Raw genomic sequence first — 53,873 nt, forward strand, 5'->3', positions numbered from 1 at the left:
CCGCGGCTGAGACCCCGCCTTATCAATGACGCTCAAGATATTGATCAACCGAAGGACGCCAACGATTTCCGAGCTGGAGCAACTGATCGCCCGCGCCGAGACGGCCCTGTCAGCCATCGCGGCACGCCGCGTCGCCGAAACCGCCGCGCGCGCGGCTGATCAGGCGCGGCTGGCCCGCATCGAGGCGGCAGCGGCCGACGCGGTGGCGGCGCTGGATGTTCTGCTGGCGGCGAAGGGCTGAGGCACATGGCACAAGTGGCCATCACCGTGGGCGGTCACCAGTATCGCATCGCGGCACGCGACGGCGATGAACCGCGTGTCGAACGGCTGGGCGCGGAACTGGCGGCGCGCGCGGCGCGGCTGACCAAGGCGCTGGGGGTCATGTCGGAAGCGCAGACGCTGGTGATGGTGGCGCTGATGCTCGCCGATGAACTCGCCGATGCGCGCAATGGCGCCACGCCGGCGCCTGATCTGGCGCGGTTGGCGCGTATTGTGGAGCAGTTGGAGGCACTCAGCCAGGCCTGACGTGCCTTGCCGGAGCGCAGCGCCCAAATTCGACGGCAGGCACCCGCACGGCCGTGGATTACTGGCATGCGCCAGTATGACGGCCTGCGCCAGCATGACTGGTTGCTTGGGGTTAATGGGGCTCCTTACCTGCAATCACCCGTCATGCTGGCGCAGGCCAGCATCCATCGTGCCACAAGGACACAAGCATCACCCTTGAGAACCGGCCACCAAGCGCCTATGTTGGTCGGTGGCGGGCACTGCCCGGTACGCGCAAGCAAGCATCCCTGAGGCGATAATCATCCTATCGGGGGCTGGCACTGGATGGACCCTGGTCTGTCACACCTGGCTCCCACCTGACGTTACTGGCGTCAGAGGATCTTCAAGTCCAACGGCCCATGGTGGTCCCGCCAACCCCCTCCAATGGAATCATCCGGCGTGAACAAGACCGACCTGCGCCGCCACTACCGCTCCGCCCGCCGCGCCCATGTCGCCAGCCTGAGCAAGGCGGCGCGCGAGGCCGAGGAGCGCGCGCTGGCCAGCCACATGGCCCCGCTGCTCCCCGGCATCACCATGGCCGGCAGCTATGCCGCCGTCGGCGACGAGATCGACCCGATGTGGATCGAGCGGCTGCTGGGCCCGCACGCCTTCCCGCGCGTCATAGGGCCAGACATCAGCTTCCACATTGCCGCCTGGGCCGACATGAAGCCCGGGTTCCAGGGCATCCCCGAACCGGCCGCCACTGCACCGCGCGTCGAACCCGATCTGGTGCTGGTGCCGCTGGTGGCGGTCACGCTGGCCGGGGTGCGGCTCGGCCAGGGCCGCGGCTATTATGATCGGGCGCTCAGCCTCTTGCGCACCAATGCCGCCCGCGCCGGCAAGCCGCTGCTCGCGGTCGGCCTCGCCTGGGAATGCCAGATTGCGCCGGCCCTGCCGGCCGACGCCTGGGACATGCCGCTGGACATGGTCGCGACACCGGCGCGGCTGGTGGATTGCCGCAAAGGCCGGTAAACGGCGCTCATGCAACTCGCCCCGCACCGCATCCCGCCCGAACCAAGCTGGCGCAAACCGGTCGGCATGTTCGGCATGATCCTCTACATCGCCGTCTATGCGCTGATCATCTCGGTGCTGTCCGACCAGATCACGGGCTTGCCGCAACTGGTGCAGGCGGCTTTCTATCTGGTCGCCGGCATTGCCTGGGTGGCGCCGTTGAAGCCGCTGTTCCTGTGGATGAACACCGGCCGCTGGCGGGTGAAATGAACCTGCGGCCCGCCAGCGAGTGCCTCACAATGCAAGATGTGCGCGCCGGTGTGGATGCGCTCGATCTGGAACTGGTTGCGCTGCTCGCCCGCCGTTTCACCTATATGGACGCGGCCGCCCGCATCAAGGCCAGGCGCGAGTCCGTGCGCGACGAAGCCCGCAAGGCCCAGGTGATCGCCAACGCCAGCGCAGCGGCCACCGCAGCCGGCCTGCCGGCGGGCCTGGCCGAAACCCTGTGGGAAACGCTTGTCGAAGCCTCGATCGCCCATGAACTGGGTAAATGGGACGCGTCGCACAAGGACTGAAGGGGCGTTCCACAGCGGCGGCGGGCAAGACCACTGAAACCAGTGGCGCGAGTGACGGGGCTCGAACCCGCGACCTTCGGCGTGACAGGCCGACGCTCTAACCAACTGAGCTACACCCGCTTGCGCTGTGGAAGCGCGGCAATATGGGGGGGCCGCCCCGGTGTCAAGCAGCTTGTGTCGCCATATTGCCCGCAGCGTCAGTTGGGTTATGGGAACCCATGGACACGAACGCCGCACCCCACACCCCCAACCCTGAAACCGCCGTCGCCAGCCTGCTGGCGCTGCTGCAACTGGAGGAGGTCGAAACCGATCTGTTCCGCGGCCAATCCACCAACGAAGGCTGGATGCGCGTCTATGGCGGCCAGGTGGTTGCACAGGCGCTGATGGCGGCCAGCCGCACGGTGCCTGATGGGCGGCTGTGCCACAGCCTGCACAGCTATTTCATCCGGCCCGGCGATCCGGCCCTGCCCATCGTCTACAAGGTGGAGCGTGACCGCGACGGCGCCGGCTTCACCACGCGGCGCATCATCGCCATCCAGAAAGGCCGGCCGATCTTCAACATGGCGGCCAGTTTCCAGGTGATGGAACAGGGCCTGGAACATGATGTCGCGCCGCCATCGGACGTGCCGCACCCCGACACGCTGGAAAGCGGTGCGGAATGGGCGCGCCGCAACGCGCCCAATGCACCCGAACCGTGGAAGACCCTGTGGTTGAACCGGGATCGGCCACTGGATGTGCGCAGCGAAGACCAGGGCGATCTCGAAGGCTTCTTCAACCCCGAACGCCGCCCGCCGCAACAGCGCCACTGGGTGCGCCTGGCCGCGCCGATGCCCGCCGAGGCCGCCGCCGATCCGGTGCTGCAACGCTGCCTGTTCGCCTATGCCAGCGACATGACGCTGCTCGATACCTGCCTCAACCCGCACGGCATCAGTTGGGCCAACCCGACGCTGCAATCGGCCAGCCTGGATCACGCCATCTGGTTCAACGCGACGCCCGACATGAATGATTGGCACTTGTTCGATCAGGATTCGCCGATGGCCGCCAGCGGCCGCGGCATCAACCGCGCCATCGTTCACGATATCCATGGCCGCCCGGTGGCCTGCGTGATGCAGGAGGGGCTGATCCGGGTGCGGGGTTAGGGAGCTTTGTCGCCTCAATCCCCGCGCAATCGGCCCTACCGGATATTCCCGCCCGCCTTGATCAGATCGCCGCTGAACAAATGGCTGCCCACATGCCCCAGCTTGACGAACGGCTGCGCATGCACCTGCCCGCCATGCCGCCGCCACAGCGCACAGAAATGATAATCCTCTGAAAGCAGCGCCCCCGTCTCGTCGATGCTGGTGGCAAAAAATTCATGCGTCAGTGGCCGCAGATAGTCGCCCGTCGCGCCATCGCGGATCGTGGAGGTGCGATATTGCGGCACGTGCGGCGCGAGCGCCTCGAACACGCGGCGGTTGATCAGCATGAAACCGGTGCCGCCGTGACGCACCTCGATCAGGCCGCGCGCATCCGGGCGGGCGTCACCTTCATCCAGCAGATTGAACACGAAGCTGCCGCCGAAATCCTGCAAGCCTGCCTCGCCCGCTGCCGCTGCCCGCTCGATGCGCGGCCAATCGATTTCCTTCTTCGGCGCGATGCCGCACACGATATCCACGCCGGCGGCCAGCAGCGTCGGTACCGCCTCGCCATCGAACACCATATCGGCATCGATGAACATCAAATGGCTGTAATCACTGGCCAGGAACAGCCGCACCAGCTCGTTTCGCGCCCGGGTGATCAGGCTTTCGTTGGAAAGCTGGTGCCAATAGAGTGGAATGCCGCGCCCGTGCATGCTGGCCACCGTCTGCAACAGGCCGTGCACATAGGGCGCCGAGCACAGGCCGCCATACATCGGCGTGGCGATCATCACGCTCGCGCCGGGCATCAATCCACATCCTGCTCCGCCACCAGCGGCGGAAGGGCATCGCCGAAGTTGCGGTCGCGGAACACGGCGGCGAACTGCGCTTCATCGATGCCGCCTTCCCAGCGCGCCACCACCACGCAGGCCACGGCATTGCCGATGAAGTTGGTGAGCGCCCGGCATTCCGACATGAAGCGATCGATGCCCAGGATCAGCGCCATGCCCGCCACCGGCACCGACGGCACCACGGACAGCGTGGCGGCCAGCGTGATGAAGCCCGCGCCGGTGACGCCGGCCGCGCCCTTGGACGAGATCATGGCAACGGCCAGCAGCGCCAATTGTTCGGACAGCGCCAGGTCGATCCCGCAGGCCTGCGCGATGAACAGTGCCGCCAGCGTCATGTAGATGTTGGTGCCATCCAGGTTGAAACTATACCCGGTGGGCACCACCAGGCCGACCACGGCCTTGGGGCAGCCGGCACGCTCCATCCGTGCCATCAGGCCGGGCAGCGCGCTTTCGGAACTGGAGGTGCCGAGCACCAGCAGCAATTCGGTCTTGAGATACGCCAGCAGCGTGAAGATCGAGAAGCCCGCGGCGCGCGCAATCGCGCCCAGCACGAGACACACGAACAGGATCGCCGTGCCATAGAAACAGGCGATCAGCAGCGCCAGATTGGCAATCGCCCCCAGCCCGAACTTGCCGATGGTGAAGGCAAAGGCGCCGAACGCACCGATCGGCGCCAGCGCCATGAACAGCGCGGTCAGGCGGAACAGGCCGGTCTGGAACGCCGCCAGGACGCTCATCAACGGCTGCGCGGGCGCGCCGACGATGGCCAGCGCCGTGCCCAGGCTGATCGCCAGGAACAGCACCTGCAGCATATTGCCTTCCGAAAAGGGCGACAGGATCGAGGAAGGGATTATGTCCAGCAGGAACGGGACCAGACCGCCCTCCCCGGCCTTGGCCACGTAGGTCGCCACCGCGCCCGAATCGAGCGCGGCCACGTCGACATCCAGGCCATCGCCCGGCCGCACGACATTGGCGACGATCAGCCCGATGATCAGCGCCAGCGTGGATACCGCGAGGAAATAGGCAAAGGCCTTGCCAGCCACGCGCCCGACCCGCCCCATGTCGCGCATGTGGGCAATGCCGGTGACGATGGTGACAAACACCAGCGGCGCGACGACCAGCTTGACCAGCTTGATGAAGCCATCGCCCAATGGCTTGAGCGCGACACCCGCATCAGGTGCTTGCCAGCCGATCAGGCCGCCCACCACGATGGCGGCCAGAACCTGCGCATAAAGCTGGCGCCAGATCGGCTTCGGAATTTGTGTGACGGCGTCCCCCATCCGCCTTCCTTACCGGGCAGGCTGCGCCGTGGCCAGACCGCTCAACGCGGCGCAAATCGATCGGCGGCAAGATTGGCCGTGATGGTGCGTTCAAGATCGGCAACCTCGTCCATCAGGCGCTTGTGGCTGCGCGCGGCTTCGGCATGGGCGGCGCGCAGCCTGGCATGGCGGGCGGCAACAGCGGGCGAGATATCGCCCTCGGCACCGCGCTGGTGATCGCGCAATTCGCTGCCGTGGCGATCAAAGCTTGTATCGTGCCGGCGCAAGGCCGCCACCACCGCTTCCAGCCGGCGCGCCGCCGCCATGTGCTGCGCATTCCAGCGGGCGTGATCGTCGATCCAGCCGCGGTGCTCGGCGATGCGGGCGGTTTCGGCTGGCGTCGCCGGCTGGGAGGCCGGCACGGCCGCTGCAAGCAAAAGCGAGAGGGCGTAGATCGACATGCAGCGACTCCGGGACGCAGGAAAACATTGCATCCTTGTAATGTTGATTTCGCCACTGGCAAGCAAATGGCAAGCCTCTATCCTTGGCGACATCAACGCAGCCAGGGACACGCCGCATGGTCACGCTCACCCGCCCCGACAGTTTCGCGCCTGAAGATCTGGCCTTGTCGCGCCGCGCCATGCTGCTCGCGGCCGGCTATGCCGCCTTCGATATCGGCGCCAACGCGCAGCCGATTTCCACGCCCGCCGATGGCCTGGTGACGGGCTGGGAAACCCTGCCCGGCGGCCTGCCGGCGTTCGTGGCGCGGCCTGCTGGCAAGGGCCGGCACAAGACCGTGATCGTGGTGAACGAAGTGTTCGGCGTGCACGAATGGATCAAGGATGTGGCGCGGCGCTTTGCCAGGGCCGGCTATGTCGCCATCGCGCCGGAATTCTTCTTCCGCGGCGATCCCGACAAGACGCTGGGCACGTTGAAGGAATTCCCGGCGATCCTCGCCATCGTCAACAAGGCCGGCAATGAACAGGTGATGGGCGACGTGAAGACGACGCTGGATTGGGCGGCGGCGCAAAGCTTCGTCGATGCCAAGAAATTCGCCATCACCGGCTTCTGCTGGGGCGGCGCCGTCACCTGGATGGCGGCCGCACGCTTCCCGCAACTGAAGGCCGGCGGCGCCTGGTACGGCCGCATCAAGGGCGCGCCGGGCGCGGAAAACCGCAAATGGCCGCTGGAAATCGCTGGCGAGTTGAAGGCGCCGGTGCTGGGCCTCTATGGTGCGCTCGACAAGGGCATCCCTGTGGCGGACGTGGCGGAAATGCAGGCCGCGCTGAAGGGCACGAAGAGCGACATCATCCTCTATCCCAACGCCGATCACGGTTTTCTGGCGGACTATCGCCCGAGCTACAATGCCGAGGCCGGCACGGATGCATGGGCGAAGTTGCTGGCGCATTTCAAGGCGAACGGAGTCTGACAAGTAGATAGCCAAGCCCCGTGTCGAGCACGGGGTGACGAGTAAAGTGACCGTCACCCCGTGCTCGACACGGGGCTTGGCTTTCCTGCTTTCTTCCTCAAAATCCCACGAACCGCGCCGCCTCATCGACGCTCTTGCGCTCCGAAACCACCGCGTTCGCCGGAAAATCCTCGTCCGGCCAACCGATGGCAATCGCCTTCATGATCACCTGATCGTCGGCGATGCCGGCATGTTCGCGCACCACGGGGGATTGCATGATGCCCTGGCTGTTGATCACCGCGCCCAGGCCGCGTGACCAGGCGGCGTTGACGAGGGCGGTCGAAACCGCGCCGCAATCGAACGGCGTGTCATCACTGCCATTGAGCACGCGATCATAGGTGATGATCACGCAGACCGGCGCATCGAACTGGCGGAAGCCGCGCAGCACCCAATCCATCCGCGCCGGCGCATCATCGCGGGCAATGCCCATGGCACTGAACAATTGCTTGGCGACGCCGATCTGGCGCTCGCGGTGGACGCCTTCGAATGCCGTGCCGGTGCGGAATTCGCGGCTGTGGGGGATGCCGGCCATGTTGCGCTCCGTATTGCCGGCGCGAATGCGATCCAGCGGTTCGCCGGTCACCACGGTGAAATTCCACGGCTGGGTGTTCATCGAGGATGGCGCGCGCATCGCCAGCGTCAAGATCTCCTCGATCAGCGCGCGCGGCACCGGATCGGGTTTGAACCCACGCGTGCTGCGCCGGCCCAGCACCACTTCATCGAATGTCATCATGTCCCCGCCCTCTCCGCAATCGCCACGCCCGCCGCATGGCCGCTGGCCCAGGCCCATTGAAAATTATAGCCGCCCAGCCAACCGGTGACGTCCACCGCTTCACCGATGGCGTAAAGCCCCTCAATGTGACTGGCCATCATCGTGCGCGACGACAACCCGGCGGTGTCGATGCCGCCCGCCGTCACTTCGGCCTTGGCAAAGCCTTCGGTGCCATCGGGGCGGAACGCCCAGGCCTTCAACCGCTGCATGGCGGCGGTGAGTGCGGCGTCCTTCTGGTTTGCCATCTCCCCCGGCAGCGCCACGGCGTCTGCAAGGGCTTCGGCAAGACGTTCCGGCAGGCTACTTGCAAGAATGGATTTCAGCCCCGCCTTGGGCCGCTGGCGCTTCATCGTGCCCAGCCAGTCGGCCGGCGCATCGGGCAGGAAATCCACCGAAATCGCTTCGCCATGCCGCCAGTAACTCGACGCCTGCAACATCGCCGGGCCGGACAGGCCGCGATGGGTGAACAACGCCGCCTCGCGGAAGGCAGTCTTGCCGGCTTTCGCCACCACGGTCGCCGCCACGCCGGCAAGCTCGCGGAACAGGCTTTCACCCCCCGGCAGCGTGAACGGCACCAGCGCCGGGCGCGGCGGAATGATGCGCAGGCCGAATTGCTTGCCGAGGCTGTAGGCAAAGCCGGTCGCGCCCAGCTTGGGGATGGCCGGGCCACCGGTGGCGATCACCAGATGGGGCGCGGTGAAGCGGCCTTCACTGGTGATGACGGTGAACTGCCCATCGGCGTGGGCCACATCGCTGATCGCCTGGCCAAAGGCGAAATCCACCCGGCCGGCGGCGCATTCATCCATCAGCAGCGCCACGATCTGCCGCGCCGATCCATCGCAGAACAATTGCCCCAGCGTCTTTTCATGGAAAGCGATGCCATGTTTGCGCACCAGATCGACAAAGTCCGCCGGCGTATAGCGCGACAGCGCCGATCGCGCGAAATGCCGGTTTTCGCTCAAGTATCGATCCGGCGCGGCGCCGATATTGGTGAAGTTGCAGCGCCCGCCGCCCGATATCAGGATCTTCTTGCCCGGCTCGACATTGTGATCGATCACCACCACCCGCGCGCCGGCCTGCCCGGCGGTGGCCGCACAGAAAAGCCCCGCGCCACCAGCGCCCAGGATGATCGCATCATGCTGCATGGTGCGGGCGTAGCGGCTGGCGGCGCCCAAGGGAAGGCGCTACCTTGGCCGCCATGACCATAGATTGGCCCGCTCTCGCCCATACCGCCCTGCCCGCCATGGTCGCGCTGCGCCGCGCCGTGCATGCCGAACCGGAACTCGGCCTGCACAATCCGCGCACCGCCGAGAAAATCATGGATGCGCTCAAGGGACTGCCCCTGGAGATCCGCTCCGGGCCATCGACCAGCGGTATCATCGCCACCCTGCGCGGTCCCGCCAATGGCCGCACCGTGCTGCTGCGCGGCGATACCGATGCGCTGCCGATGCCGGAAGAAACCGGCCTGGATTTCGCCAGCGCCATCCCCGGCGCCATGCACGCCTGCGGCCATGATGCGCATGTGGCGATGCTGGCCGGCGCGGCGCGCATGCTGTGCGAGCGGCGCGACACGCTGGCCGGCACGGTGATGTTCATGTTCCAGCCCGGCGAGGAAGGCCATCACGGCGCGCGTTACATGCTGGACGATGGCCTGATTGCGCCCCTTCCCGATGCGGCCTTTGCGCTGCACATCATGCCCAATGCGCCTTGGGGCGTGGTGGCGGGGCGCACCGGCGCGTTGCTGGCCAGCAGCGACAAATTGCGCATCATCATCACCGGGCGCGGCGGCCACGCCTCCATGCCGCACGATGCCATCGATCCGGTGCCGATTGCCTGCGAAATCGCGCTGGCGCTGCAAACCTTCGTCACCCGCCGCATCAGCGTGTTCGATCCCGCCGTGATCACCATCGGCCAGATCAGCGCCGGCTCCACCGACAATGTCATTCCCGAAACCGCCCAGATGTTTGGCACGATGCGCACATTGTCCGCCGCCACGCGCCACGCGCTGCACAGCGGCGTGCCGCCACTGGTGCAAGGCATTGCCGCGGCCCACGGCGCCAGCGCCACCGTGGAAATCGTCTCCGGCTTTCCGGTCACCGTCTGCGATGGCCACGCCGTCGCGCTTGGCCAGCGTGTCACCACCGATCTGTTCGGCGCAGAAGCTTGGGCTACGCTGGCCCACCCGATCATGGGCGCCGAAGATTTCGCCTATGTGCTTGAAAAAACCCCCGGTGCCATGTTCTTCCTGGGGGTTGCCGAACAGGGCAGTGACTGGCGCGGCTGTTGCGGCCTGCACAGCAGCCACATGCATCTGGATGAAAGCGCCATGGCCCGCGGCGCGGCGCTGCATGCCGCCCTGGCAGAGCGGTTTCTGGCCGAAGGCTTTGCCTGAAATCCGGGGCTGAACGCGCCTGTTGCAAAGCCCGCACCACGCGCTATACGGACCGCCTCCCGCGCAGCGGGACGCCATGAACCGGTGCGGGGCAGTAGCTCAGATGGGAGAGCGCAGCAATCGCACTGCTGAGGTCAGGGGTTCGATCCCCCTCTGCTCCACCACCGGTCTGGCCGCTTCCATCCGCATTTCGATCATCGCGCTTCGGCGACAGGCCCCGGAACCAACTGGCGCACCGGGCGTTTTCGGTCTGCACTCCTTTTCGGGGCAGGGACCAAAACATGCTGATCTCCACAATTATCACCCTGATCGTCGTTGGCGTCCTGCTCTGGCTGGTCAACAACAAGCTGCCCATGGACGGCACCATCAAGACCATCATCAACGTGGTGGTGATCATTGCCGTCGTGCTGTGGCTGTTGCGCAGCTTCGGTGTCGTGAACCTGTAACGCGCGGGGCGCGACGCACTGCCGCTTGGCGCTCTCCGCCGAGGGCGCTACACCGCGTCGCGTGATTGCCACCTTCCTCTTCGCCATCGTCTCAATGACCCTGATCATTGCCGTGCGCTATCTGGCCGTGTCGGGCGGCTTTGCCTGGCTGACCCGCGCGCGCGGCGTGGTCGCCGGCCCGGCCGATCCGGCGCGGCGCGGCGCCCAGGTGCGCAATGAAGTGCGCTGGTCGCTGATCTCCGCGGCCATCTATGCCGTCCCGGCCGGCCTCGCCATCGAAGCCTGGCGCTCGCTGGGCTGGACTCAGTTGATGACCAGCATCGGCAGCCCGCTGCAAGCTGCGTGGCTGCCGCTGTCCATCCTCGTCTATCTGTTCGCCCACGACAGCTGGTTTTACTGGACCCACCGCTGGATGCACCAGCCCAAGCTGTTCAAGGCTGCGCACGCCGTCCACCACGCCAGCCGGCCACCGACGGCCTGGGCCGCAATGAGCTTTCACCCGTGGGAGGCGATGTCCGGCGCCATCCTGATCCCGGCGCTGTTGTTCATCATCCCCATCCATATCGGCGCGCTGGGCGTGGTGATGCTGATCGCCACCATCATGGGTGTCACCAACCACATGGGCTGGGAAATATTCCCGAAATCCTGGGTGAACGGCTGGTTCGGCCGCCACATGATCTCGGCGAGCCACCATGAAGCCCATCACCGCCACTACACCTGCAACTATGGCCTGTATTTCCGCTTCTGGGACAAGCTCTGCGGCACCGATCGCGGCCTTGCCAATTGGGCAGGGCAGGCATAACGTCCAGCCATTCCCCGGGGAGCCAGCGCGACTGGCTGAGAGTGGGCGTTTGCGCCCTGACCCGCTGAACCTGATCCGGTTGACACCGGCGGAGGGAGGGACGTGCGGGGCGAACTGGCCCCTGCCCGCGCCATCCCGTCCGAATTGCGGATGAAGGAAAAGCGCATGGCCGATATCAACAGCAAGCTGGAAGTGCCTGTCACCACGGGGCCGCTGCCCGGCAGCCGCAAGATCCACGTGGCCGGCACGCTGTTCCCCGATATCCGCGTCGCCATGCGTGAAGTGGTGCTGGAACCATCCGCCAACGAACCGCCGGTGCGCATCTATGACACGTCCGGCCCCTACACCGACACATCCGCCACCATCGACATCGCCGCCGGCCTGCCGCCCTTGCGCACCGCCTGGATCGAAGCGCGCGGCGATTGCGAACGCTATCCCGGCCGCGAGGTGAAGCCGGAGGACAATGGCATTTTCGGCGGCAAGAAACAGCCGGACACGCCCGAATTCCCGCACGTCAACAAGATGCCCTGGCGCGCGAAGAATTTTGGTTCGGGGGCGAGCGCCGCCGTCACCCAGATCGCCTATGCCCGCCGCGGCATCATCACGCCGGAAATGGAATATGTCGCCATCCGCGAAAACATCGGCCGCGCCCAGCGCGAAGGCCTGATCCGCGACGGTGAGGATTTCGGCGCCGAAATCCCCGATTATGTCACGCCGGAATTCGTGCGCAGCGAAATCGCCCGCGGCCGCGCCATCATCCCCAGCAACATCAACCACCCCGAAGCCGAGCCGATGGCCATCGGCCGCAATTTCCTGGTGAAGATCAACGCCAATATCGGCAACTCGGCCGTCGCCTCCTCCATCGCCGAGGAAGTCGAAAAGATGGTGTGGGCCACCCGCTGGGGCGCGGACAATGTCATGGACCTGTCAACGGGCCGCAACATCCACAACACCCGCGAATGGATCCTGCGCAACAGCCCCGTCCCCATCGGCACCGTCCCCATCTATCAGGCGCTGGAAAAGGTTGGCGGCATCGCCGAGGACCTGAATTGGGAAGTGTACCGCGACACGCTGATCGAGCAGGCCGAACAGGGCGTCGATTATTTCACCATCCACGCCGGCGTGCGCCTGGCCTATGTGCCGATGACCGCCAACCGCGTCACCGGCATCGTCAGCCGCGGCGGCTCGATCCTCGCCAAATGGTGCCTCAGCCACCACAAGGAAAATTTCCTCTACACGCACTTCGAGGAAATCTGCGAGATCATGCGCGCCTATGACGTGTCGTTCAGCCTCGGCGACGGCCTGCGCCCCGGCTCCATCGCCGACGCCAATGATCGCGCGCAATTCGCCGAACTCGAAACCCTGGGCGAACTCACCCAGATCGCCTGGAAGCACGACTGCCAGGTGATGATCGAAGGCCCCGGCCACGTGCCGATGCACAAGATCAAGGTCAACATGACCAAGCAGCTCGAAACCTGCGGCGAAGCCCCGTTCTACACACTCGGGCCGCTGACCACCGATATCGCGCCCGGATACGACCATATCACCAGCGGCATCGGCGCCGCGATGATCGGCTGGTTCGGCTGCGCCATGCTCTGCTACGTCACGCCCAAGGAACATCTCGGCCTGCCGGACCGTGACGATGTGAAGGTCGGCGTCATCACCTACAAACTCGCCGCCCACGCCGCTGACTTGGCCAAAGGCCACCCCGCCGCGCAACTGCGTGACGACGCGCTGAGCCGCGCGAGGTTCGATTTCCGCTGGCGCGACCAGTTCAACCTGTCGCTCGATCCCGAAACCGCGCTGAAATATCACGACGAAACCCTGCCGGCGGAAGGCGCGAAAGTGGCGCATTTCTGCTCGATGTGCGGGCCGAAATTCTGCTCGATGAAAATCACGCAGGACGTGCGCGATTACGCGGCGAAGCAGAACACCGACGCGATGCTGGAAGCCGGCATGGCGGAAAAAAGCGCCGAGTTCCGCGCCAAGGGCGGGGAGATTTATCTGCCAGCGGCGGAGTGATCCGCCGCTTGCCGATTATATCGAAAATGGTATATTGACCAATGTGGTTGGTTGAATATGTCAGTGCCACGGCCAAGGCAGAGGTCGATGCTTTGCCGAGGGATTTGCGCGCCAGCTTTGAACGGATCACCGGCATGATCCGTGACAACGGTCTTGAGCGGATGCGGGAACCCTATGTCAAACATCTGGACGGCAAGCTTTGGGAAATGCGGTTGAAAGGCAGTGATGGCATTGCGCGGTCACTTTATGTGACGGCAAGCGGACGGCGGGTGGTCGTGCTGCGCACCTTCATCAAGAAGACCGAAAAGGCACCACGCCGCGAAATCGATATCGCCCTCAACCGGGCAAAGGAGCTGTGATGGCACGCACGTTCATCCCCGTGGAGGAATCCTTCGCCGAATGGCGCAAGGACCCGGAATATGTCGCCGCCTATGACGCGCTCGAAGATGAATTCGCGCTCGCCAATGCGCTGATCGGCGCCCGCAACAGCGCCAACCTCACCCAGGAAGAACTCGCGATCCGCATGGGCACCAGCCAAAGCGCCATCGCCCGCCTGGAAAGCGGCCGCACAATGCCCTCGACACGCACGCTGCGCAAACTTGCGGAGGCGACGGGAACGAAGCTGCGGATTGTGCTGGAGCCGGACAAGGCGGCTTGATTAGCGCAATTGAGTATAGTGTTCCCGGAATTCGTGGAATGGAGCAACGCTCGTTTATCCATTCCTAACACTGGTGACAGATACACCATCGCCGGCTATTATCAAACCATCACGTTATCGTGTTAACACGCGATCATGGGGGCATGTGATGGAAAGCTCAAACAGCAATGCGTGGGCCCTGGTCGGCGCCGGGTTCGTTGTAGGGGCAGCGTTCGGCGGTTTGGTTCTGCCGGAGTTGCGCGGGTATTCCTCTTTCGAGGAATGCTCGGTTCGAGAGATCAACGGTAAGCCTGAAGGCCCTGGCGTTAGTGCCGCATACGAATATTGCTCAAGCCTCTTTCCGGATCGGAAACTGAAAACGGAGCGTGGGACGGTTGTCCCCGACTCAATGCTGCCAGACCAGCTGCGCCGTCAGTCGGCAAGCGGCCAATGATCACCATCGCAATCGTGAGCCAAAAGGGCGGTTCGGGCAAAACAACGTTGGCCGTTCACCTGGCCAACGCTGCGAGCGCCGCCGGTAAGGTCGCATGCATCATCGACACCGATCCGCAGGCAACCGCCGCCGCATGGCAGTTCCGGGGACACCATACTCAATCCCCGCCCTCCAACGCCCACACCGGCGCATCCAACGCCGCCGCCAGCTTGTGCCAAGTCGCAGCCGAACCCGTCCCGCCGCCGTTCTCGATCCGGCTCAGCCACACCTGACTCAGCCCGGTGCGGCGGGCCAGTTCGGCCTGGGACAGTCCACGATAGCGGCGCCAGGCGGCGATGGGGTGCAGGCCGTCATCAGGAATTGCGCCCAGCACTTCGCCCGGCATCGTACCTTCACCAGCATCGATCCGCGCCAGCGTGGCGCGGGCTTCGTTCAATAATGATAACGACATTGCGCAATCTCCAGCGCCTGCGCCGCCCCGCTGCCGCTGACGCGATAGACCAGCCGATGTTCCTGCGTGATGCGGCGGGACCACCAGCCGGAGAGATTGCCGCCGAGCGGCTCGGGTTTGCCGATTCCCTTGAAGGGGCTGCGGCTGCATTCGCTGATCAGGGCGTTGAGCTTGGCGAGGCCGTGCTCTTCGCCCTGCCACCAGAGATAGTCGCCCCACGCGCGCGAGGAGAAGGTGATTTTCACGCCGGATCGATCAGCGCATGCTCCTCGCCGCCGCCGGCCTCAAGCTCGGCGATGGATTCCAGCAGTCGCTTGGCATTGGCGGGCGAGCGCAGCAGATACAGGGTTTCCTGCATGCTATCCCAATCACTCTGGGAGACCAGCACCACCGCCTCGCCGCGCTGGCGGGTCACGATCACCGGGGCGTGATCATCGACCACACGGTCACACACCGCCTTGAAATTGGCCCGCGTCTCGGAAAAGCTCATGGCGATCATGGGCGCTTAATGCACCAAAGATTGTACAATGTCAAAGCCGCGCCGGTGCTGCACCACACCTGTCCTACACCGGCAAAGCCTGTCATCATGGGTCTGTCCGACATTCTCGGCGCAATGACGATTCAGGCAAGGGAGTGCGCGCGGTGGGCGAGACGTTCGAGCGGCACAAGCAGGCGTGGACCAGCGATGAGGTGGCCAAGCTGCACGCGCTGGCGAAGAAGGGCATGCCGCTGCGCGCCATTGCCAAGGCGCTGACCCGCAGCGAGGAATCGGTGAAGGCGCGGGCGAAGGCAGACAAGTTGGGCATTGCCAGCCTGCGCTAGAGTCGAATTCTGTCAAGTTGCCGCTGAAAAGCTCCCTCCCTTCAAGCGAGGGCGAGAGACGAGCCGCAGGCGTTGCCCGGGGTGGGTGAAAAATGTGGCCAAGGGCAGGGTCACCCACCCCCCCGGATCAAGTCCGGGGCAGGCTGCTCGGCTGGCGCCGAGTCGCCCTCCCTTGCAGGGAGGGAGCAGGGGCGCCTCAATCGGCCATGAAGTGCAAATTCACTTGGTCGAAGGGTTGGCCTGGCTCACCTTCTTGGGGGCGTCCTTCTTGGGCTTGCGGGTTTCCTTGTTGGATTTTGCCTGACCCTTGGCCATCGTTTGTCTCCCGAACGGACCCATGCCCGTGGCTGACTATGCGGCCTTCCCGGCCCGGCGTCACCGGCCAATATCGGAACGTCGAACCGTCATGGCCGGATCGATGATCGATCCCGGACATTCCGGGACACATATTCGGGGGCCGTCATGCTGAATCCCCACCCTTCAACGCCCACACCGGCGAGCCCAGCGCTGCCGCAAGCTTGTGCTGGATCGCGCCAGAGCCCGTGCCACCGCTGCTTTCGATGCGGCTCACCCACACCCAACTCAGCCCAGTCCGTCGCGCCCGATCGGCCTGGCTCTGGTGGCCTCCAATATGCATGCGTTCACGACCTGAGCCTTTTCCAGTCGCTGTAAAGCATGGAACGGGCTTTGAACTCACCAGATAGCCGGATGATGATCCTTGCATCGGGCGGGGGGATTTCATTGCGCTCCAAATAATGTGACGCGATCTTGGTCTCATAATTGACCGTCGGCGTCCCAAGATGTGCGCGTCGAAACCGCTTTGCTTCCTGCCAAACCCTGCGATCTCCCACAACAGACTGCGTTTGATTCTTGAACCCCCATGCCGGCGCGACAGTTGGAAGGGCATCGCGCATGACCAGAAAGCAATTGGTGTCGCAGAAATTCGCGCCATCGGACTCGAAACAGACGCCGAGACTGCCACCATCGGGACGCCAAAGCGTCCGCGTTGCGGTCACCACCGAGGCGGCCTCGCGGTTCGCAAGATCCAGGAGCGTCGATATGTGCAGGGGTTCGAACCAACAATCCGCGTCCAACCAGCAGACGGCATCGAATCCCTGGCTATAGGCCGAAGTGGTGCCGATCAGCCGCGGCGTGTCCCCATAGTCGGCATGCGCATGCGGCAGGCGAATGTGCTGCGAGGTGTTGCTCGCATCGATCAGCGCCTTCTCCACCTCCCGGTAGAGATTGATTGAGGAGCCGTCGCTGACGAGGATGTGAGTGACCTTGTGGCTCTGGTTCTCAACACTGCTCATGCAGCGCTTGAGCGTCCCGATGGGCTCGCCGTGGTACGGGGTTATGACAGCCACCTTCATCACTTCACCTCATTGGGCATCCATATATTGCCAAGCAAAGCGACACACAGAAATCCGGGGACACGATACTTGATCCCACACCGGCGAGCCCCGCGCCGCCGCGCTTGTGCCGGGTCGCGCCAGAGCCCGGGTTTCGGCAACAGCCTCGGCATCTTCGGCCTCGGTCAATGAGGATATCGGCATTGCGCAATCTCCAAAGCCTGCGCGGCGCCTGTCCTACATTGGCAAAGCCTGTCATCATGGGAATATCCGGCAACTCAGCAGAGAATCGCAAAACCGCCGCATTTCAAAGCGGATTCCCGCCGGAATCGTCAAACCTGTCAAAACCGAACCGGCAATCCGGAGGAGTTGCCTTCAACAGATCAAGCCGCAACGCCCTCGCGCATCTTTTCCTGCACCACCAGTTCCTCTGCCACCAGTTGCGACACGCGCGGCATGATCGGCACGAACGGCGTTTCGCGCACCAGGCCATGTTCGGCGCGCACGTCCGCCAAGGGCCGGTGGATCTGGTTTTCGAAATCGATGAACTGGATGGATCTGGCCCGCCGGCCCAGCGCCCAGCCATCGGTGATGGCGTCCATCGCCGGCTGGATCAGCCAGGGATCGACCAGCGTCGCGTGGCCGATGATGACCGACAGCGTCATCGCCGAATAGGGATAGTCCATCTGCGCCAACTGGAACGCCTGCAGCGCCAGTTCGTGGAAGGGGTGGGTGGTGTAGCCGGTGAGAACATGGTGCAGATCATGGGTCTGGTAACCGCGCAGCACCTTGTATTTCAGCACTTGCGGAAGGCGCGCCAGCTTGCCGCTGGCTTCGAAATCGGCGGTCAGCCCGGCGTAGCCCACGGCGAGTTGTTCGGCGAGGCCATTGCTCACCATATGGTCGCGCCAGGCCGCGCCCAGCGTGCCCGGTGCGCAGTCCGCCACCATCGCCAGGCTGAACGGCGGCGCCATCCAGCCCGCAGCGGCCAAGGGGCCGTGTTCGGGATGCTCGGTGATCGCCGCCACATATTTGTCGATGGCGTCCTGCGGCGCCGTCTCCCACCATTCGTTGAACAGCAGGTGCACGCCATAGGCATAGAAATCATCGACGGCGGTGAGGAATTTTTCGCCGAATATGCGGTCAACCTTGTGCATGGCCGATCTCCCTTGCGCTGGCGAAAGACTGGCATTGTTGGCGGGTGGCGGCAAGCATTGGCCTGGCGCGCAACTGCCGCTATCTTTCGGTGCATGTATCTGCTTGCGCGTTTTGCCCTCACGCTGGTGGCCGCGGTGGCGGCCTTCATCGGCAGCCGCTGGGTGCCCGGCGCCTTCCTGCCCGCCGGCACGCAGGATATGGCCAGCAGTGCCATTGCGTTGCTGGTGGCGGCGGTCGTCTGGTTGGGCAGCGGCAGCCGATCGCCGCTGATGCGCGGCGCGGTGCTTGGCGCGGGCTGGTGCGGCGCCATCGGCTTTGTCGGCGGATTTTTCGGGCCGATGCTGTTTGCGCCCGATGCCAATCAGGGCCCGATGCTGGGGCTGTTCATCACCGGGCCGGGCGGCGTGGTATTCGGCGCGCTGGCGGGGCTTGCCCTTGCGGCAGGCAAGCCCGGATAAGGCGGCATGCGCGACGACACCGCCTCTCCTGCCGGCCACCGCGAGCGGCTGCGTGCGCGGCTGCTGGCGGGCGGCGGCGATGGCTTTCATGATTACGAACTGCTCGAATATCTGCTGGCGCTGGCGATCCCGCGGCAGGATACCAAGCCGCTGGCCAAGCGGCTGATCGACGAGTTCGGCAGCCTGGCGGCGCTGATTGCCGCCAGCCCGGAGGAGTTGAAGCGCGTCGAGGGCCTGGGGGATGGCACCGCCGCCGCCATCAAGTTCGTCGAGGCGGTGATGCTGCGGGCGCTGCGCACCAAGGCGCTCGATCGGCCGGTGCTGTCGGGCTGGCAGGCGCTGCTTGATTATCTGCATGCCAGCCTGGCGCAGCGCACCACCGAGCAATTCAGGGTGATCTTCCTGAACAATCGCAACATCATGATCCGTGATGAGGTGATGAACGACGGCACGGTGAACGCCGCGCCGGTGTTCCCCCGCGAAATCGTCAAGCGTGCGCTCGATCTGGGCGCGGCCTCGATCATCCTGGTGCACAATCATCCATCGGGCGATCCGCAACCCAGCCGCGACGATATCCAGATGACCCGCGCCATCATCGAAGCCGGCCGTCACCTGGGGCTGACGGTGCACGATCACGTCATCATCGGTGCCGGCGGCCATGTATCGATGCGCGCTGCGGGCCTGATCTGATCGGCCATACGCAATAATATCCTTGCCTTGGCCTGCCCTGCACCGCACAAACGCCAAACACGCAAGCGGGAGGCGCAATGCAGGCACTGCCGGCTTTTGACGAGATGTTCGGATCGGGCGAAGGCTATAGCAGCCAGTCGCCCGATGGCGTTACCGCAGCCTATCGCGCCATCCGACAATGGATGGCCGATTCCCCGCCGGAACTGATGGCCGCGCGCCGGGCCCAGGCCGAATTGTTTTTCCGCCGCATCGGCATCACCTTTGCCGTCTATGGCGATGCGCAGGCCACCGAGCGGCTGATCCCGTTCGATATCGTGCCGCGCATCCTGATCCGCCCGGAATGGGATCGGCTGGAACGCGGCCTGAAACAGCGCGTTGCGGCGCTGAACCTGTTCCTGGCCGACATCTACGGCCGGCAAGAGATCTTGAAGGCCGGCATCATCCCGTCGGAACTGGTGCTGCTCAACCCGGCCTATTGCCTGCACATGGTCGGCCGCACGCCGCCGGGCGGCATCTGGGTGCATATTGCCGGCATCGATCTGGTGCGCACCGGCCCGGACGAATTCTATGTGCTGGAGGACAACGCCCGCACCCCGTCTGGCGTGTCGTACATGCTGGAAAACCGCGAGGTGATGCTGAAGCTGGTGCCCGACCTGTTCGATCAGGTGAAGGTGGCACCGGTGGAAACCTATCCGGAAATGCTGCTGCAAACCCTGGCCAGCGTCTCCCCACGCAAGCAGCGTGGCAGCCATCCCACCTGCGTGCTGCTCACCCCCGGCCAGTTCAACAGTGCCTTTTATGAACATAGTTTCCTGGCTGACAAATTGGGCATCGAACTGGTCGAAGGCAGCGATCTGTTCGTGCACGACGATGTGGTGTTCATGCGCACCACCGAAGGGCCGCAGCGGGTGGATGTGATCTATCGACGGGTGGATGATGCCTTCATCGATCCTTTGGTGTTCAATCCCGATTCGATGCTGGGCGTGCCCGGCCTGATGGCGGCCTATGGCGCCGGGAATGTCACGCTGGCCAACGCCGTGGGCACCGGCATCGCCGATGACAAGGCGATCTACAGCTACATGCCCGACATCGTGCGATTTTACATGGGCGAAGAACCGATCCTGCCCAACGTGCCGACCTGGCGCTGCCGGGAGGCGGAATCGTTGATGTATGTGCTCGATCACCTGCCGGAGCTTGTGGTGAAGGAAGTCGATGGCTCCGGCGGCTATGGCATGCTGGTCGGCCCGCACGCGCCCAAGGCCACCATCGCAGCCTTTGCCGCCAAGCTGCGCGCCAACCCGGAAAAATTCATCGCCCAGCCGACGCTGGCGCTGTCCACCTGCCCCACCGCCACCGATGGCGGCATCGGCGCGCGCCATGTCGATCTGCGGCCCTTCGTGCTGACGGGCGCCGATGGCGTGCGCATCGTGCCGGGCGGGCTGACGCGGGTAGCGATGACCGCCGGGTCACTGGTGGTGAACTCATCGCAGGGCGGCGGCACCAAGGACACGTGGGTGGTCGATGGTTGAGGGCTTGCCATGCTGAGCCGCACCGCAGGCAATCTCTACTGGATGGGCCGCTATCTGGAGCGCGCCGATTTCACCTCGCGGCTGATCGAGGCGACGCAGCGGCTGGCCGCCCTGCCCTCCAGCTATGGCGGCGCCTCCAACGCCTGGGATTCGGCGCTGGCGGCGGCCTGCCAGATCGACAATTTCGCTGCCACCGGCCTGAAGGTCGATGAACATGATGTTACCGAATATCTGACGCTGAATGCCGGCAACAGTTCCTCGATCCGGTCGTGCCTGGAAAGCGCGCGCGGCAACGCGCGGGCGGTGCGCACCGCGCTGACCGAGGAAGCCTGGGAAGCGATCAACACCGCCTGGCTGGAGATCAGCCGCTATGGCACCCACTTGTCGAGCCGCGAGACGCTGGCGCAACTGATCGAATATGTGAAGCATGCGGTTGGCGCCTTCGATGGCGCGGCCAATCGCACCATGCTGCGCGGCGATGCCTTCTGGTTCATCAATCTGGGCGCCGCGATCGAACGGGCGGACAACAGCGCGCGGCTGCTTGATGTGAAATATCACCTGCTGTTGCCGCGCGACGAGCCGGTGGGTGGCAGCCTGGATTATTTCCAGTGGACCACCATCCTGCGCACGGTGTCCGCCATGACCGCCTATCGCTGGGTGTACAACGACAGTGTGAAGCCATGGCTCGTCGCCGATCTGCTGATCCTCAATCGCCAGATCCCGCGCAGCCTGGCGGCCTGTTATGATGAAATCCGCCGCCACCTCGATCTGCTGGCCAGCAACAGCGGCCGGCGCGGGCCGGCGCACCGGCTGGCCCATGCCGGCCATGCGCGGCTTTCGGGCGGCAATATCGACGCAATCTTTGGCGAGGGCCTGCACGAATTCCTCACCCAGTTCATCGCCGACAACAATCGGCTGGGCGAAGCCATTGCCGAACAATATCTGTTCTGAGTGAAGGCCAGCCATGCGCATCCGGGTCGATTATTCCACCATTTATGAATATGCCCGCGAGGCCAGCGATGTACTGCAACTGCTGCGCGTGCAGCCCGCGGCGCATGATGGCCAGCATGTCGTGCATTGGCGCATCGATACCGATGTGAACGGCCATCTGCGGCGCAATGAAGACGCCTATGGCAATATCACCCACATGTTCTACCCCGACGGCCCGGTGAAACGGCTGGCCCTGCATGTCGCGGGCGAGGTCGATACGCTGGAAAGCCATGGCGTGATCACCGGCAGTCACGAACCGTTGCCGGCGCTGATCTTCCTGCGCCAGACCGATCTTACCCAGCCGGACGACGCGCTGAAGGCCTTCGCGCGCCAGCTCGATACCGGCGACGCGCTGGCCACCTGCCACCGCCTGACGTCGGCGCTCTATGACCAGATGGTGTTCGATCCCGATGTCACCCATGCGCACAGCGATGCCGCGCATGCGTTTGCGATCCGGGCCGGTGTCTGCCAGGATTACGCCCATATCTTCCTCAGCGTCACGCGCACGCTCGGCATCCCGGCGCGCTATGTCTCCGGGCATCTGGTGCGCCATGATGGCCTGATCACCCAGCCGGCCGCCCACGCCTGGGTCGAAGTGCTGATCCCCGATCTGGGCTGGGTGGCATTCGATCCCACCAATGGCATGTGCGCCACCCAGGCCTATCTGCGGGTGGCGGTGGGCCTGGATTACCGCGAGGCAGCGCCGGTGCGCGGTGCGCGGCGCGGCGGCGGTGCCGAAACCATGGCCGTGGCGGTGACAACCCAGGCCAGCGTCGATCATCCAGGCCTGAGCGAACTGGGTGATGCCGATACCAGCCGGGACCAGCGTCAGGAACAGCAGCAGACGCAGGCCTGAACAGGCTTGCCGGCAGCGTGCCGGAAGCGCAATCTCCCGGCCGATAACAGCATCTGGGGGCAATCATGACCTATTGCGTCGGAATTTTGGTGCGCGAAGGCTTGGCCCTGCTCGCCGACACCCGCACCAATGCGGGCGTGGACAATATCTCCACCTATCGCAAACTGCGGGTGATGGAACACGGCCCGGATCGGGTGATCATGTGCGCGTCGGCCGGGTCGCTGTCGGTCACGCAGAGCGCGCTGTCACGTGTGGCGCTGGGCGTGACCATGCCCGACACCGGCGACAAGGAATTCCTTGCCGACGTGCCGACCGTGTTCCGCGCCGCGCAACTGGTGGGCCAGGCGCTTTCGGAGGCCAAGAGCGAAATTGACCGGGTGGTGAAGGATGCCGATGTCTATACCGGCGCCACCTTGCTGCTGGCCGGGTCGATCGGTGGCCGCCGGCCGCGGCTGTTCCTGATCTATGGCGCTGGCAATTTCATCGAATGTCAGCAGGACACGCCCTTCCTGCAGATCGGCGAGAACAAATATGGCAAGCCGGTGCTCGATCGCATGCTGACCCACGAGACGCCGATGGCGGAAGCCATGAAGATCGCGCTGATTTCGTTCAGCGCCACCATGCGGTCGAATCTGGCGGTGGGCCTGCCCATCGATATCGCCACCATCCGCACCGGCGTATCCGATCTTGAGCTGATCCACCGCATCGAGGCGGACGACGCCTATTACAGCGAGCTCAACAATCGCTGGAGCAACGCCCTGCGCGCGGCGGCCGCCGCCATTCCCCTGCCCCAGTTCGCCAGCCAGCCGGAGCTGGAGCAGCGGAGTTGAGGCTCAGGCCGCAGCGGCTTGCGTCATGCCGACGGGGTCGCGGCGCAGCCAGAGCAGCACGGCCAGCGCCAGCCCGATGAGGGCCACGCCCGTCATGGAAAAATAGCCCCAGGCCGCATGGCCATCGACCTTGAGCCGTTCATACAGCTCGCCCGACAACAGGGTGGTCAACGCCTGCGCCGGCGCCGATGCCAGTGCCATGTAGATCATCTGTGCGGTGGGCGTGCGTTCGTCGCCGTGCATGCCCTGGATCATGCGCATGGCGCCCAGGAAGGTGGCGGCAAAGGTGCCGGCATGCATCAGTTGCAGGCCATAAAGTGCCCACACCGGCGGCAGCATGGCCAGCGCCGACCAGCGCACCACCGCCGAAATCCCGCCAATCAGGATCAGGGTTTCCGGCGCAAACCGCTCCGTCCAGCGGGCCATGAAGATCAGGAAGCCGACTTCGGCGACCACACCGATCGACCAGAGATTGCCGGCCAGGGTCGGGGAAATCTGCTGATCGTTGGTCCAGATGAGGGTGCCGGCGACATAGAAATAGCTGTGCGTCGCCTGGATCAGGCCGGCGGCGAAAATCAGCAGCGTGAACTTGGGATCCTTCAACAAGCCGACGCCGGCCGACAGGCGCTGCAGGAACGGTGCTTCGGTGTCGCCAGCCACCGGTTCGGCCGGCATCCACGCCGCCGCCCCGATCAGCAAGATGGACACGCCCAGCAACCAGGCCCACACCGCCCACGGCCCGAACCCGCCGATGAGCGCGCCCACCGCCGAGGAGCCGACGACAAACGCCGCCGATGCCAGCCCGCGCGCCAGGCCATAGCGCGGCCACCCATATTTGGTCAGGCGCAACAAGGCGGCCTCCACCACCGGCAACAAGCCCCAGAACGCCACGTCCATCAGCAGGATGATGCTGAAAATGGCGGCAAAGCCGGTGACGAACCACAACGAGCCGAAGCCCAGCGTCAGGATGGAGGCAAACAGGAACAGCGGCGCCCGCCGATCCTTGCGCCCATCGGCCCAGGCGGCCGTCAACGGCCCGGCAATGATCCGCGAAAAGCCGCCAATGGCCAGCACCAGCCCGATCTGCGAGCCGGAAAACCCCTGCGCCTTTTCCAGCCAGAGCGGCAGGAACGGGATCAGGCAGCCAAAGCCGGTGAAAAACAGACAGGACAACATGGTGGCGCGCACGCCGCCGGACGTCAGTTTGGTCAGGATCGATTCGGGTGCGGATTCGGGCATGACCGTCTGATGGCAGGCTGCAATGAACCTGTCATCTGTGCGGCGTGACAATCGGCGGGCGGCCTGTCTAAACTGTGCCCGACATCCAACTGGGGAGACATGCCATGGCCCTTCCGGCGCTTTTCGATCTGACCGGGCAGACTGCCCTCATCACCGGCTCCAGCCGCGGCATCGGCAAGGCCATCGCCCACCGCATGGCCGAGCACGGCGCCAATGTGGTGATCTCCAGCCGCAAGGCCGACGCCTGCGAGGCCGCGCGCGACGAGATCAACGCGGCCGTGGGCCGTGAAGCGGCAATCAGCGTGCCGGCCAACATCGCCAGCAAGGAGAGTTTGCAGGCGCTGGTCGATGCCACCGTGGCGAAATGGGGCCAGATCGATCATCTGGTCTGCAACGCCGCGTCCAATCCCTATTATGGCCCGCAGGCCGGCATCAGCGATGAAGCCTTCACCAAGATCCTGCAGAACAACATCGTTTCGAATCACTGGCTGATTTCGATGGTCGCCCCGGCCATGCGCGCCCGCAAGGATGGCAGCATCACCATCGTGTCCTCGATCGGCGGCCTGCGCGGCAGCACGATTATCGGTGCCTATTGCATATCGAAGGCCGCCGACATGCAGCTCGCCCGCAACCTGGCCTGCGAATATGGGCCAGACAATGTGCGGGTGAACTGCATCGCGCCCGGCCTGATCAAGACCGATTTTGCCAAGGCATTGTGGGATGACGCCGAAACCCTGAAGCGCTCCACCGCCACCGCGCCGCTGAAGCGCATCGGCACGCCCGATGAAATCGCCGGCATGGCCGTGTTCCTGGCCGGCAAGGCCGGCGCTTTCACCACGGGGCAGAATTTCGTGATCGATGGCGGGGTGACGGCGGCCTGAGGCTGGAGCCGGCAGCGATCAAACTTGCGCAGAGCTTCGGCGTGCAACGCTTGCCTTGGATGGAACGCGCTTTCCGGTAATAGTCTTATGATATTCGGCGATAATCTGGCGCGCTTCAACGCCGAAATCCTCATGGCAGGCTGCCCGGCTCCTCTTGGCTGAGCGGCTAGCAAGATAGGATATTGCTGCGGATAAAACGCCTGCTGCTGTTCCCAGCACGCCAAACCAAATTTCACTCGTCATTTCAACATACCTTGCGGATGCTTCACAAGCTTAGCGTTGCTCCTATCACGAATGGCTGCCTGTTTCACCCAATATCGACCGGCCGCTCCCGACGCGAAACCGACCAAGCCCGCAGCCAAAACGATCGGCGCCGCTACAAACGTACCAAGCAGCACCCCGCCAAAGCCGGCTGTCACCACGATCGCGGCCAGCGGCACCGAGTATTTATCGATGGAATCGACGGTCGCTTCGCCCTGATCCGCAGCACGATCAATTCGTATAGCAAGCCGCCCCAGAAGATCGCGAACCGTGTCGGCCAACTCACTGCTGTTGCGGCCGGCAGGACCGGCTGCAACCGCTGTCATTAGCTTTCGTGCAAGTGCGGGATCATCGGCAATGCTTATCATCAGTGTGTCTAGATAGATTGCCGTTGGAGACTGTGGCGAATCTTCGGCCAGCAACGCCAACAGCCCGTCCACCGGATCCCGCTTATCAGCCATGGCCGCGCCGATCGTAATAAAGCTGCCCCATCAACCCGAACAGGCGCACCACATCGGGCGGCGTCTGATCACCGGAATATTCGCGGTACAGCGTGTCGACGTTCACCGCGATGCGTTCGGCGTCTTTCCAACTGGCGTAACGGCCCAGGCCGATGTCGCGGGCGGCATCGGCGGCGGTCAGGCCGGCGTCATAGCGGGCGCGGGCTTCACGGTGGATATACCCCAGATAATCCGCCACCTCGCGCACGCCGGACTTGTCGGTGAGCGGTCCGTGGCCCGGCACGATCACATCGACATCCATGGCGATGATGCGATCACACGCCGCGATCCAGTTCGATACCGGCCCGGCCCACATGATCGGCGTGCCTTCGATGAACAGGATGTCGCCGGTGAATACGGCATGCGCGCCCGGCACATGCACCAGCACGTCCCCTGCCGTGTGCGCCGGGCCGACCTCGATCAGTTCGACCGCGCGCCCGGCCACATCCAGCGTCTCATGGCCACAGAAGGTCCGCGTCGGCGGGCGTTCGATCACGCCGGCAAAATCGAACGGCGCGAAAATCTCGGCAAAATAGGTGCCGGCCACGCCCATATGCCCGCCCGCACCGGCCGCCTTCATCTGGGCGAGCAGCGCCGGCGAGAACGCCTCCATCTCGCGGGCGGAGGCTTCCGACGCGATGATCTCGGCCTGGGGCAGCAAATGATTGCCATGGGTATGATCGCCATTGGCGTGGGTGTTGACCACCTTGCCGATGCGCTGCGCGCCAAAACCGGTGGCGCGCTCCATGCCCGCCAGCATTTCGGCGGTAAGCGCGGTATCGAACAGCGTGTCGACCAGGGCGGCACCGCCATCGCCCGGCGTGCCGGCGGTGATCAGCCCGGCATTGGACCAGCCCCAGCCGCCATCGGGTTGCAGCCAGGCGAACAGGCCATCCCCGATCTCGTGCAGCCCGCGATCATAGCCCATCTGCCATCCCCTTCATGGTTCCAGTTCGAACAGCATCGTCAATTGTACGGACAGTTGCAATTCGCCGGCCAGAATCGGCGAATCGGCGGCGGCCTCGCGCAGGTCCATCCGCAGCATCTTGCGCTCGGGCTGCGGCGCCTCGCCCGCCACTTCGCTGATGCTGATGATGCGGCCCAGCGAGCGGCCGGCAGCGCGCGCATAGAGCGCGGCGCGTGCCCGGCCCTTGGCCACTGCGGCGGTGCGCGCTTCATCCAGCGCGGCATCCGGCGCCGAAAGCAGGAATTCCGGGCCCTGCACGTCATTGGCGCCCGCCTTGACCACGGCATCGACCATCCGGCCGGCATCCGCCAGCGTGCGGCTGGTCACGGTCACCATGTTGCGGGCCTGGTATCCGGTCAGTTGCGGTGCCTGTTCGGCGACATAGCGATATTGGGCCGACACATTGAGGCCGCTGGTCTGTACATCGCGATCGGCAATGCCCGCGGCCTTCACGGCGGCGATCACCGCGGTCATCCGCGCCGCATTGGCCGCCAGCGCCTCGACCGCGCTGGCGGCCATTGTCACCACGCCGGCCGACAGCCGCATCAGATCCGGCGGCCGCGTCACATGGGCATCGACCACCAGCACAAGCTGGCCGGGCCGGGCGGCCGACGGCTGGGCAGCCGCAGGAACGGCAAGAATCAGGAAAAGGCCGGCAATCGCGCGCATCATCATCTCCCTTGGTGGATCATGGCGGGGACGCATCTCGCCATAACATGCTAACTTGCCATTCATGATTCTGGCCCTGGCCGGATTCATCTTACCGGCACTTGAACAGGGCGCGAAGGGTGCGACGTCTGCGCGTCGAGTGACGCTCAAATTCTGCCAGATTCCGGCTTTCTGCAAACACAGACTTAGGATAAAGGAAGGCCTTGCATGCGGTGATGTATTTCGATAATACACCTTCCGCAAAGGAAGATGATGGCCATGAACGCCCACAACAATATCCCGCCAACCGCCGATGCGGAGGTGTTTCCGTTTTCGCCGGGCGGCGAAACGGCAGTGCCGGTGCGCCGCGGCAACCGCTGGCTGAAGCCGGCGCTGATCGCGCTCGCCGTGGCGCTGGCGGGTGTCGCGGCCTGGCAGGCCTTCAAGCCCGCTGCCGCGCCGCCCGCGTCGACGGCCAGCAACCTGCCGGAAGTGACCGTGCTGGTGCCCGGATCGACGATGGTGGCCGACACCGTGACCGCGCCGGGCAGCATCGCCGCCAAGCGCGATGCCGCCGTGGGCGTCCAGGGCGAAGGCGGCCGCGTGGTACGCGTGCTGGTGGAACCCGGCCAGCGTGTATCCGCCGGCCAGGTGCTGGCCCAGATCGATCGTCAGGTGCAGGTGCAGGAAGTCGCGCAGTTGCAGGCCAGCGTGCGCCAGGCCGAAGCCGACGCCCGGCTGGCCGAAGCCAATCTTGCCCGTGCCGAAAGCCTGGTTGCCAAGGGATTCATCAGCCGCGCCGACATTGATCAGCGCATCGCGACGCGGGACGGCGCGCTGGCGCGGGTTGGCGTGGCGCGTGCCCAGTTGGGCGCGGCGCGGGAGCGCAATGAACGGCTTGATGTGCGGGCGCCGGCTGCCGGCCTGATCCTGTCACGCTCGGTCGAAACCGGCCAGGTGGTCGGCCCCGGTTCGGGTGCCTTGTTCCGGCTCGCCGAAGGCGGCAGGCTGGAAATGCGCGCGCAGATGGCCGAGCAGGATATCTCCCGGCTGAAGCCCGGCATGCTTGCCGATGTCACGCCGGTCGGTGCCACCACCAGCTTTCAGGGCCGGGTGTGGTTGATCGATCCGGTGATCGATACCGCGACCCGCCTGGGCATTGCCCGCATCGAAATGGATTATGCCCCCGGCCTGCGCGTCGGTGCCTTTGCCCGCGCGCGCATCAACGCCGGCCAGACCAGCCGGCCGCAACTGCCGCAATCGGCGGTGCTCGCCGATGTGGACGGCAATTATGTCTATGTGCTGGGCAAGGACAATCAGGTCGAGCGCCGCAACATCACCGTCGGCACGGTCAGCGATGCGGGTGTCGGCATCGCGTCCGGCCTGAACGGAACCGAGCAGGTCGTGGCCAGCGCTGGCGCCTTCCTGAAGCCGGGCGACAAGGTCAGGCCGGTGCGGACGGCTCCGGCTGCCAGCACCCGCTGATCTGACGACCGGAGCCCCTGCACATGCGCAATATTTCCGCCTGGTCGATCAAGAATCCGGTGCCGCCGCTGGTGGGCTTCACCCTGCTGTTGCTGGCCGGCGTGCTGTCGTTCCGCGCCATGGACATCAACGATCAGCCCGACGTGGAATTCCCGGTGGCGCAGGTGGTTGTCGTGCAGCCCGGCGCCGCCCCCGAAGAGCTTGAAAGCCAGGTCACCCAACGGGTTGAAGCCGCGATCCGCAACATCAGCGGCGTGGATGAGGTCAACAGCTTCGTGTCGGAAGGCACCAGCCGCACCTCGGTGCAGTTCGCCATCGGCACGCCGATCGATCGCGCGGTCAACGACGTGCGCGATGCCGTGGCCAATATCCGGTCCGATCTGCCGCAGGGCATCCTGCAACCGCAGGTCAATCGCATTGATGTTGCCGGCGGGCCGATTGCCTATTTCGCGGTGGAATCGACCGCGATGACGCTGGAAGAATTGAGCTGGTTCGTCGACAACACGGTGGCCAAGCGCCTGCTGGGCGTGCCCGGCATGGCGCAGGTGCGCCGGTCTGGCGGGGTGAGCCGCGAGATCCGCATCGTCCTCGATCCCGATCGCATGCAGGCCTATGGCGTCACCGCGAGCCAGGTCAATTCGCAGCTGCGTCAGGTCAATCTCAACGCGGCCGGTGGCCGCACCGAAATTGCAGGCGGCGAACAGTCGCTGCGGGTGATGGGCAATGCCCGCAACGCCAACAGCCTGGCCGACACGCAGATCAGCCTGGGCCTCGGCCGCGGCGTGCGGCTCGGCGACATTGCCGATGTGCGGGATTCCTATGCGGAGCAGCGCGGCATCGCCAAGATGGGCGGCCGCCAGGTGCTTAGCTTCTCCTTGTCGAAGGCCAAGGGCAGTTCCGATGTTTCCGTTTATGACACGGCGATAAAGGACATTGAAGTCCTGAAAAAGCAATATCCCAAGGTGTCGTTCAAACTGATCTACACCTCGGTCGATTACACCAAGGCGCAATACAAGGGCGCCATCGATGCCGTAGTGGAAGGCGCCGTGCTCGCCGTTCTGGTCGTCTTCCTGTTCCTGCGCGATTGGCGCGCCACCATGATTTCGGCGCTGGCCATTCCCCTGTCGGCCATCCCGACCTTCTGGTTCCTCGATGCCTGGCTCGGCTTCTCGTTGAATTCCCTGTCATTGCTGGCGCTCAGCCTGGTGGCCGGGGTGCTGGTCGATGATGCCATCGTCGAAATCGAAAATATCGTGCGCCACATGCGGATGGGCAAATCCGCCTATCAGGCATCGATGGATGCGGCCGACGAGATCGGCCTGGCCGTGGTTGCCACCACCTTCTCGATCGTGGCGGTGTTCCTGCCGGTCGCGCTGATGCCCGGCATTTCCGGCCAGTTCTTCAAGAATTTCGGCGCAACCGTCGCGGTGTCCGTGCTGATCAGCCTGGCCGTGGCGCGGTTGATCACGCCGATGCTCGCTGCCTATTTCCTGAAGAGCCACGGCACGGCCGAACATGGCACGGGCAAGTGGGTCGATAGCTACATGAAGATGCTGAACTGGGCTCTCGCCAACCGCTTCAAGACGGTGTTCGGCATGGGCGGTGTGGCGCTGATCGCCACCATCTACCTGTTCGCCGTCATCCCCAAGACCTTCCAGCCTGATGTCGATACCGACAGCAGCCAGGTGACGATCAGCCTGCCGCCCGGCGTGACGCTGGCACAGACCGAGGCGGTCGTGGACAAGGCGGTTGCAATCCTGAATGCCTCGCCCGAAATGGCCTTGGCCTTTGCCGATGTCGATGTGGGCAGCGCCAACATCTATCTGACGCTGCGCAAGGATCGCAGCATGCACCGCACCGAATGGGAACGCGCCATCGCGCCGAAACTTTCGGCCATCCCCGATGCGCGTGTCGGTTTTTCTTCGCAGAATGGCGGGCCGCAACAGGGCCGCGACATTTCGATCACGCTGACCGGCACCGATCCGATCCTGCTGGAAACCACGGCCCGCAAGGTGGTGAACGAAATGCGTGGGCTCAAGGAAATCCGCCAGTCGCGCGTCGAAGGCGATCTGACCCGGCCGGAAATCACCATCAAGCCGCGGCTTGATCTGGCCGCCGAACTGGGCGTGACCACCGCTGCGCTGTCGGAAACCATCCGCATCGCGACGCTGGGGGATATCGATCAGAATGTCGCCAAGTTCAGCCTGGCCGATCGGCAGATCCCGATCCGCGTGGCGCTGAATGAAAATGCACGGCGCAGCCTGTCGACCATCGAAAATCTGCCGGTGCCAACCACCCGCGGCGGCACCGTGCCGTTGAGCGTGGTCGCCGCAATCAGCTTTGGCGCCGGGCCCACCGAACTGCGCCGCTACAACCAGCAGCGCCGCGTGGCCATCGGCGCCGATCTCGCCCCCGGCCTGGTGTCTGGCCAGGCGCAGGCCAAGGTCGATGAACTGCCCAGCCTGAAGAATCTGCCGCCCGGCGTCGAGAAGGTGCAGTTGGGCATGCAGAAATGGATGGGCGAACTGGTCGCCAACTTCATCCTGGCGGTGATCGCCGGCGTCGTCATGGTGTTCGCCGTGCTGGTGCTGCTCTACAAGCGGGTGCTGCCGCCGTTCGTCAACATGCTGTCGCTGTTGCTGGCGCCGCTGGGCGGGCTGATTGCCATTGTTGCAACCGGCAATGTCATCTCCATGCCGGTGCTGATCGGCATGCTGATGCTGCTCGGCATCGTCGCCAAGAACTCGATCCTGCTGGTCGACATGGCGATCGAGGAAATGGAAAAGGGCGTGCCCAAGCGCGAAGCCATATTGGAAGCCGGTCACAAGCGCGTGCAGCCGATCGTGATGACCACGATCGCCATGGTGATGGGCATGTTGCCGGTGGCCCTCTCGCTGGGCGGCGATGGCTCGTTCCGGGCGCCGATGGGCATTGTGGTGATCGGCGGCCTGATCCTGTCGACGGCACTCACGCTGGTGATCGTGCCCGCCGGCTTCTCCATCGCGGTCTCGGTGGAAAACTGGCTGGCACCGCGCATGAAGCGCTGGTTCACCAACAACGAAGGGGCTGCTAAGCTGCCGCGGCCAACCCCTGCGGAGTGAATCTGCTCTGAAACATCTGTTGCCGGAAACGCCGTTCCACCGCATGCGGCTGCTCGCCACGCTGCTGCTTGGGGTGATGGCTGCTCTGTTTGCTGCCACGCTGGCCTGGACTGGCACACACCCGGCCCTGCCCTGGCTGCGCGCGTTTGCCGAGGCGGCGATGGTCGGCGGGCTGGCGGACTGGTTTGCGGTCACCGCGCTGTTCCGCCATCCGCTGGGCTTGCCGATCCCGCACACCGCCATCATTCCGCAGCAGAAGGATCGGCTAGGCGACACGCTGGCGCTGTTCCTGAAAGACAATTTCCTCAAGACGCAGGTGATTGCCCGCCGTCTGGACGATGCCGATCTGGCCGGCGTGCTGGCGCGCTGGCTGGCCGCGCCGCCAGCCGCGTCCTCACATCGCCGGCGCGGCATCGGACCATTGGTGGCGCAACTGCTCGATGGGCTGGATGATCCCGCCATCGGCCGGCTGGTGGAAGATGTCGTGCGCGATCGGCTGGGCAGCATGCAATTGTCGCCGATGGTCGCCGATGCGGTGGACATTATGGTCAGCCGTGGCCGCCATGAACCGTTGATCGATGCCGCCATCGATTGGGGCCTCGCCACGCTGAGCGATGAAGAGCCGGTGATCCGTTCGATGGTGACCGAGCGCACCAATTGGCTGCTGCGGCTGGCCGGTGCCGACGAAAGCATGTCGAACAGCATGATCGGCGCCGTGCAGCGCCTGCTGGTGGAAATGCGCCAGGATCAACATCATCCGGTGCGACTGCGCCTCGCCGAATCGCTGAAAACCTGGGCGTTCGATCTGCGGCATTTTCCGGAATCCCAGGCCCGCGTCGAAGGCTTCAAGGCCGACCTGCTCGCCAATCCGACGATGGCCGGCTGGGTCAAGGGCCTGTGGGGCACGGCGCGCGCGGCGCTGTCGGCCAGCCTGAATCATCCCGGCGGCAACAAATTGGGCGGCGCGCTGGCGGCGGTTGGCAACCGCATCGAAGCCGATCCGGTGCTGAAGGCCGGGCTGAACAGCGCCCTGCGCCGCGCAGTGGCGGGCCTGGCCAAAACCCATGGGGACAATATCGTGACCCTGGTATCCGAAACGGTGCGCGGCTGGGATGCCGCCACCATCACCGACAAGGTGGAACAGGCGGTGGGCCGTGACCTGCAGTTCATCCGCATCAACGGCACGCTGATCGGCGGAATCATCGGCCTGGCCATCCACGCCATCGGGACAATTGCGCCATGATGCTCGATCGTCAGCCTGTTCTGGCCCACCCGCTGGTGCAGTTGCGCCCCGCCACGCCGGATGATTGGCCGGCGCTGCACGCCGCCGCGCGCGATCCCGCCATCTGGGCCGGCCATCCGGCCAGCGACCGCTGGCAGTTACCGGTGTTCCGCGCATTTTTCGACGACGGCCTGGCCAGCGGCGGCATGCTGGTGGCCGAGAGCCCGGCCACGGGCGTGGTGATCGGTTCCTCCCGCTTTGATTTCGGCCGCGGCGAACCCGGCGAGATCGAGATCGGCTGGACGTTTCTGGCGCGCAGCCAGTGGGGCGGCCGCACCAATCACGCCATGAAGGCCCTGATGGTCGGCCACGCGCTGGCCGCGATGGACCGGGTGATGTTCATGATCGGCGAGACCAATATAAGGTCGCGCACCGCCATCGAGCGCATCGGCGCTGCCCTCACGGCGCGCACCCTGGTGGCCAATTTGTCCACCGGGCCGGTCACCCACGTCATCTACACCATCGACCGCGCCGGCTTTGCCGGCGGCCCGTTGGCGCCGCTGTGGGCGCAGCGCCTCAGCTGAGGTTGTTCACCGCCCGCTGGATGCGGTTGCAGGCGTCTTCCAGCATCGCATCCGACGTTGCATAGCTGATGCGGAACGCGGGTGAGCCGCCGAACGCCGCGCCGTGCACCACCGCGACGCCTTCGGTTTCCAGCAGATAGGCCGCCACGGCCTCGTCATTGGTCAGCACAGCGCCGGCCGGCGTCGTCTTGCCGATGAGGCCGCTGCAATCGGGATAGACATAGAACGCGCCTTCCGGGCGCGGGCAGATCAGGCCGGGCGTCTGGTTCAGCATGCTCACCACCAGATCGCGGCGGCGCTGGAAAGCGGCGTTGCGCTCGACCAGGAAGCTCTGATCGCCGTTCAGCGCGGCAACGGTGGCCGCCATGGAGATCGAGCAGGGATTGGATGTGCTCTGTGATTGCAGCTTGGCCATCGCCTTGATGATCCACGCCGGGCCGCCAGCAAAGCCGATGCGCCAGCCGGTCATCGCATAGGCCTTGGAGGCGCCGTTCACCGTCAGCGTGCGGTCATACAGGCCCGGCTCGACCTCGGCGATGCTGCCGAAATCGAAATCGTCGTAAACGATATGCTCGTACATGTCGTCGGCCAGCACCAGCACCTGGGGATGCTGCATCAGCACAGCGGCCAGCGCCTTGATTTCGGCGCGGGTATAGGCGGCGCCGGTGGGATTGCTCGGCGAATTGAAGATGAACCAGCGCGTGCGCGGCGTGATCGCGGCTGCAAGTTGCGCCGGGGTCAGCTTGAAGCCCTGATCGACTCCGCAATTGATCACCACCGGGGTCGCACCGGCGAGCAGCACGATATCCGGGTAGCTCACCCAATAGGGCGCCGGAATGATCACTTCATCGCCGGGATCAAGTGTCGCCAGCAGCGCATTGAAGATGCTGTGCTTGCCGCCCGAATTGATGCTGATCTGATCCAGACCGTAATCCAGACCATTGTCGCGCTTGAACTTGGCCTGCACTGCGGCCTTGCATTCGGGCGTGCCGTCCACCCCGGTATATTTGGTCTGCCCGGCGCGGATGGCGGCAATCGCGGCTTCCTTCACGAAATCCGGCGTGTCGAAATCCGGCTCACCGGCGCCCAGGCCGATGATGTCGCGCCCCTGCCGCTTCAGATCGGCGGCCTTGTTGGTCACCGCGATGGTGGGCGATGGCTGGATGCGGTTGATGGCGGCTGACAGGCGGTTCATGCGTCTTTCCTTGTGCGACCGCTGCCCTAACCGCCAGATTGTTGTGGCGCAACCTTGGATCGGCGCTGCACGCCGACATCAGGATCATTACGTACCAGGGCAACCCCGTATTCCCGTGATGCCGGCCCCGGCCCCACACTGGCCGCTCGCCCAAGGCTTGGAGGGAACGTCCGGATGCCGGCAACGCTGGTGAAGACAGGCAGCCTCTTCGCTGCAATGGTGATCGCGCTGATCGGGCTGGCCGCAGCGGACGATAGCGCCTTCGCGGTCCATATGGGGATCGTGGCACTGGCGGCGTTGATCGCGGCGATTGCCGTGCTGGCCAGCGCCGATGTCACCGAACGTCTGCGCACCGATGACAGCGTTTATGATGATGCACCGATCCGCTGGGGCGTCATTGCCACCACCTTCTGGGGCGTCGTTGGCCTGCTTGCCGGGCTGTATATCGCGTTGGAACTGGCCTGGCCGCTGTTCAACCTGGGCACGGAATACACGACCTTCGGCCGGCTGCGACCTCTGCACACCTCGGCGGTGATCTTTGCCTTTGGCGGCAACGCGTTGATCGCGACCAGCTTTTATGTGGTGCAGCGCACCTGTCGGGCGCGCCTGGCCTTCCCCAGCCTCGCCCGCTTCGTATTCTGGGGGTATCAATTGTTCATCGTGCTGGCCGCCACCGGCTATGTGATGGGCGTCACCGAATCAAAGGAGTATGCCGAACCGGAATGGTATGTCGATCTCTGGCTGACCATCGTCTGGGTGTCGTATCTGCTGGTGTTCGGCGGCACCATCCTGCGCCGCAATGAACCGCACATCTATGTCGCCAACTGGTTCTATCTGGCGTTCATCATCACCGTTGCGATGCTGCACCTGGTCAACAACCTGTCGGTTCCGGTCAGCCTGACAGGCTCGAAAAGCTATTCCGCCTTCGCCGGGGTGCAGGATGCGCTGACGCAGTGGTGGTACGGCCACAACGCCGTGGGCTTCTTCCTCACCGCCGGCTTCCTGGCCATGATGTATTATTTCGTGCCGAAACAGGCCGAGCGGCCGGTGTACAGCTATCGCCTGTCGATCATCCACTTCTGGTCGTTGATCTTCCTCTACATCTGGGCGGGCCCGCACCATCTGCACTACACGGCGCTGCCGGATTGGGCGCAGACCCTGGGCATGGTGTTTTCGATCATGCTGTGGATGCCGTCGTGGGGCGGCATGATCAACGGCCTGATGACGCTGAACGGTGCGTGGGACAAGATCCGCACCGATCCGATCATCCGCATGATGGTGCTGGCGCTGGCCTTCTACGGGATGAGCACCTTCGAAGGCCCGATGATGTCGATCAAGTCGGTGAACAGCCTGTCACACTATACGGACTGGACAATCGGCCATGTGCATTCGGGCGCGCTCGGCTGGAACGGCATGATTACCTTTGCCTGCCTGTATTACATGGCGCCGCGCCTGTGGAAACGTCAGCGCCTGTACAGCCTGCGCCTGATCAACTGGCATTTCTGGCTCGCGACCAGCGGCATCGTTTTCTACACCGCATCGATGTGGGTGGCCGGCATCACCCAGGGGCTGATGTGGCGCGAATATGGCGCCGATGGTTATCTGGTGAACAGCTTTGCCGAAACCATCGCGGCCATCCACCCCATGTATATCCTGCGGGCCTTTGGCGGCGGCCTCTACCTCACCGGCGCGCTGATCTTCGCCTTCAACATCGCGATGACCATCGCCGGGCGGCTGCGGGTGGAAAAGCCGATGACGGAAACGCCCTGCAACGCCGCCGCCGATCGGCCGCTGCCGGTTCGTCGCCCTGCCCTGCAACCCGCCGAATGATCCCGCCCAACCGGAGCAAGACCAATGGCTGACCAGGCCCCCCGCGCGGGATTTTCGCATCGCACCATCGAACGCAACGTCACGCTGCTCGGCGTGCTGGCGCTGGTCGCCGTCGCCATCGGCGGCATCGTGGAGATCGCGCCGCTGTTCTGGGTGGATTCCACCGTGGAGAAGGTGGACGGCATGCGCCCCTACACCCCGCTCGAACTGGCCGGGCGCAACATCTACATGCGCGAAGGCTGTTATCTCTGCCACAGCCAGATGGTGCGCCCGTTCAAGGACGAGGTGGAACGCTATGGCCATTACAGCCTGGCCGCCGAAAGCATGTATGATCACCCGTTCCTGTGGGGATCGAAACGCACCGGGCCGGATCTGGCCCGCGTTGGCGGCCGTTACTCCGATGAATGGCACCGCGATCATTTGAACAACCCACGCAGCGTCGTGCCGGAATCGATCATGCCACCCTATGCCTTTCTGGCGGAAAAGCCGCTGAAGGCCGGCGACATGCGCAAGCATCTGGCGACGCTGCGCAGGGTGGGCGTGCCCTATACCGATGCCGACATTGCCAAGGCCAATGATGATCTGGTGCTGCAAGCCACCGCCGATGCCGATGCCAGCGATCTGCAGCAGCGGTTCCCGAAATCCCAGGCGCGCGATTATGATGGCAATCCGGCGGTGGTGACCGAAATGGATGCGCTGATCGCCTATCTGCAGATGCTGGGCACGCTGGTCGATTTCAAGGCGGCGGAGGCGCAGGAGCAGCCGAAATGAGCGCCTATGACACTATGCGCCATTTCGCCGACAGTTGGGGCCTGCTGGCCATGACCGCGCTGTTCCTTTGCCTTGTCGGCTGGACCTTCCGCCCCGGCGCGCGCCGCCACCTCGATGACGCCGCAGCCAGCATCTTCCGGAGCGACAGCGATGACTGATCACCCTGCAGGACCCAAACGCGTCGATGATGCCACCGGCACCAGCCTGGTTGGCCATGAATGGGATGGCATCGAGGAACTGGATACACCGCTGCCGCGCTGGTGGGTGTATATCTTTGCCGCCTGCGTGGTGTTTGCCGCCGGCTATGTCGTGGTCTATCCGGCGATCCCCGACATGGCGGGCACGGCGGGCTGGACCAGCCGCGGCGATCTGGCGGCGATGCTGACGGCCGAAACCGCCGCGCGCGCGCCCAAACTCAAGGCCATTGCCGCCACCCCGATCGAAGCGCTGGCCGACAATCCGCAATTGATGCGCATCGCCATCGAAGGCGGGCGCGCGGCGTTCAAGGTCAATTGCGTGCAGTGCCATGGCGCCGGTGCCGCCGGATCAAGGGGCTACCCCAATCTGAATGACGATGACTGGTTGTGGGGCGGCGACATCGCGGCGATCCGGACCACGCTGATCCACGGCATCCGCAGCCCCGGCGAAGATGAAACCCGCTTCAGCCAGATGCCGGCCTTTGCCGAAATCCTGGGCAAGGGTCAGATCCGCCAGCTTGTCAGCCATGTTCGGGTGATATCCGGGCAGGATCACCCCAGCCGCGCGGCCAAGGCCGGTGCCGCGTTGTTCGCCGAGAATTGCGCCAGTTGCCATGGCGATGCCGGCAAGGGCAACCGCGCGCTGGGCGCGCCCAATCTCACCGATTCGATCTGGCTCTATGGCGGGACACGCGCCACGCTCACCACCACCATCGCCAAGGCCCGTTATGGCGTGATGCCCCATTGGGAAACGCGGCTGGATGCGGTGACCATCAAGATGCTGGCGGCCTATGTCCATTCGCTGGGTGGCGGCGAAGCCAGCCCGGCAGCAGCGCCTGCAAGCGAGCCTGATGTCGGCACTTGATTTCATCAACCCGGGCAGTGGCCTGTACGCCAAACGCGAACCGGTGTTCCCGCGCGTGGTGGACGGCCGCTTTCGCCGGCTGAAATGGCTGGTGATGCTGGTCTGCCTGGCGGTCTATTACATCACGCCATGGATCAGGTGGGATCGCGGCCAATATGCGCCGGATCAGGCGGTGCTGGTCGATCTGGCCAACCGCCGCTTCTACATGTTCGATATCGAAATCTGGCCACAGGAATTCCATTACGTCGCCGGCCTGCTGATCATGGCGGGCATCGGGCTGTTCCTGGTCACCTCTGCGGTGGGCCGCGCCTGGTGCGGTTTTGCCTGCCCGCAGACGGTGTGGACCGATCTTTATCAACATGTCGAACGCTGGATCGATGGCGACCGCAACGCGCAGCTCCGGCTGAACAATGCGCCGTGGAGCGCGGCAAAGCTCGGCCGCCGCCTCGGCAAATGGAGCATCTGGTTGCTCATCGCCGTGGCCACCGGCGGGGCGTGGATCTTCTATTTCGCCGATGCGCCCACGCTGGCCAGCCAGTTCGCCGCGGGCGATGCGCCGTTCGTCGCCTATGCCACCGTGGGTGTGCTCACCCTCACCACCTTCACGCTCGGCGGCTTCATGCGCGAACAAGTGTGCATCTACATGTGCCCATGGCCGCGCATCCAGACGGCCATGCTCGATGAAAAATCGCTGATCGTCACCTACCGCGACTGGCGCGGCGAACCGCGCACGCAGGGCGTGAAAAAGGCGGCAAGCGCCGGCGGCAGGCAAGGTGATTGCATCGATTGCAATGCCTGCGTCGCCGTCTGCCCCACGGGCGTCGATATCCGCAAGGGGCCACAATTGGGCTGCATCAACTGCGGCCTGTGTGTCGATGCCTGCGACGAGGTGATGGGCAGGCTCAACCGCCCGCGTGGCCTCATCGATTTCCTGAACCTCGATGATCAGGCCAATGAACGCGCCGGTGCCAGACCGGTGCCGGTGTTGAAAACCCTGCTGCGCCCGCGCACCCTGATCTATTTCGCGATCTGGAGCAGCATCGGCCTGTTCATGCTGTTCACGCTGGGCGAACGTGCCCGCTTGGCAATCGACAGTGCGCAGGATCGCAATCCCATGGTGGTGACCATGTCGGACGGCGAAGTGCGCAACGGCTGGACGCTGAAGCTGCGCAACATGGAACATCGTCCGCGCCGGGTGACGCTTGCCATGGCCGGCCTGCCCGGCGGCCGGCTGTGGAGCGATGCCATGGACCGCCGCGATGCCGCCCGCAGCATCACCCTGCAACTGGCGCCCGATGCCACCAACGTGCTGCATCTCTATGTGATCGCGCCCGGCGGCCCGGCCGGCGAAACGCCGTTCACGCTGACCGCCACGCCGCTGGATGCGGTGGCCGGCAGCCGTGACGCCCGCGCTGCAGCCCGCGATGTGAAATTCATCCGTCAATAAGGACGCGCGATCATGGCCACCCGCAAGGCGCTTACCGGACGCAGCTTCGCCGTCATCATCGTCGGCTTCTTCGGCGTGGTGGTGGCGGTGAACCTCACCATGGCGCGGCTGGCCAGCGGCACGTTTGGCGGCACCGTCGTGGACAACAGCTATGTCGCCAGCCAGAACTTCAATGGCTGGCTGGCGCAGGCGCGCGGGCAGGATCGGCTGGGCTGGGCGACGCCGATCCGCCTTGATGCGCAGCGCCATGTGCGGATCGGCGTCCCCGGTGCCGGCTTCACCGCCGCCGGCACTGCCCTGCATCCACTGGGCCGCGCCGCCGACGTGCCGCTCCGCTTCCGCAGCGATGGCCGCGGCGGCCTGCGCGCCACCACAGCCCTGCCCGCCGGGCGCTGGCAGGTGCGGCTGGACATAAGCCGGGGCCGCGACACCAAGCGGCTGATGGAGAGGCTGGCATGAACCGCCCGACCGGCTTGCTCTGCGCTGAAACCGCGCTGGTCACCAGCCGTTTTGCCGTGCCCGGCATGCGCTGTGCCGGCTGCATCGCCAAGCTGGAAACCGGCCTGCCCGCCATGGCCGGGGTCGCCGCCGCGCGGGTCAACTTCACCGCCAGGCAGGTGCTGGTCAGCCATGATCCGGCGCTGGCCATGCCCGATCTGGTGCAGGCCTTTGCCGGGCTGGGCTTTGAGGCCAACCCGATCCAGGATGCGCTGGGCGCCCCCGACAGCGAAGCGCGCGGCCTGGTCAAGGCGCTGGCGGTGGCGGGCTTTGCCGCGATGAACATCATGCTGCTGTCGGTATCGGTGTGGTCCGGCGCCGGCGGCGTGACGCGCGACCTGTTCCATTTGCTGTCGGCGCTGATTGCCCTGCCCACCATTGCCTATGCCGGCCAGCCCTTCTACCGATCGGCGTGGCGCGCACTGCAGGCCGGCCACAGCAACATGGATGTGCCGATCTCCATCGGAGTCAGCCTGGCCACCGCGCTGTCATTGTATGAAAGCGCCACCCACGGCGCGCACGCCTATTTCGACAGTGCCGTGATGTTGTTGTTCTTCCTGCTGGCCGGCCGCTGGCTGGATGCGGTGATGCGCGATCGGGCGCGCGACGGCGTGTCGGCGCTGTTGAAGCATATGGCACCGGGCGCGCTGGTGCTGGCCGACGATGGCGGCAGCCACTGGCACAGGGCGGATGCGTTGCAGCCCGGCATGACGCTGCTGGTGGCCAGCGGCGAGCGGCTGGCGGCGGACGGCCTCATCCTTGATGGCCGCAGCCATTTCGACCAGTCGCTGATCACCGGTGAAGCCATGCCGGTCGCCATCGGCCCCGGCGGCCGCGTGCTGGCCGGCACGCTGAACTGCGGCGACGCCGTGCAGGTGACCGTGACCGCCGCCGGCGCCGATACCAGCATAGCCGACATTGCCCGGCTGATGCGCGATGCTGCGCAAGGGCGATCGCGCTATGTGCGCATCGCCGATCGCGCCGCCCGCTTCTATGCGCCGGCCGTCCACGCGCTGGCGCTGCTGTCGTTCATCGGCTGGATGCTGGCCGGCGCTGGCTGGCACCAAAGCCTGCTGATCGCGGTGGCCGTGCTGATCATCACCTGCCCGTGTGCGCTGGGCCTGGCCGTGCCCGCGGCACAGATCGTCGCCAGCGGCGCCCTGATGCGCGCCGGCGTGCTGGTGAAGGATGGCAGCGCGCTCGAACGCCTGGCCGAAGCCAACGCGTGCGTGTTCGACAAGACCGGCACGCTGACGCTGGGCCATCCCGAACCGATCGACCTGCCGCGCCTCGATCCCGACGCCGCCGGGGTCGCGCTGGCACTGGCCCGGTGCAGCCGCCACCCGCTGTCCGAAGCCCTGCGCACGGCGCTTGCAGCCGCCGGCACCCGGCCCCGTCAAGTGACGTTGATCAGCGAAACCCCCGGTGAAGGCCTGCGCGGGCAGTGGCGCGGCCAGGTGGTGCGGCTTGGCCGGCCGACGATCGAAACCGGCGGCATGATGGCGACCGCGCTGCTGATCGGCAACGCGCCGGAACAGATCATCCGCTTCATCGATCCGCTGCGGCCACAGGCGGCGCAGACCATAAGGGAACTTCAGCACCTGGGCCTCGGATCGCGGATCCTGTCGGGCGATGCCGCCGCGACGGTGGCCATGGTGGCGGCCGAACTCGGCATCCCCGGCGAAGCTGGCCTCGATCCTGCAACAAAGCTGGCGCGCATCAACGCCCTGACAGGCGCCGGTGCCCGCGTGCTGATGGTGGGCGATGGTCTCAACGATGGCCCGGCGCTGGCCGCCGGGCATGTCTCGATGGCGCCGGCGTCGGCCGCCGATGCCAGCCAGATGGCGGCCGACGCCGTGTTTCTGGGCAGCAGCCTTGCGCCGGTCGCCATCGCCATTCGCGCCGCGCGCGCCACGCAAGCCGTGGTGCGGCAGAATTTCGCGCTGGCCATCGGTTACAACATCATCGCCGTGCCACTGGCCATGGCCGGACTGGTCACCCCGTTGATCGCGGCGCTCGCCATGTCGGGATCGTCGATCATCGTGGTGGCCAATGCCCTGCGGCTGAAGGGAGCAGCCCGATGAACGGCATATTGGTGCTGATCCCGGTGGCGCTTGGGTTGGGGTTGCTCGGCCTGTTCGCGTTTTTCTGGGCGGTGGGGCGCGGTCAGTTCGATGATCTGGATGGGGCCGCGCTGCGCATCTTCATCGATGATGCTGGCGACAGCCGCACGCCGGAGGCCCCCGATGTCGATTGATCGGCTGCGCGGCGAACCGCTGGCCCATCTGCCGGCCCTGATCGCCCTGGCGCTGGCCAGCTTCAGCCTGCCGGCGCGCGCCAACGCCCGGATGATCACCTTGTGCAGTGGCAGCAACGTCCCCCTGGCCCCAATCCCTGGCCAGCGATCCGACGGCGACAGTGCCTGCCACGCCGGCTGCATCCGCCAGAAACGCCCCGGCGCGTCACGCGGGCTTTGATCGTGCCGTCCCGCCCCCGTCGGCGCCCAGATCCGCCATGCGGGCGGTAAAGGCGATCTTCAACGCATCCGACAGCGAATTCACCGCCAGTTTCGACATCAGATGCGCGCGGTGGATTTCCACGGTGCGTGGGCTGATGCCCAGACCCTGGGCGATCACCTTGTTGGCATGGCCCTCCACCAGCCCGCCAAGCACCTCGCGTTCCCGCGCGGTCAACCGGTTCAACCGCGCGCGGGCCTGTTCGGCCATCTGGTCAAGTGCCGCGCGGCCCTGGCTGCGCAGCTTTGCCTGTTCGATTGCGGCCAGCAATGCCGCCTTTTCAAACGGCTTTTCCAGAAAATCCACGGCGCCGGCCTTCATGGCGCGCACCGCCAGGCCGACATCGCCGTGCCCGGTGATGATGATCACCGGCAGCATGATGCCGCGCGCCTGCATCGCTTGCTGCACCGCCAGACCATCCATGCTGGCCAACCGCACATCGAGCAGGACACAGCCGGGCGCCAGCCCCGCCGCCTGCCGGAGGAAGGCTTCGCCCGATTCAAACGCCTCCACCTCGTGACCGGCGGTTTTCAGCATGAAGCCGACCGAGCGCCGCACCACGGCTTCATCGTCGACCAGATAGACGCGCTGCACGGCCTCGATTTCAGTCATCCAGCGCGTCCTCGCCGATTTCGAGGCTGAAATGGAAGGCGGTGCCGCCAAACGCCGACGATTCAGCCCAAATCCGCCCGCCATGCGCCTCCACGATGGTTCGGCAGATCGACAGGCCCAGCCCCATGCCCTTCTCCTTCGAGCTGTTGAACGGCTGGAACAGCACGGCCGCCACATCGGCAGCCAGGCCAGGCCCGCTGTCAGAGACCGTCACCACCACCAGGCCGCGCCCGTCGGGACGGCTGCAGATTTCCAGTTGCTGACGCGGGCGATCCTGCATGGCTTCGACGGCATTGCGGATCAGGTTGAGCAGCACCTGCTGGATCTGGATGCGATCGACCAACACGTTTTCCACAGCCGGATCGAGGTGGATTTCCAATTCGATGCCATTGGGGCCGGTGCCGGTCAGCGCCAGCGCGGCCGCCTCGGTCACCAGGCTGCGCAGGCGCTCCACCTGGCGTTCGTTTTCGCCGCGGCTGATGAATTCGCGCAGCCGGCGCACGATCTGCCCGGCGCGCAGCGCCTGATCGCTGGCATCGGACAAGGCCTCGCGCACCATGGCGATATTGGCTTCCGATGGGATGCCATGTTCGCCAAGCAGGGTGCGCGCGCCTTCGGCGTAGCTGGCAATGGCGGTGAGCGGCTGGTTGAGTTCATGGGCGAGCGCATTGGCCAGGCTGTCCATCGCCGACACCCGGCTGATTTGCGACAGTTCGGCCTGCAGATCGGCCAGCCGCCGTTCGGCACGCCGCATTTCGGTGAGATCGCGGATGAAACCGGTGAACAGCCGGCCCGAATCGCCCAACACTTCGCCGACGGCCAGTTCGATCGGGAAGATGCTGCCATCGCGGCGCCGCGCGTTGGTCACCCGGCCGATGCCGATCACATGGGCTTCGCCGGTTGCCATGTAATGGCGCATATAATCGTCGTGGCGATCCCGATCGGGATTGGGCATCAGGCCGCGCACATTCTGGCCGATGGCCTCGCCCGTTCCATAACCGAACATCCGGCAGGCCGCATCGCTGAACAACAGGATGGTGCCGGCTTCGTCGATGACGATCATGGCATCCGGAACCGTCGCCAGGATGGTGCGCTGCATCGCGTCGCTGGCACCGGGCAAAGGTCGCGGCGGTGCCGACAGATCGTGAAGATACGGACACATTGCGCGGATAGTGACGCAAAACGAGGCCGATTCATATGGCCATAACAAGGGTAACATCAAAGGAAATTGCGGTCGGGCTTTGCGGCAGCGCGTCAGCCCTGTATCCAACCCGTCATGAACACGACTCTGCGCCTGCGCCGCCCCGATGATTGGCATGTCCATTTGCGCGACGGCGCCATGCTGGCGGCAGTGGCCGACGCCACGGCCCGGCAATTTGCCCGCGCCATCGTCATGCCCAATCTGAAGCCGCCGGTGACCACGGTGGCCGCGGCGGCGGCCTATCGCGATCGCATTCGCGCCGCCGTGTCGCCGGGGTTGAACTTCGAACCGCTGATGACCTGCTATCTGGTCGATGGCATCGATCCGGACGAGCTGGTGCGCGGCCACGAAAGCGGCGTGTTCACCGCTGCGAAATTATATCCGGCGCATGCCACCACCAACAGCGCGCACGGCGTGACCGATGTGCGCCATATCCATGCCGCGCTGGACGCCATGCAACGCATCGGCATGCCCTTGCTGATCCACGGCGAAGTCACCGATCACACGGTGGACATCTTCGACCGCGAGGCGGTGTTCATCGATCGCATATTGTCTGGCGTGGTGCGCGATTTCCCGGCGCTGCGGATCGTGTTCGAACATATCACCACGAAAAATGCGGTGGATTTCGTGCGCGATGCCGGCCCCAACATCGCCGCCACCATCACACCGCATCACCTGGCCTTCAGCCGCAACGCCATGTTCGAAGGCGGCATGCGCCCGCACTTCTATTGCCTGCCGGTCGCCAAGCGCGAAGTGCACCGGCTGGCGCTGCGCAGCGCGGCGACCAGCGGCAATCCGAAGTTTTTCCTCGGCACCGACAGCGCCCCGCATGCGATCGAGACCAAGGAAAGCGATTGCGGCTGCGCCGGTATCTACAACGCGCCCTTCGCCATCGAAGCCTATGCAAAGATCTTTGAAGAAGACGGCGCATTGGAGCGGCTGGAAGGCTTTGCCAGTGAATTTGGCCCGGCCTTCTATCGCCTGCCACTGAACGACGATTTCATCACGCTGGAACGCGCGCCGACCCCGGTGCCGGCCCGCCTGCCCGCCGCCGGCAGCGAGATCGTGCCGTTCCATGCCGGCGAAACGCTGGCGTGGCGGTTTGTTGGCTGATCATCCCTATCGCGGGCAGCGCGCGGCGCTGGCCACACTGCACGGCAAGGCGCGCGCCCTGGCTCCGCCACTGCAACGCCGGCTGGGGTTGATCGTCGAACCCGTCGCCATCGACACCGACAGCTTCGGCACCTTCACCGGCAGCACCCCGCGTACCGGCACCGCGGCCGCAACGGCGCTGGCCAAGGCGCGCGCCGGCATGGCCGCATCCGGGCTGCCGCTCGGCATCGCCAGTGAAGGCAGTTTCGGCCCGCACCCGTGGCTGCCATTCGGGGCGGCCGGCGTGGAAACGCTTGGCTTTGTCGATGCGGGACGTGGCCTCGAACTCACGCTTTCCGCGGTCTCGCGCCGCACCAATTTCGCGCACCACGACGTGCAGCATGGCGAAGACCTCGAGCCGTTTCTGGCCCGGGCCGGTTTCCCCGCCCATGCGCTGGTGGTGAAAGGCACGGATGGCAACGCAATGACCACTGGCGTGGCGGACAGGGCGACCCTGTCGCGGTTCGCCGAGCCCGGCACCAGGCTCGAAACCGACATGCGCGCCCACCTGAACCCCACCCGCATGGCCGCGATCCGCGCGCTCGCCGCCCGGCTGGCCACGCAACTGGCCTGCCTGTGCCCGGCCTGCACCTGCCCCGGCTGGGGCCAGACCGATGTCGAACGCGGCTTGCCCTGTTCATCATGCGGTTCCGCCACGCAGGGGGTTCAGGCGATCATCGACGGTTGCAGTGCCTGCCGTCACCAGCAAAGCCGCCCGCGCCCGGATGGCGTGACAGCGGCCGAGCCGGCCAATTGCGACTGGTGCAATCCCTGATATTCACACCCCCAGCCCCTCCCGCAAGCGGGAGGGGCGCCGCTCGTGCCTGCCCCTTCTGCTCCCCTTCCGCTCATGCCTGCCCCGGACTTGATCCAGGGGGAGGGGCTGGGGCTGGGTCGTGTCACACCACCCAACTCAGCAATCGATCACCCCAACCCCATTTGCCGCCCGGCCAGATCGAGCATGATCTCCTCCGATCCGCCGCCGATCGCGTTGACCCGCACCTCGCGGTAGATGCGCTCGATCTTGCTGCCGGTGATGTAGCTGGCGCCGCCCAGCACCTGCGCGGCTTCGCGCACCACCTGTTCCAGCATGCGCGTCGCCTGCACCTTCAGCATGGCATAATCCGCCGGCACACCGATCCCGCGCATATGCTGATAGGCGCACAGATCGACCCAGGCCTGGGTGGTGGCGATCTGGCGAGCGCAATCGGCCAGCTTGATGCGGATCGACTGGTGCGCCGCCAGCCGCTTGCCGAACGTCTCGCGCTGCATCGACCAGTCCATTGCCTCTTTCAACGCCACCCGCGCCATTGCGCAGCAGCCATGCGCCATGCCCAGCCGCTCGCTGTTGAAATTACGCATGATGCCGGGAAAGCCGGCATTTTCCGGCCCGATCATGTTTTCGGGCGGCACCTCGACATTGTCGAAATAGACCGCTGCCGTATCGGAACAGCGCCAGCCCATCTTGTCGAGCCGGGTGCGCGACACGCCGGGGCTTGCCGTGTCGATCAGCATCAGCGAAATGCCACCCATCCCGGCCCCGCCGGTGCGCACCGCCACGGTCATGTAATCGGCGCGCATGCCGCTGGTGATGAACATCTTCTGGCCGTTCACCACATATTTGTTGCCGACTTTTTCGGCGCGGGTTTTCAACTGCGCCACATCCGATCCGCCCGATGGTTCGGTGATGGCCAGCGAAATGATCTTGTCGCCCGACAGCACTTCGGGCGCGATGCGCTTCTTCATCTCCTCGCTGCCCAGCGCCAATATCGGCGGCAGGCCGATGCCGTGGGTCATCAGGCTGGCGCCCAGCCCGCCAGCGCCGGCCGCGGCCAGTTCCTCCGATTGCGCCAGGCCGTGGAACACATCGAAGCCTTCGCTGTGCCCGCCATATTCCTCCGGATAGTTCAGGCCCAATATGCCCGCCGCCGCCGCCTTCTTGTGCAATGCGCGCGGCAGTTCGCCATCGGCCTCCCATTGGTCGATATTGGGCAGCACTTCGGCGGCCATGAACCCCCGCACGCTCATCGCCACGGCTTCGTGGGTTTCGTTGTAATAGGGCGATCGGCTGCGCCACGCGTCAAAACTGATGGTCATACTGTAATGATCCCGTCTCTGGTCAGGCCATGGTGCGCTTGCTAGCGTTGCGACACAGCCTTTTGAAAAGAACAGGACCGGCCATGAAAACCGCGATTTTCGCCCTCGCCTTGCTGGGCAGCACCGCAAGCTTTGCGGCCAGCCCGGTCGAACCGGCCGATCTCTACCGCATCAGCATGACCGACGCGGTCGCCGTCTCGCCCGATGGCAGCCATGTGCTGTTCACGCGGCAGCAGTTCGATATCCAGACGGACCGACGCACGGCCGAATGGTGGCTGGCGACCGTTGGCAAGACAGGCCTGACAAGGCAATTGCTGATCCCGGCGCAGGCCAGCGCCTCCGGCGTCAGTTGGGCGCCGGATGGCAAGCACATCGCCTATGTCGCGGCCTGGCTGGGCAAGCCGCAACTGTGGGTGATGGATCTGGCCGAAGGCGTCGGCAAGCCGATCACCAGCGGCAGCATCGCCCCGCGCGCGCCCCAATGGAGCCCGGACGGCACACGCATCGCCTTCACCGCGCGCGTCGAAGCGCCGATGCCGAAGATCGCCGGCATGCCCGACAAGCCGGCCGGCGCGACCTGGGCACCCGATCCGCGCGTGATCAGCGATTTCCGGTATCGCACCAACGACGGCGGCTATATCCGGGCCGGCGCCGACCAACTGTTCGTGGTCAGCGCAGCAGGCAGTGCGCCGACGCAGCTGACCAAGGGCGACAGCGACCAGATCGAGGGCAGCGCCGAGTGGGCACCGGATGGCCAATCCTTGGTCTATGCCGCCGCCGTGCGCCCCGGCAATGATCGCATTGCCGGCGAAACCGATCTCTATCGCATCGCGGCGGCCGGCGGCGCGCCCCAGCAGCTGACCAGCATCGACGGCGGCGAGGGCAAGCCCAGCCTGTCCCCCGATGGCCAGTGGCTGGCGTGGATCGGGCAGCCGAAAACCACCAAATTCTATGCCCAGCCCGGCCTGTATGTGCGCCGCGTGGCGGGCGGCGATCCGGTGCATCTGACTGCGGCGCTCGACCGGCCGGTGAATGATTTCAGATGGTCGCGCGATGGCAAGGCCCTGCATGTCTCCTATGGCGATGTCGGGCTGTACCGCGTGGCCAGCATCCCGGCCACCGGCGGCGCGGCCAAGCTGATCGTGCCGCAGATCGGCGGCACCCGCCTGTACCTGCCCTCCTCCGGCGGCGACTGGGATATGGCTGGCGACACCCACGCCTTCACCACCGTGGAGGCGGACCGGCCGGCGGCGCTGGGCGTGATGCGCGCCGGCAAGTTGATCGGCAAGATCGATTTCAACGTCGGCTGGCGCGCCGACAAGCAGATCGGCGCCCTGGAGCGGCTGACCTGGAAGGCGCCGGATGGCCTGACCATCGAAGGCTGGCTGCAATATCCGCCGAATTTCGATCCCACGAAGAAATATCCCGTCGCGCTGGAAATCCACGGCGGGCCAAACGGCGATTATGGCCCCTATTTCTCCATCACCCACCAGCTTTATGCCGCCGCCGGCTATGTTGTGCTGTGGTCCAACCCACGCGGTTCAACGGGTTATGGCGAACGCTTCGCCAATGGCATCACGCCGGAATATGGCGGCGAATATCCCGGCCCCGATCATGATGATCTGATGGCCGGCATGGACGAAGTGCTGAAACGCCCCTGGGCCGATGCCGGCAACCAGTTCATCGGCGGCGGCAGCGGCGGCGGCGTGCTCACCACCTTCGCCATCGGCAAGACCGACCGCTTCAACGCCGCCGCCGCACTGCGCCCGGTGACGGACTGGTCGATCCAGGCGCTGACCAGCGATCTCAGCGCATTGACGCTGGGCAACTGGGTGGTGGGCAACCCGTGGGACAATCGCGATCTATATTGGCGGCGATCAACCTTCAGCCTGATCGACAAGGTGAAGACCCCAACCCTGCTGATCACCGGTGAAGCCGATTTCCGCACGCCCATCGCGCAGACCGAAGCCTATTATCAGGCGCTGCAAGTGCGCGGCGTGCCCGCGATGATGGTGCGCCTGCCCGAAGCCAACCACGGCATGGGCCGGCCATCGCAATGGCTGCAATCCAATCTGGCGGTGATCAACTGGTACAACAAGTTCAGGAAGTAGAACCCCTCTCCCGCTTGCGGGGAGGGCGACCCGCGCACTTGGGCGAGCGGGTGATTGTGTCTCCTCTGCGACCGGATGCGCGTACACCCTCACCCGGCGCGCTGGCGCGCGTCTCGCCTCTCCCGCAAGCGGGAGAGGGTCTTTGGCGTTCAGAAACTCGACAATTCCACGCCCACCGCCTGGCAATCCGGGTACACGTCCGGCTTGCGGGTGCTCACCTTCAAACCGACCACACCGGCGCGCGCCGCGATCATGTCGTAGATCGCGTGCGCTACAGTCTCCTGCAGGTTGAAGCGACGGCCTTCCACCAGCCGCAGCACCGCCTGACGCAGGAAATCATAATCCCAGGCCTTGGCCACCGTGTCACAACGCGGGAAATGATCAGCGTCCACCCACACTTCGATGCTGACGCGCAGGATCTGCGGCGAACCGACTTCGAAATCGTGGAAGCCGATATCGACGTGCAGATCGAAGCCTTCGAGGAACAGCTTGCGCGTGCGGGCGCCCAGGCGATTGGGCACCAGGCCGTGCGCCGATGGCTCGATGAAGGTCGCGGGCGGCACAAATTCGGGCATCAGATTTCCAGCATATGGGCAACGTCGCGGGGCAGGCCAAGCAGGCGCTGGCCGCCATCGAGAACGATGGTCTGCGCGTTGAAGACCGGGGTGGCAATCACAAAGCGCAGCGCGGTAACGATATCGTCCACCGTCACGCCGCGGTGCAAGGGGTTCATGCCATGCACGGCTTCGAAATTCTCGCGCGTCTGCGGCCCGGAGACCAGGGTCACCGCCGGCGCGATGCCGACACAGCGCAACCGCGGCGCATAGCTGCGCGCGGTCAACTCGGTCAGGCCCTCGAACCCGATCTTGGACAGCGTGTAAGTGAAATAATCCGGATTCAGGCTGGCCAGCTTCGCATCGAGCAGATTGACCACCAGTGCGGGTTCCCCGCCATCCGGCAACGCCGCGGCAAAGGCCCGCGTCAGCAGCGCCGGGGCGCGCAGATTGACCGCCATGTGCTGATCGAAATCATCCGCGGCGAAATCCTCGATGCGATCATAAACGAAGCGGCTGGCGCTGTTGACCAGCAGGCGCGGTGGCGGCAGGCCCACGGTCGCCGCCATGATGATCTCAGCCGCAGCCGGATCGGCCAGATCGGCGGCCACGACGCTGGCGCTCTGCCCCAAGGCGGCAAGCTCCGCCGCCACTTCATCGGCGTCGGTGCGGCTGCTGTGACAATGGATCAGCACATGCCAGCCATCGGCCGCCAGCGCGCGGGTAATGGCGCCGCCGATACGCCTGGCGCCGCCGGTGACGATTGCCGTTTGGGTCGGTTGAGCACTCATCTTCGCGCGCCGCCTAAGCCGTTGGCGGCGCGAACGCAACGGTCGTTTCAGCGCAGGGCCTTGGCCAGGGTGCGGGAATCGCCATCCGTGGCCATCGGCGGCAGGCCCATCAGGCGCAGCAGCAGCGGGTGCACATCGACATTGTCGAACGGCGGCAGCACCACGCCGCTGCGGAAGGCCGGCCCGGCCGCGACGAACGCCGCCGCCATGCTGGCATCTGCCGGATCATAGCCATGCATGCCGCCAAGCGGCCCGCGCGAGGGATCGGGTCGCAGCGGGATGGCATAGATCATCCAGCCTGGTTCAGCGGCGCAGATGATCGCCGGCACGCGCGGATTATGGCCATAGTGCAGCGCGGCGGGGATGGCCGCCTTGTCCCAGCAGGTCATGTGCGGATGCGACTTCACCAGCGCAGCGCGCACTTCGGCCTCTTGCCCCGCCACCGGGTTGATCGCGGCGACGGCGCCATTGGCGACCAGCTTCAGCTTGGCGGGATCGATCAGGGCATTCAGAAACACCCGGCGATCATCCGACACCTGCGCCATGCCATGATCGGCGACCAGCACGATATTGGCGTCGATCCCGCGCGCCTGCAGCCCGGCCAGCAACCGGCCGATCTGGCGGTCGACTTCGGCCAGCGCCGTGTTCACCTCGCGCGAATCCGGGCCATAACTATGGCCTTCATGATCGACCGTGTCGAAATACAGCGTGGCAAAGCCGGCCTGCGGCTTGATGTCCAGCCAGGCCAGCACCTGATCGACCCGCGCGCCTTCCGGCTTGGCGCCATCGAAGGGCAGCCAATTGCGCGGGCGCACGCCCCTGATCGCGGCATCGCTGCCGGGCCAGAACATGGTGGCGGTGGCGATGCCGGCGCGCTCGGCGGTCACCCAGATCGGTTCGGCTTCATTCCACCAGCGCGCGTCGGCTACGGCCTCCTTGATCGACAGCGCGAAGCGGCCGAGCAGCGGATCATCCATATTGTTGTTGACGATGCCGTGGCGATCAGGCCGCAGCCCGGTGACCAAAGTATAATGGTTGGGGAAGGTGAGCGACGGAAAGCTCGGCCGCATCGCCGGCGTGGTGACGCCGCGCGCCGCCAGCGCGCTGATGTTGGGGGTCAGCCCGCGTCCCAGATAATCGGCGCGCAGGCCATCGACGGAAATCAGGATCACCGGATGCGCCGGTGCCGCCATCGCGACCGCTGCCGGCGCTGCGACCGGGGTCTTGCCGGCACAGGCGGCGAGCAACAGGGCCAAGCCCAGGGCAAAGATGCGGGTGATGATCATCCCTGCGCGATAGCACCCGCATATGGATTTGCAATGACAGGGCCAAGGTCGCTTGTGTAGGGCGGGCGAGACCATGAGCGAACTTCCCCCCGACCGCTTTTCCGAGGAAAGCGCGACCTATGCCGTGCGCGGCAAGGACACGCCCGATCTCGATCGCGGGGTGGAAACCATCCGCGCCGTGGTGAAGACGCTGCCGATCAAGCCGGGCGTCTACCGCATGCTCGATAGCGGCGGCGAAGTGCTCTATGTCGGCAAGGCGCGGGCGCTGAAGAACCGCGTGACCAATTACACCCAGGTCACCCGCCTGCCCCGCCGCCTGCAGCGCATGGTGTCGCAAACGCGGTCCATGGAGATCGTCACCACCAACAGCGAATCCGAAGCGTTGCTGCTGGAAGCCCAGTTGATCAAGCGCTACCGCCCGCCCTACAATGTGCTGCTG

61 protein-coding genes, 2 tRNA genes, 1 pseudogene and 1 riboswitch (1 of these 65 only partly in view) are annotated in these 53,873 nt (G+C 65.2%); of the genes and pseudogenes, 41 read left to right on the top strand and 23 right to left on the bottom strand.

Annotated features, from left to right (window positions below; translation table 11 throughout):
- Window positions 1-25 precede the first annotated feature (25 nt).
- The 5 genes from ABWP22_RS10350 to ABWP22_RS10370 all read left to right on the top strand — a co-directional run bounded on the left by ABWP22_RS10350 (window position 26) and on the right by ABWP22_RS10370 (window position 2,069).
- A complete protein-coding gene (locus tag ABWP22_RS10350; protein WP_353199895.1) occupies window positions 26-241 on the top strand; it encodes a hypothetical protein in 216 nt (71 codons plus the stop codon).
- Window positions 242-246: 5 nt separating this feature from the next.
- Window positions 247-525 carry a cell division protein ZapA gene (locus ABWP22_RS10355; protein WP_353199896.1) on the top strand — a complete coding sequence of 93 codons (279 nt, stop codon included), beginning with the start codon at window positions 247-249 and terminating at the stop codon, window positions 523-525.
- A 417-nt stretch (window positions 526-942) separates the two neighbouring features.
- Window positions 943-1,515 (top strand): 5-formyltetrahydrofolate cyclo-ligase, encoded by a 573-nt coding sequence (locus ABWP22_RS10360; RefSeq protein WP_353199897.1) that lies wholly within the window; start codon window positions 943-945, stop codon window positions 1,513-1,515.
- A gap of 9 nt (window positions 1,516-1,524) precedes the next feature.
- The gene (locus ABWP22_RS10365) at window positions 1,525-1,764 is read left to right on the top strand and encodes a DUF2842 domain-containing protein (protein ID WP_353199898.1); all 240 of its coding nucleotides are present in this window, start codon (window positions 1,525-1,527) and stop codon (window positions 1,762-1,764) included.
- Window positions 1,761-2,069, top strand: coding sequence for a chorismate mutase (locus ABWP22_RS10370; protein WP_353199899.1), 309 nt, complete (start codon window positions 1,761-1,763; stop codon window positions 2,067-2,069). Before ABWP22_RS10365 ends, ABWP22_RS10370 begins: the two co-directional genes overlap by 4 nt.
- 43 nt (window positions 2,070-2,112) lie before the next feature.
- Here ABWP22_RS10370 and ABWP22_RS10375 read toward each other — a convergent pair.
- Window positions 2,113-2,189, bottom strand: a tRNA-Asp gene (locus ABWP22_RS10375).
- Window positions 2,190-2,287: 98 nt separating this feature from the next.
- Here ABWP22_RS10375 and ABWP22_RS10380 point away from each other — a divergent pair.
- Window positions 2,288-3,208, top strand: coding sequence for an acyl-CoA thioesterase (locus ABWP22_RS10380; protein ID WP_353199900.1), 921 nt, complete (start codon window positions 2,288-2,290; stop codon window positions 3,206-3,208).
- A gap of 35 nt (window positions 3,209-3,243) precedes the next feature.
- On the opposite strand, the gene ABWP22_RS10385 is transcribed toward ABWP22_RS10380, so the two are convergent.
- Genes ABWP22_RS10385 through ABWP22_RS10395 form a run of 3 tightly spaced genes read right to left on the bottom strand, consistent with a single transcriptional unit; the run spans window position 3,244 to window position 5,755 of the window.
- Complete coding sequence (locus ABWP22_RS10385; protein WP_353199901.1) at window positions 3,244-3,993, bottom strand: glycosyltransferase family protein; 750 nt, start codon at window positions 3,991-3,993, stop codon at window positions 3,244-3,246.
- On the bottom strand, window positions 3,993-5,315 hold the full coding sequence (gene dctA / locus ABWP22_RS10390) for a C4-dicarboxylate transporter DctA (protein WP_353199902.1): 1,323 nt from the start codon (window positions 5,313-5,315) through the stop codon (window positions 3,993-3,995). Before dctA ends, ABWP22_RS10385 begins: the two co-directional genes overlap by 1 nt.
- A gap of 41 nt (window positions 5,316-5,356) precedes the next feature.
- A complete protein-coding gene (locus ABWP22_RS10395; protein ID WP_353199903.1) occupies window positions 5,357-5,755 on the bottom strand; it encodes a hypothetical protein in 399 nt (132 codons plus the stop codon).
- A 116-nt stretch (window positions 5,756-5,871) separates the two neighbouring features.
- Here ABWP22_RS10395 and ABWP22_RS10400 point away from each other — a divergent pair, with 116 nt between their 5' ends.
- Complete coding sequence (locus ABWP22_RS10400) at window positions 5,872-6,723, top strand: dienelactone hydrolase family protein (protein ID WP_353199904.1); 852 nt, start codon at window positions 5,872-5,874, stop codon at window positions 6,721-6,723.
- Window positions 6,724-6,820: 97 nt separating this feature from the next.
- On the opposite strand, the gene ABWP22_RS10405 is transcribed toward ABWP22_RS10400, so the two are convergent.
- Both ABWP22_RS10405 and ABWP22_RS10410 read right to left on the bottom strand, forming a co-directional pair.
- Window positions 6,821-7,492, bottom strand: coding sequence for a nitroreductase (locus ABWP22_RS10405; protein ID WP_353200003.1), 672 nt, complete (start codon window positions 7,490-7,492; stop codon window positions 6,821-6,823).
- Entirely contained in the window at window positions 7,492-8,679 is a 1,188-nt protein-coding gene (locus tag ABWP22_RS10410; RefSeq protein WP_353199905.1) for a BaiN/RdsA family NAD(P)/FAD-dependent oxidoreductase, read from the bottom strand. The genes ABWP22_RS10405 and ABWP22_RS10410 overlap by 1 nt, the downstream gene beginning before the upstream one ends.
- Before the next feature lie 53 nt (window positions 8,680-8,732).
- Here ABWP22_RS10410 and ABWP22_RS10415 point away from each other — a divergent pair, with 53 nt between their 5' ends.
- The 9 genes and pseudogenes from ABWP22_RS10415 to ABWP22_RS10455 all read left to right on the top strand — a co-directional run.
- Window positions 8,733-9,926: a M20 metallopeptidase family protein gene (locus ABWP22_RS10415; RefSeq protein WP_353199906.1), complete on the top strand. Its 1,194-nt coding sequence runs from the start codon at window positions 8,733-8,735 to the stop codon at window positions 9,924-9,926.
- Window positions 9,927-10,014: 88 nt separating this feature from the next.
- A tRNA-Ala gene (locus ABWP22_RS10420) sits at window positions 10,015-10,090 on the top strand.
- A 117-nt stretch (window positions 10,091-10,207) separates the two neighbouring features.
- A complete protein-coding gene (locus ABWP22_RS10425) occupies window positions 10,208-10,372 on the top strand; it encodes a Thivi_2564 family membrane protein (protein ID WP_353199907.1) in 165 nt (54 codons plus the stop codon).
- 61 nt (window positions 10,373-10,433) lie between these two features.
- Window positions 10,434-11,174 (top strand): sterol desaturase family protein, encoded by a 741-nt coding sequence (locus tag ABWP22_RS10430; RefSeq protein WP_353199908.1) that lies wholly within the window; start codon window positions 10,434-10,436, stop codon window positions 11,172-11,174.
- A 5-nt stretch (window positions 11,175-11,179) separates the two neighbouring features.
- Window positions 11,180-11,288: riboswitch (TPP riboswitch) on the top strand.
- Between the two features lie 51 nt (window positions 11,289-11,339).
- Window positions 11,340-13,196 carry a phosphomethylpyrimidine synthase ThiC gene (thiC, locus tag ABWP22_RS10435; RefSeq protein ID WP_353200004.1) on the top strand — a complete coding sequence of 619 codons (1,857 nt, stop codon included), beginning with the start codon at window positions 11,340-11,342 and terminating at the stop codon, window positions 13,194-13,196.
- A gap of 41 nt (window positions 13,197-13,237) precedes the next feature.
- Window positions 13,238-13,555, top strand: coding sequence for a type II toxin-antitoxin system RelE/ParE family toxin (locus tag ABWP22_RS10440; protein ID WP_353199909.1), 318 nt, complete (start codon window positions 13,238-13,240; stop codon window positions 13,553-13,555).
- The gene (locus tag ABWP22_RS10445) at window positions 13,555-13,854 is read left to right on the top strand and encodes a helix-turn-helix transcriptional regulator (RefSeq protein WP_353199910.1); all 300 of its coding nucleotides are present in this window, start codon (window positions 13,555-13,557) and stop codon (window positions 13,852-13,854) included. The genes ABWP22_RS10440 and ABWP22_RS10445 overlap by 1 nt, the downstream gene beginning before the upstream one ends.
- Window positions 13,855-14,002: 148 nt before the next feature.
- Entirely contained in the window at window positions 14,003-14,287 is a 285-nt protein-coding gene (locus tag ABWP22_RS10450; RefSeq protein WP_353199911.1) for a hypothetical protein, read from the top strand.
- Window positions 14,284-14,424, top strand: a pseudogene (locus tag ABWP22_RS10455) (ParA family protein); the annotation flags it as partial. The gene ABWP22_RS10450 and the pseudogene ABWP22_RS10455, both read left to right, overlap by 4 nt.
- A gap of 20 nt (window positions 14,425-14,444) precedes the next feature.
- Here the strand turns inward: ABWP22_RS10455 and ABWP22_RS10460 are convergent.
- From ABWP22_RS10460 to ABWP22_RS10470, 3 genes are read right to left on the bottom strand one after another with little or no spacing between them, the layout of a single operon-like run.
- Window positions 14,445-14,738, bottom strand: coding sequence for a helix-turn-helix domain-containing protein (locus ABWP22_RS10460; RefSeq protein ID WP_353199912.1), 294 nt, complete (start codon window positions 14,736-14,738; stop codon window positions 14,445-14,447).
- Window positions 14,720-14,983 carry a Txe/YoeB family addiction module toxin gene (locus ABWP22_RS10465; RefSeq protein WP_353199913.1) on the bottom strand — a complete coding sequence of 88 codons (264 nt, stop codon included), beginning with the start codon at window positions 14,981-14,983 and terminating at the stop codon, window positions 14,720-14,722. The genes ABWP22_RS10460 and ABWP22_RS10465 overlap by 19 nt, the downstream gene beginning before the upstream one ends.
- On the bottom strand, window positions 14,980-15,237 hold the full coding sequence (locus ABWP22_RS10470) for a type II toxin-antitoxin system Phd/YefM family antitoxin (protein WP_353199914.1): 258 nt from the start codon (window positions 15,235-15,237) through the stop codon (window positions 14,980-14,982). The genes ABWP22_RS10465 and ABWP22_RS10470 overlap by 4 nt, the downstream gene beginning before the upstream one ends.
- Before the next feature lie 143 nt (window positions 15,238-15,380).
- Between ABWP22_RS10470 and ABWP22_RS10475 the strand changes: the two genes are divergently transcribed.
- Entirely contained in the window at window positions 15,381-15,560 is a 180-nt protein-coding gene (locus tag ABWP22_RS10475) for a hypothetical protein (protein ID WP_353199915.1), read from the top strand.
- Between the two features lie 641 nt (window positions 15,561-16,201).
- On the opposite strand, the gene ABWP22_RS10480 is transcribed toward ABWP22_RS10475, so the two are convergent.
- Together ABWP22_RS10480 and ABWP22_RS10485 are read right to left on the bottom strand one after the other, a co-directional pair.
- On the bottom strand, window positions 16,202-16,933 hold the full coding sequence (locus ABWP22_RS10480; protein WP_353199916.1) for a glycosyltransferase: 732 nt from the start codon (window positions 16,931-16,933) through the stop codon (window positions 16,202-16,204).
- Between the two features lie 362 nt (window positions 16,934-17,295).
- Window positions 17,296-18,069 (bottom strand): Coq4 family protein, encoded by a 774-nt coding sequence (locus tag ABWP22_RS10485; RefSeq protein ID WP_353199917.1) that lies wholly within the window; start codon window positions 18,067-18,069, stop codon window positions 17,296-17,298.
- 93 nt (window positions 18,070-18,162) lie between these two features.
- Here ABWP22_RS10485 and ABWP22_RS10490 point away from each other — a divergent pair, with 93 nt between their 5' ends.
- The 6 genes from ABWP22_RS10490 (at window position 18,163) to ABWP22_RS10515 (ending at window position 23,423) form a co-directional block, all read left to right on the top strand.
- A complete protein-coding gene (locus ABWP22_RS10490; RefSeq protein ID WP_353199918.1) occupies window positions 18,163-18,528 on the top strand; it encodes a hypothetical protein in 366 nt (121 codons plus the stop codon).
- 6 nt (window positions 18,529-18,534) lie between these two features.
- The gene (gene radC / locus ABWP22_RS10495) at window positions 18,535-19,218 is read left to right on the top strand and encodes a RadC family protein (RefSeq protein WP_353199919.1); all 684 of its coding nucleotides are present in this window, start codon (window positions 18,535-18,537) and stop codon (window positions 19,216-19,218) included.
- A 77-nt stretch (window positions 19,219-19,295) separates the two neighbouring features.
- On the top strand, window positions 19,296-20,747 hold the full coding sequence (locus ABWP22_RS10500; RefSeq protein WP_353199920.1) for a circularly permuted type 2 ATP-grasp protein: 1,452 nt from the start codon (window positions 19,296-19,298) through the stop codon (window positions 20,745-20,747).
- 9 nt (window positions 20,748-20,756) lie between these two features.
- The gene (locus tag ABWP22_RS10505; protein WP_353199921.1) at window positions 20,757-21,698 is read left to right on the top strand and encodes an alpha-E domain-containing protein; all 942 of its coding nucleotides are present in this window, start codon (window positions 20,757-20,759) and stop codon (window positions 21,696-21,698) included.
- Window positions 21,699-21,711: 13 nt separating this feature from the next.
- The gene (locus ABWP22_RS10510) at window positions 21,712-22,593 is read left to right on the top strand and encodes a transglutaminase family protein (protein WP_353199922.1); all 882 of its coding nucleotides are present in this window, start codon (window positions 21,712-21,714) and stop codon (window positions 22,591-22,593) included.
- 89 nt (window positions 22,594-22,682) lie between these two features.
- Window positions 22,683-23,423 carry a proteasome-type protease gene (locus ABWP22_RS10515; RefSeq protein WP_353199923.1) on the top strand — a complete coding sequence of 247 codons (741 nt, stop codon included), beginning with the start codon at window positions 22,683-22,685 and terminating at the stop codon, window positions 23,421-23,423.
- 3 nt (window positions 23,424-23,426) lie between these two features.
- Here ABWP22_RS10515 and ABWP22_RS10520 read toward each other — a convergent pair whose 3' ends face one another.
- A complete protein-coding gene (locus tag ABWP22_RS10520) occupies window positions 23,427-24,662 on the bottom strand; it encodes an MFS transporter (protein ID WP_353199924.1) in 1,236 nt (411 codons plus the stop codon).
- A gap of 104 nt (window positions 24,663-24,766) precedes the next feature.
- Between ABWP22_RS10520 and ABWP22_RS10525 the strand changes: the two genes are divergently transcribed.
- Entirely contained in the window at window positions 24,767-25,543 is a 777-nt protein-coding gene (locus ABWP22_RS10525; protein ID WP_353199925.1) for an SDR family NAD(P)-dependent oxidoreductase, read from the top strand.
- Between the two features lie 18 nt (window positions 25,544-25,561).
- Here the strand turns inward: ABWP22_RS10525 and ABWP22_RS10530 are convergent, their stop codons facing one another.
- From ABWP22_RS10530 to ABWP22_RS10545, 4 genes are read right to left on the bottom strand one after another with little or no spacing between them, the layout of a single operon-like run.
- Window positions 25,562-25,786 carry a hypothetical protein gene (locus tag ABWP22_RS10530; RefSeq protein WP_353199926.1) on the bottom strand — a complete coding sequence of 75 codons (225 nt, stop codon included), beginning with the start codon at window positions 25,784-25,786 and terminating at the stop codon, window positions 25,562-25,564.
- Window positions 25,783-26,265: a hypothetical protein gene (locus ABWP22_RS10535; RefSeq protein ID WP_353199927.1), complete on the bottom strand. Its 483-nt coding sequence runs from the start codon at window positions 26,263-26,265 to the stop codon at window positions 25,783-25,785. The genes ABWP22_RS10530 and ABWP22_RS10535 overlap by 4 nt, the downstream gene beginning before the upstream one ends.
- Complete coding sequence (locus ABWP22_RS10540) at window positions 26,258-27,232, bottom strand: MBL fold metallo-hydrolase (RefSeq protein WP_353199928.1); 975 nt, start codon at window positions 27,230-27,232, stop codon at window positions 26,258-26,260. Before ABWP22_RS10540 ends, ABWP22_RS10535 begins: the two co-directional genes overlap by 8 nt.
- Window positions 27,233-27,244: 12 nt before the next feature.
- Window positions 27,245-27,940, bottom strand: coding sequence for an SIMPL domain-containing protein (locus ABWP22_RS10545; RefSeq protein ID WP_353199929.1), 696 nt, complete (start codon window positions 27,938-27,940; stop codon window positions 27,245-27,247).
- A gap of 258 nt (window positions 27,941-28,198) precedes the next feature.
- Here ABWP22_RS10545 and ABWP22_RS10550 point away from each other — a divergent pair, with 258 nt between their 5' ends.
- The 4 genes from ABWP22_RS10550 to ABWP22_RS10565 are packed head-to-tail and all read left to right on the top strand — an operon-like array spanning window position 28,199 to window position 34,311.
- Entirely contained in the window at window positions 28,199-29,404 is a 1,206-nt protein-coding gene (locus ABWP22_RS10550; protein ID WP_353199930.1) for an efflux RND transporter periplasmic adaptor subunit, read from the top strand.
- A gap of 17 nt (window positions 29,405-29,421) precedes the next feature.
- The gene (locus ABWP22_RS10555; RefSeq protein ID WP_353200005.1) at window positions 29,422-32,505 is read left to right on the top strand and encodes an efflux RND transporter permease subunit; all 3,084 of its coding nucleotides are present in this window, start codon (window positions 29,422-29,424) and stop codon (window positions 32,503-32,505) included.
- Window positions 32,506-32,548: 43 nt separating this feature from the next.
- The gene (locus tag ABWP22_RS10560; RefSeq protein ID WP_353199931.1) at window positions 32,549-33,748 is read left to right on the top strand and encodes a DUF445 domain-containing protein; all 1,200 of its coding nucleotides are present in this window, start codon (window positions 32,549-32,551) and stop codon (window positions 33,746-33,748) included.
- Entirely contained in the window at window positions 33,745-34,311 is a 567-nt protein-coding gene (locus ABWP22_RS10565; RefSeq protein WP_353199932.1) for a GNAT family N-acetyltransferase, read from the top strand. The genes ABWP22_RS10560 and ABWP22_RS10565 overlap by 4 nt, the downstream gene beginning before the upstream one ends.
- On the opposite strand, the gene ABWP22_RS10570 is transcribed toward ABWP22_RS10565, so the two are convergent.
- Entirely contained in the window at window positions 34,304-35,506 is a 1,203-nt protein-coding gene (locus ABWP22_RS10570) for a pyridoxal phosphate-dependent aminotransferase (protein ID WP_353199933.1), read from the bottom strand. The genes ABWP22_RS10565 and ABWP22_RS10570 overlap by 8 nt on opposite strands.
- Before the next feature lie 216 nt (window positions 35,507-35,722).
- Between ABWP22_RS10570 and ccoN the strand changes: the two genes are divergently transcribed.
- From ccoN to ABWP22_RS10615, 9 genes are read left to right on the top strand one after another with little or no spacing between them, the layout of a single operon-like run.
- A complete protein-coding gene (ccoN, locus tag ABWP22_RS10575; protein ID WP_502951114.1) occupies window positions 35,723-37,336 on the top strand; it encodes a cytochrome-c oxidase, cbb3-type subunit I in 1,614 nt (537 codons plus the stop codon).
- A 24-nt stretch (window positions 37,337-37,360) separates the two neighbouring features.
- Entirely contained in the window at window positions 37,361-38,107 is a 747-nt protein-coding gene (gene ccoO / locus ABWP22_RS10580; RefSeq protein WP_353199935.1) for a cytochrome-c oxidase, cbb3-type subunit II, read from the top strand.
- Window positions 38,104-38,265: a cbb3-type cytochrome c oxidase subunit 3 gene (locus ABWP22_RS10585; RefSeq protein ID WP_353199936.1), complete on the top strand. Its 162-nt coding sequence runs from the start codon at window positions 38,104-38,106 to the stop codon at window positions 38,263-38,265. The genes ccoO and ABWP22_RS10585 overlap by 4 nt, the downstream gene beginning before the upstream one ends.
- Window positions 38,258-39,169 (top strand): cytochrome-c oxidase, cbb3-type subunit III, encoded by a 912-nt coding sequence (gene ccoP, locus ABWP22_RS10590; RefSeq protein WP_353199937.1) that lies wholly within the window; start codon window positions 38,258-38,260, stop codon window positions 39,167-39,169. Before ABWP22_RS10585 ends, ccoP begins: the two co-directional genes overlap by 8 nt.
- The gene (ccoG, locus tag ABWP22_RS10595; protein WP_353199938.1) at window positions 39,156-40,616 is read left to right on the top strand and encodes a cytochrome c oxidase accessory protein CcoG; all 1,461 of its coding nucleotides are present in this window, start codon (window positions 39,156-39,158) and stop codon (window positions 40,614-40,616) included. The genes ccoP and ccoG overlap by 14 nt, the downstream gene beginning before the upstream one ends.
- Window positions 40,617-40,628: 12 nt before the next feature.
- Entirely contained in the window at window positions 40,629-41,075 is a 447-nt protein-coding gene (locus ABWP22_RS10600; protein WP_353199939.1) for a FixH family protein, read from the top strand.
- Complete coding sequence (locus ABWP22_RS10605) at window positions 41,072-43,198, top strand: heavy metal translocating P-type ATPase (protein ID WP_353199940.1); 2,127 nt, start codon at window positions 41,072-41,074, stop codon at window positions 43,196-43,198. The genes ABWP22_RS10600 and ABWP22_RS10605 overlap by 4 nt, the downstream gene beginning before the upstream one ends.
- Window positions 43,195-43,371 carry a cbb3-type cytochrome oxidase assembly protein CcoS gene (gene ccoS, locus ABWP22_RS10610; protein WP_353199941.1) on the top strand — a complete coding sequence of 59 codons (177 nt, stop codon included), beginning with the start codon at window positions 43,195-43,197 and terminating at the stop codon, window positions 43,369-43,371. The genes ABWP22_RS10605 and ccoS overlap by 4 nt, the downstream gene beginning before the upstream one ends.
- On the top strand, window positions 43,361-43,591 hold the full coding sequence (locus tag ABWP22_RS10615; RefSeq protein ID WP_353199942.1) for a hypothetical protein: 231 nt from the start codon (window positions 43,361-43,363) through the stop codon (window positions 43,589-43,591). The genes ccoS and ABWP22_RS10615 overlap by 11 nt, the downstream gene beginning before the upstream one ends.
- Here ABWP22_RS10615 and ABWP22_RS10620 read toward each other — a convergent pair.
- Both ABWP22_RS10620 and ABWP22_RS10625 read right to left on the bottom strand, forming a co-directional pair.
- A complete protein-coding gene (locus ABWP22_RS10620) occupies window positions 43,577-44,242 on the bottom strand; it encodes a response regulator transcription factor (RefSeq protein ID WP_353199943.1) in 666 nt (221 codons plus the stop codon). The genes ABWP22_RS10615 and ABWP22_RS10620 overlap by 15 nt on opposite strands.
- Entirely contained in the window at window positions 44,235-45,404 is a 1,170-nt protein-coding gene (locus tag ABWP22_RS10625) for a sensor histidine kinase (RefSeq protein WP_353199944.1), read from the bottom strand. The genes ABWP22_RS10620 and ABWP22_RS10625 overlap by 8 nt, the downstream gene beginning before the upstream one ends.
- 114 nt (window positions 45,405-45,518) lie before the next feature.
- On the opposite strand from ABWP22_RS10625, the gene pyrC reads away from it, so the two are divergent.
- Together pyrC and ABWP22_RS10635 are read left to right on the top strand one after the other, a co-directional pair.
- The gene (gene pyrC / locus ABWP22_RS10630) at window positions 45,519-46,556 is read left to right on the top strand and encodes a dihydroorotase (RefSeq protein WP_353199945.1); all 1,038 of its coding nucleotides are present in this window, start codon (window positions 45,519-45,521) and stop codon (window positions 46,554-46,556) included.
- Window positions 46,549-47,370, top strand: coding sequence for a DUF6671 family protein (locus ABWP22_RS10635; RefSeq protein ID WP_353199946.1), 822 nt, complete (start codon window positions 46,549-46,551; stop codon window positions 47,368-47,370). Before pyrC ends, ABWP22_RS10635 begins: the two co-directional genes overlap by 8 nt.
- A gap of 149 nt (window positions 47,371-47,519) precedes the next feature.
- Here ABWP22_RS10635 and ABWP22_RS10640 read toward each other — a convergent pair whose 3' ends face one another.
- Entirely contained in the window at window positions 47,520-48,692 is a 1,173-nt protein-coding gene (locus ABWP22_RS10640; RefSeq protein ID WP_353199947.1) for an acyl-CoA dehydrogenase family protein, read from the bottom strand.
- A gap of 83 nt (window positions 48,693-48,775) precedes the next feature.
- Here ABWP22_RS10640 and ABWP22_RS10645 point away from each other — a divergent pair, with 83 nt between their 5' ends.
- Window positions 48,776-50,803, top strand: coding sequence for a S9 family peptidase (locus ABWP22_RS10645; protein WP_353199948.1), 2,028 nt, complete (start codon window positions 48,776-48,778; stop codon window positions 50,801-50,803).
- A gap of 149 nt (window positions 50,804-50,952) precedes the next feature.
- On the opposite strand, the gene ABWP22_RS10650 is transcribed toward ABWP22_RS10645, so the two are convergent.
- Genes ABWP22_RS10650 through ABWP22_RS10660 form a run of 3 tightly spaced genes read right to left on the bottom strand, consistent with a single transcriptional unit; the run spans window position 50,953 to window position 53,434 of the window.
- Window positions 50,953-51,378, bottom strand: coding sequence for a dihydroneopterin aldolase (locus tag ABWP22_RS10650; RefSeq protein ID WP_353199949.1), 426 nt, complete (start codon window positions 51,376-51,378; stop codon window positions 50,953-50,955).
- A complete protein-coding gene (locus ABWP22_RS10655) occupies window positions 51,378-52,148 on the bottom strand; it encodes an SDR family NAD(P)-dependent oxidoreductase (protein WP_353199950.1) in 771 nt (256 codons plus the stop codon). The genes ABWP22_RS10650 and ABWP22_RS10655 overlap by 1 nt, the downstream gene beginning before the upstream one ends.
- A gap of 47 nt (window positions 52,149-52,195) precedes the next feature.
- Window positions 52,196-53,434, bottom strand: a complete 1,239-nt coding sequence (locus tag ABWP22_RS10660; protein ID WP_353199951.1) for an alkaline phosphatase family protein — start codon at window positions 53,432-53,434, stop codon at window positions 52,196-52,198.
- 73 nt (window positions 53,435-53,507) lie between these two features.
- Here ABWP22_RS10660 and uvrC point away from each other — a divergent pair, with 73 nt between their 5' ends.
- Window positions 53,508-53,873: the start of an excinuclease ABC subunit UvrC gene (gene uvrC / locus ABWP22_RS10665; RefSeq protein ID WP_353199952.1), read on the top strand. Its footprint extends 1,557 nt past the window's final position; the window shows 366 of its 1,923 coding nt (coding positions 1-366); its start codon is at window positions 53,508-53,510; its stop codon lies off the right edge, out of view.

It is taken from the genome of Sandarakinorhabdus sp. (assembly GCF_040398665.1).
GTDB lineage: Bacteria > Pseudomonadota > Alphaproteobacteria > Sphingomonadales > Sphingomonadaceae > Sandarakinorhabdus.

Bases quoted from the DNA above. Each gene is read 5' to 3' on its own strand.
- ABWP22_RS10350 (WP_353199895.1), top strand. From the start codon at position 26: ATGACGCTCAAGATATTGATCAACCGAAGGACGCCAACGATTTCCGAG.
- ABWP22_RS10355 (WP_353199896.1), top strand. From the start codon at position 247: ATGGCACAAGTGGCCATCACCGTGGGCGGTCACCAGTATCGCATCGCG.
- ABWP22_RS10365 (WP_353199898.1), top strand. From the start codon at position 1,525: ATGCAACTCGCCCCGCACCGCATCCCGCCCGAACCAAGCTGGCGCAAA.
- ABWP22_RS10370 (WP_353199899.1), top strand. From the start codon at position 1,761: ATGAACCTGCGGCCCGCCAGCGAGTGCCTCACAATGCAAGATGTGCGC.
- ABWP22_RS10380 (WP_353199900.1), top strand. From the start codon at position 2,288: ATGGACACGAACGCCGCACCCCACACCCCCAACCCTGAAACCGCCGTC.
- ABWP22_RS10385 (WP_353199901.1), bottom strand. From the start codon at position 3,993: ATGCCCGGCGCGAGCGTGATGATCGCCACGCCGATGTATGGCGGCCTG.
- dctA (WP_353199902.1), bottom strand. From the start codon at position 5,315: ATGGGGGACGCCGTCACACAAATTCCGAAGCCGATCTGGCGCCAGCTT.
- ABWP22_RS10395 (WP_353199903.1), bottom strand. From the start codon at position 5,755: ATGTCGATCTACGCCCTCTCGCTTTTGCTTGCAGCGGCCGTGCCGGCC.
- ABWP22_RS10400 (WP_353199904.1), top strand. From the start codon at position 5,872: ATGGTCACGCTCACCCGCCCCGACAGTTTCGCGCCTGAAGATCTGGCC.
- ABWP22_RS10405 (WP_353200003.1), bottom strand. From the start codon at position 7,492: ATGACATTCGATGAAGTGGTGCTGGGCCGGCGCAGCACGCGTGGGTTC.
- ABWP22_RS10410 (WP_353199905.1), bottom strand. From the start codon at position 8,679: ATGCAGCATGATGCGATCATCCTGGGCGCTGGTGGCGCGGGGCTTTTC.
- ABWP22_RS10415 (WP_353199906.1), top strand. From the start codon at position 8,733: ATGACCATAGATTGGCCCGCTCTCGCCCATACCGCCCTGCCCGCCATG.
- ABWP22_RS10425 (WP_353199907.1), top strand. From the start codon at position 10,208: ATGCTGATCTCCACAATTATCACCCTGATCGTCGTTGGCGTCCTGCTC.
- thiC (WP_353200004.1), top strand. From the start codon at position 11,340: ATGGCCGATATCAACAGCAAGCTGGAAGTGCCTGTCACCACGGGGCCG.
- ABWP22_RS10440 (WP_353199909.1), top strand. From the start codon at position 13,238: ATGTGGTTGGTTGAATATGTCAGTGCCACGGCCAAGGCAGAGGTCGAT.
- ABWP22_RS10445 (WP_353199910.1), top strand. From the start codon at position 13,555: ATGGCACGCACGTTCATCCCCGTGGAGGAATCCTTCGCCGAATGGCGC.
- ABWP22_RS10450 (WP_353199911.1), top strand. From the start codon at position 14,003: ATGGAAAGCTCAAACAGCAATGCGTGGGCCCTGGTCGGCGCCGGGTTC.
- ABWP22_RS10460 (WP_353199912.1), bottom strand. From the start codon at position 14,738: ATGTCGTTATCATTATTGAACGAAGCCCGCGCCACGCTGGCGCGGATC.
- ABWP22_RS10470 (WP_353199914.1), bottom strand. From the start codon at position 15,237: ATGATCGCCATGAGCTTTTCCGAGACGCGGGCCAATTTCAAGGCGGTG.
- ABWP22_RS10480 (WP_353199916.1), bottom strand. From the start codon at position 16,933: ATGAAGGTGGCTGTCATAACCCCGTACCACGGCGAGCCCATCGGGACG.
- ABWP22_RS10485 (WP_353199917.1), bottom strand. From the start codon at position 18,069: ATGCACAAGGTTGACCGCATATTCGGCGAAAAATTCCTCACCGCCGTC.
- ABWP22_RS10490 (WP_353199918.1), top strand. From the start codon at position 18,163: ATGTATCTGCTTGCGCGTTTTGCCCTCACGCTGGTGGCCGCGGTGGCG.
- radC (WP_353199919.1), top strand. From the start codon at position 18,535: ATGCGCGACGACACCGCCTCTCCTGCCGGCCACCGCGAGCGGCTGCGT.
- ABWP22_RS10500 (WP_353199920.1), top strand. From the start codon at position 19,296: ATGCAGGCACTGCCGGCTTTTGACGAGATGTTCGGATCGGGCGAAGGC.
- ABWP22_RS10505 (WP_353199921.1), top strand. From the start codon at position 20,757: ATGCTGAGCCGCACCGCAGGCAATCTCTACTGGATGGGCCGCTATCTG.
- ABWP22_RS10510 (WP_353199922.1), top strand. From the start codon at position 21,712: ATGCGCATCCGGGTCGATTATTCCACCATTTATGAATATGCCCGCGAG.
- ABWP22_RS10520 (WP_353199924.1), bottom strand. From the start codon at position 24,662: ATGCCCGAATCCGCACCCGAATCGATCCTGACCAAACTGACGTCCGGC.
- ABWP22_RS10525 (WP_353199925.1), top strand. From the start codon at position 24,767: ATGGCCCTTCCGGCGCTTTTCGATCTGACCGGGCAGACTGCCCTCATC.
- ABWP22_RS10530 (WP_353199926.1), bottom strand. From the start codon at position 25,786: ATGACGAGTGAAATTTGGTTTGGCGTGCTGGGAACAGCAGCAGGCGTT.
- ABWP22_RS10535 (WP_353199927.1), bottom strand. From the start codon at position 26,265: ATGGCTGATAAGCGGGATCCGGTGGACGGGCTGTTGGCGTTGCTGGCC.
- ABWP22_RS10540 (WP_353199928.1), bottom strand. From the start codon at position 27,232: ATGGGCTATGATCGCGGGCTGCACGAGATCGGGGATGGCCTGTTCGCC.
- ABWP22_RS10545 (WP_353199929.1), bottom strand. From the start codon at position 27,940: ATGCGCGCGATTGCCGGCCTTTTCCTGATTCTTGCCGTTCCTGCGGCT.
- ABWP22_RS10550 (WP_353199930.1), top strand. From the start codon at position 28,199: ATGAACGCCCACAACAATATCCCGCCAACCGCCGATGCGGAGGTGTTT.
- ABWP22_RS10560 (WP_353199931.1), top strand. From the start codon at position 32,549: ATGCGGCTGCTCGCCACGCTGCTGCTTGGGGTGATGGCTGCTCTGTTT.
- ABWP22_RS10565 (WP_353199932.1), top strand. From the start codon at position 33,745: ATGATGCTCGATCGTCAGCCTGTTCTGGCCCACCCGCTGGTGCAGTTG.
- ABWP22_RS10570 (WP_353199933.1), bottom strand. From the start codon at position 35,506: ATGAACCGCCTGTCAGCCGCCATCAACCGCATCCAGCCATCGCCCACC.
- ccoN (WP_502951114.1), top strand. From the start codon at position 35,723: ATGGTGATCGCGCTGATCGGGCTGGCCGCAGCGGACGATAGCGCCTTC.
- ccoO (WP_353199935.1), top strand. From the start codon at position 37,361: ATGGCTGACCAGGCCCCCCGCGCGGGATTTTCGCATCGCACCATCGAA.
- ABWP22_RS10585 (WP_353199936.1), top strand. From the start codon at position 38,104: ATGAGCGCCTATGACACTATGCGCCATTTCGCCGACAGTTGGGGCCTG.
- ccoP (WP_353199937.1), top strand. From the start codon at position 38,258: ATGACTGATCACCCTGCAGGACCCAAACGCGTCGATGATGCCACCGGC.
- ccoG (WP_353199938.1), top strand. From the start codon at position 39,156: ATGTCGGCACTTGATTTCATCAACCCGGGCAGTGGCCTGTACGCCAAA.
- ABWP22_RS10600 (WP_353199939.1), top strand. From the start codon at position 40,629: ATGGCCACCCGCAAGGCGCTTACCGGACGCAGCTTCGCCGTCATCATC.
- ABWP22_RS10605 (WP_353199940.1), top strand. From the start codon at position 41,072: ATGAACCGCCCGACCGGCTTGCTCTGCGCTGAAACCGCGCTGGTCACC.
- ccoS (WP_353199941.1), top strand. From the start codon at position 43,195: ATGAACGGCATATTGGTGCTGATCCCGGTGGCGCTTGGGTTGGGGTTG.
- ABWP22_RS10615 (WP_353199942.1), top strand. From the start codon at position 43,361: ATGTCGATTGATCGGCTGCGCGGCGAACCGCTGGCCCATCTGCCGGCC.
- ABWP22_RS10620 (WP_353199943.1), bottom strand. From the start codon at position 44,242: ATGACTGAAATCGAGGCCGTGCAGCGCGTCTATCTGGTCGACGATGAA.
- ABWP22_RS10625 (WP_353199944.1), bottom strand. From the start codon at position 45,404: ATGTGTCCGTATCTTCACGATCTGTCGGCACCGCCGCGACCTTTGCCC.
- pyrC (WP_353199945.1), top strand. From the start codon at position 45,519: ATGAACACGACTCTGCGCCTGCGCCGCCCCGATGATTGGCATGTCCAT.
- ABWP22_RS10640 (WP_353199947.1), bottom strand. From the start codon at position 48,692: ATGACCATCAGTTTTGACGCGTGGCGCAGCCGATCGCCCTATTACAAC.
- ABWP22_RS10645 (WP_353199948.1), top strand. From the start codon at position 48,776: ATGAAAACCGCGATTTTCGCCCTCGCCTTGCTGGGCAGCACCGCAAGC.
- ABWP22_RS10650 (WP_353199949.1), bottom strand. From the start codon at position 51,378: ATGCCCGAATTTGTGCCGCCCGCGACCTTCATCGAGCCATCGGCGCAC.
- ABWP22_RS10655 (WP_353199950.1), bottom strand. From the start codon at position 52,148: ATGAGTGCTCAACCGACCCAAACGGCAATCGTCACCGGCGGCGCCAGG.
- ABWP22_RS10660 (WP_353199951.1), bottom strand. From the start codon at position 53,434: ATGATCATCACCCGCATCTTTGCCCTGGGCTTGGCCCTGTTGCTCGCC.